This is a genomic window from Streptomyces sp. CB02400 (assembly GCF_001905725.1).
Lineage (GTDB): Bacteria > Actinomycetota > Actinomycetes > Streptomycetales > Streptomycetaceae > Streptomyces > Streptomyces atrovirens.
The window spans coordinates 1-56829 of record NZ_LIWB01000027.1 but is presented as its reverse complement, the minus strand read 5'-3'; the positions used below and the strand labels follow the sequence as shown (position 1 = coordinate 56829).

Genomic DNA, 56829 nt, shown 5'->3' with positions numbered 1-56829 from the left:
TCGTCCGCGAACAGGACGGGACCGTCCTCGGGCACGGGCGTCGTACTGTGCGACGACGTGCGGTCGGCGGCCGGCCACGCCGAGTCGTCGAAACCGGCCTCGGACTCCGGGTTCTCCGCCTGCCTCCGCCAGCCCTCCAGCGCGGGCAGCCGCACCTCGGGGACGCCCGGCATCAGCCCTTCCATCACCAGGCTCCCGGCCCGGCTGACACGGGTGCGCACCGGCCGCCCGTTCCAGGTCACGGCGGTGATCCCGCGCGGTGCCCACACCTCCAGGCCCATCTCGCCGACGTGGTCGCCGACGAGATGGGCGGTGGAGCCGCGCAGGGTGACCGAGCGGAGCAGCGCCGGGCCGTAGACCAGCAGTGAGCCGGACGGGGTCTCGTACGGCCACAGGTGCAGTGCCGTCGCGTCGTCGGCGAACAGCAGCACCATGGGCGTCTCGGAGTCCCCGCCCTCGACCAGCACCCTGCTCAGTCCGCCCACCCCGAGCGGCACCACGACGTTCAGCCTGCCCCGGTCGTAGGACCATCCGGGCTCGTCGTCCAGCCGGTTGGTGACCGGCTCGGTGTCGCAGTCCAGCGCGACCTGTGCCGTCTCACCGCTGCGGCCCGTGAACAGGGCGATGTCCTGCCGTCCGACGGTCGTGTTCAGCATGGGCTGCGCGGTGGTGTACGCCAGTTTCCGCCGGCCCAGTTCCAGGCCGGTGGTGAGCAGCTTGGCGTCGTGGGCGCCGACGGTGACCGGTACGTCGATGCCGGTGTCCGGCAGCATCGAGCCGACCGGCTCCGCGGAGTCGTTGTGCAGGACGTACACCTGGGCGCCGGTGTCGGGGTTGGCCAGGTGGCGCACCTTCAGCCGGTCGTCCTCGGCCCGTACCTCCTCCGCCGGGTCCAGCCGGGCGAGGTCGGGCACGGTCCGCAGCAGATGGCCGAGCTGCTGGAGCGCGGCCATCTTCGGCGTCGGCCGGCGGCCCTCGGTGATCGCCGCCCCGTAGTCGTACGAGGTGTAGACGCCCGGCGAGGGAAGCCAGCCCCACGAGGTCCCGCCGAACGCCACGCCGACGTTGTGCACCGTGGCGCCGTCGGCGAGGCTCGTGAGGTGGTCGCGCCGCTCGTGGGCCGCGCCGTGCGTCCGCCGCACCTCCGCGTACCCCTTGCCGCCGGAGGTGGCCCCGCCCCACGGATCGGCCGCCCCGCCGGCCGCCGCGGCCACGAACGAGGGCGTCGGCCGGCCGGTCCCGCCCTCACCGAAGTGCCCGTCCGCGTGGAAGAGCGGTACGTCGATGCGGTCGGCGCGCGCCTTGTCGTACAGGTGGGTCAGATAGGCCCGCCCGGCCGGATCGCCGATGGAGACCCCGGACCCGTCCTCGAACTGGTACAGCAGCACGGTGCCGCCGCCCGCGGTGAACAGGTGCCGGACGGCGATGCGGTTGACGGCGCTCAGCCACTCGTCGACGTGCCGCAGGTACTCGGGGTCGGCGGTGCGGGCGCGGCCCCCGGTGGCCGTCAGCCACCCGGGGAAGCCGCCGGCGTCGAGATCGGCGGAGCCGAGGTACGGGCCGGGACGCAGGATGACGTACAGCCGCTCCTCGGCGGCCATGGTCAGGAAGAGGTCCAGGTCCCGCACGCCGGTGAAGTCGTACGTTCCGGGCGCCGGGGAGTGGTAGTTCCACGGCACGGGGACGCTGACCGCGTTGCACCCGCCCGCGCGCAGCTTCTGCAGCACGTCCCGCCACAGGGACGGGCTGGGCAGCCGGAAGGGGTGCAGCTCGCCGGACCACAGCACCAGGCGCCGGCCGTCGACCAGCAGCGAGTACCGGTCGTAGCCGATCCGGTGCCGCTTGCCGTCCGCGCTCGGAGGAGGCGGCGGCGGGCCCGTCGGCACGCTGCGCGGTCCGTGCGCGCCGGTCGCCGCCCCGCCGCTGCCGGCCAGCGCGAGACCGAGCGCCGCCGTACCGGCCAGGGCGGTGAAGGTACGCCTGCTGAGCTCCAAGGGAGCGCCTCCTGCTTGTACTGCCACACGGGGTGCCGGTGGGCCATTGTCCATGAACCGGCGCCTCCGCGTTCACACGAGGGTTCCGGTACGCCTGTTTCCTCCCGGTTCGGTGTGACGGAAGTGAATGGCCGGAGTTCACCCTGTCCGCCGGTCGCGGGGCTTCGTACGATGCGAGCGCTCCCGGCCTTCACCGCACCTTCATGCCTCCTTCACGAGGCCGGGAGCGCATGCGCGTGTGTTGTTGGCATGTACATGACGCTTCAACCGTCTCAGTGATCCATGACAGCAAGGCGAGACATCACCCCCCACCGAAGGATGGAGAACCATGGCTGGTGGACTGCTCCTGAGTGCGGCGGCAGCCGCGCTCCTCACCGCCGCGTTACCCGCGCACAACCCGGCGACCGGTTTCGAGGACCCGCCGCCGGACAAGATCGTCATCAAGGTCGCCACAGTGAACGGTTCCGGTTGCCCCCAGGGCACCGCCGCGGTCGCCGTCTCCGCGGACAACACCGCCTTCACCGTGACGTACAGCGACTACCTCGCCCAGGCCGGCGGGAACTCCGCCCCCACGGACTCCCGCAAGAACTGCCAGCTCAGCCTGCTGGTGCACGTCCCCCAGGGCTTCACCTACGCCATCGCCAGCGCCGACTACCGGGGCTTCGCCTCGCTCCAGCCCGGCGCGAAGGGGACGCAGCGGGCGTCGTACTACTTCCAGGGCTCCCCGAACACGGAGTACCGCAGCCACCCCTTCGCGGGCCCCCTCGACGACAACTGGCAGGCCACGGACGAGACCGACTGGGCCCAACTGGTCTACGCACCCTGCGGGGTGCAGCGCAACTTCAACATCAACACGGAGCTGCGGGTGAGCGCGGGCACCACGGCGCCCGACGACGTCAGCTTCATGACGATGGACTCCACGGACGGGGACATCAGCACCGTGTACCACCTCGCGTGGAAGGAGTGCCCGGAGGAGTGAGGGCCCGCTGAGAAGCGGGAACGGGAGCGGGCGGGCCGGCGCGGTGCATGCGCGGCCCGCCCGCTTCTTTCGGCGGGGCCGTCCGTGCGGAGGCAAGTGGGGCCGCGCGGACCATTGACGCGCAAGTGGTTCGATTCTACGGTCCGTTCGAACTTGCGATCGCTGTTCGGAATCCCGAACGGTCTCCTCACCCCACCGCAAGGAGAACCCCGCATGAGCCGCACCCTCCGAAAGCGCACCGCCCTCCTCGCGATCCCCACCGCCGCCCTCCTGGCGCTGATGCCGACCACCGCCTCGGCGTACCCCAACCCCGGCCGCGTCACCGGGTCCGTCATCACGCACGACCCGTCGATGATCCGGACCTCCTCCGGGCAGTACCTCCTCTACGCCACCGGCGGCGGCATCTCCAACAAGGCCTCCACCGACCGCACCGCCTTCTCCGCCGGCGCCGACGCGTTCTCGTCCCGGCCGAGCTGGTGGCGGAACTACTCCTCCGTACCGGAGGCCTGGGCGCCGGACATCTCGTACCACGGCGGCAAGTACCTGATGTACTACTCCGTCTCGAAGTTCGGGTCGAACACCTCCGCCATCGGGCTGGCCGGCTCGACCACCGGACAGCCGGGCAGCTGGAGCGACTACGGCATCGTCCACACGTCGAACTCCTCCAGCGACTACAACGCCATCGACCCCAACCTCTTCGTCGACGACGACGGCAAGTGGTGGCTGTCCTTCGGCAGTTGGTGGACCGGGATCAAGATGATCCAGATCAACCCCTCCACCGGGAAGCAGCTCTCCTCCCACACCACCCGCTACTCGCTCGCCTCCCGCCCCTCCGGGACGAAGGCCGTCGAGGCGCCGTTCATCGTCAAACGGAACGGCTACTACTACCTCTTCGCCTCGTACGACACCTGCTGCGCCGGCACCAGCTCCACCTACAAGGTCAAGGTCGGCCGCGCCACCAGCGTCACCGGGCCGTACCGCGACAAGAACGGCGTCTCGATGATGAACAACGGCGGTACGCCCGTACTCGAGTCGCACGGCAGCGTCATCGGCCCCGGCGGCCAGTCGATCATGAACGACGTCGACGGGGACCTGATCGTCTACCACTACTACGACGGCAACGACAACGGCACCCCCAAGCTCGGCATCAACCTCCTGAACTGGAGCAGCGGATGGCCCGTCGCCTACTGACCCTGCTGGCCGCGCTGCTGCTCGCCCTGTCGCTCGGGCAGTCGTCCGCGCAGGCGGCCTCCTTCGGCAACCCCGTCAAGGCCCAGAAGGGCGCCGACCCCTGGATCGTCCGCCACGACGGCGACTACTACCTGATCAGCACGTCCTGGACCGACGTCATCACCATCCGCAAGTCGCCCACCCTCGGCGGTCTCGCCACCGCCCCCAGCGTGCAGGTGTGGCAGGGCGACGCGGCCTCCCGGTGCTGCAACATCTGGGCGCCGGAACTGCACTACCTCAACGGCCGCTGGTACCTGTACTACGTCGCCGGGCAGAACATCGCCGACTACAACCCCACCCAGCGCAGCCACGTCCTGGAGAGCGCCGGGTCCGACCCCATGGGGCCGTACAGCTACAAGGGGCAGCTCAACTCCAGTTGGATGCTGGACCCCACCGTCGCCACCATCGACGGACGGCTGTATCTCTTCGGCAGCACGCACAACGGGACGCAGAACATCGTCGCCGCGCGCATGTCGAACCCGTACACGGTGAGTTCGTCCTTCTCGACCGTCTCCACGCCCACGTACGACTGGGAACGGCAGGGCGGCACCGTCAACGAGGGCCCGGAGATCCTCCAGCGGGGCGGCCGCACCTTCCTCGTCTACTCCGCGAGCGGCTGCTGGACCCCCGACTACAAGCTCGGCCAGCTCACCCTCACCGGCTCCGACCCGGCCTCCGCGTCCTCCTGGACCAAGAAGTCCACGCCCGTCTTCCAGCGCAGTGACGGCAACGGCGTCTACGGTCCCGGCCACAACGGCTTCTTCACCTCGCCGGACGGCACGGAGAGCTGGATCGTCTACCACGCCAACGACTCCGCGTCCGAGGGGTGCGACAACGGGCGTACGGCGAGGGCGCAGAAGTTCACCTGGAACTCGGACGGTTCGCCGAACTTCGGTACGCCCGTACGGCTCGGGGCGAGCCAGGCCGGACCCTCGGGTGAGCCCTCGAACGTCTCCACCACCTACACCCTCACCAACCGCAACAGCGGCAAGTGTCTGGATCTGTCCGGGAGTTCGTCCGCCGACGGCGCCAATGTGCAGCAGTACGCCTGCAACGGCGGAGCCAACCAGCGGTGGCGCCTGGAGGACCTCGGCGACGACACCCACCGGCTCGTCAACGTCGCCGGCGGCAAGGTGCTCGACACCGAGAACTGCTCCTCCGCCGACGGTGCCGACCTGCGGCAGTGGTCGTGGCTGGACAACACCTGCCAGCGGTTCCGGTTCGTGGCGACGGACAGTGGTCACGTCCGTATCGTCAACCAGGCCACCGGCAAGGTCGCCGACGTCGCCGGCTGCTCCACCGCGGACGGCGCCGACGTACGCCAGTGGACCTGGCTGAACAACGGCTGTCAGCAGTGGCGGCTGGACCCGGCGTAAGGCCCGCGTGAGGTCCGCGTGAGGTCCGCGTGAGGTCGGTATACGGTCGGCGTGAGGCCCGTACGAGGTCTCACGCCGGCCTCGGCGTCACCGCCTCGGGGTCACTCCGCGCTGTCGTGGCCCCGCAGGTGGAGCGAGCGGAGGGCCACCTCGATGGCGAAGCGGTGGTCGGGGTCGGCGAGCCGGTCGCCCAGGTAGGTGTCCAGCATCCGCAGGCGGTAGCGGACGGTCTGGGCGTGCACGCCCAGTATCTCGCCGACCTGTTCGGCGGGCGCCCGGGTGGAGACGTGGACCCGCAGGGTCTCGACGAGCCGGTCGCGCCGCCTGGCGGGCAACTCGTCGAGCGCGGCCAGTTCACGCGCCGCGACCCGGTCGACGAGGGCGGAGTCGGACAGCAGCCACAGGGTCGTCAGGTGATCCTCACAGCGGATCAGCGGGGCGTCGGGTATGACATCGTCGTCAACGAGCTGGAGCACACGGCGGGCCCAGCGGACGGAGTCGGCGGCCTGCGCGATCGGCACGGTCAGGCCCACCGCGGCACGGGTGCCGGTCAGGGCCGTACGGATCATGTCGAGGCGCCGGGGGGTGAGGTCCCCGGGGACGAGCAGGTGCGGCTGCGGTATGTCCAGGTCGGCGAGGACGTCCCTGTCGAGTCCCGCCTGGATGTGCTCCGGCACCGGAGGACGCAGGGCGACGAGGAAGCACGAGCGGGGCAGCTCCCAGGCGGCGGCCTTGCACAGTTCGGAGACGGTCGTCCGGGGCATCGGCGAGGAGGCCAGGAGGAAGTGCAGTAACTGCCTCCGTAACGCCGACTCCTCGGAGGCGGCCCGCTCCCGCACCTCCGCGTACCCCTCGCGGGTGATCGCCTCCAGCTCCTCGACGTATGCGAAGAGGGCGTCGGCGAAGGCGAGGACCAGTGCGGGGGAGAGGCTGTACTGCCGTCCCAGTGTCTTGGCCCGGCGCAGTGCGATGCGGGCGCCGAGCCGGTAGGCGCCCTGCAGGACCTCCAGGTCACGGCCCTCGTAGGCCTCCACCCGGCCGAATCTGCGCAGCAGTTCGTCCCGCAGCTCCGAGCTGCTGCCGGGGTCGGCCACCCGGTCCACGAAGGCGGTCAGCGCCTGCTCGACGCCTTGGCGGATCGCGTCCCCGTCCGGGCCGTTGAGCAGCCTGCCGTACACCGGGTAGGTGCGGGTGACCTCGGTCCGTATCTCGTTCAGCAGCCCCGGAAGCAGCGGTCGCATGAAGGCCGCGAACTTCTTGGGGAGCGGGTCGAGCGGTTCACCGAGCACCGAGGGACGCGCGCTTGAGGGCATGAGTGATCCCCTTGCTCTCCGACATGTCCGGTGGGGCGGCCGGCCGGGCCCCGCCCTCGTCGGGCGGTACCCGGACCGGTCCACCGGTGTTCACCGGCTTGGCAAGCTGACGGTAAATCAACTTTGTTGTGTTGTACATCACTTGTGGAGGAATCGCGTCACGGTTGTGAGAGTCGACCGCCGGGGCGGCCGCGCGGTTCCGGTCCCGTGGTGGCTACTCGGCGGCGGAGTGCCAGTTCTCCGCCAGGACCTTGCCGGCGTCGGGGGCGGCGGTCCCGGGGGCGTTGAGGCCGGTGAGGTGGGTCTGCGTGTCGTTGAGGGTCAGGCTGTTGTTCCCGGAGGCGGAGGGCAGCCCGGTCTTCGCGTTCACCGCGGCGTTGATCAGACCGATGTTCAGGCCGCAGCCGGTGGCGCCGGGAACGGCGAAGGTGCTGTCGTTCTGGGTGGCGCCGGTGAGGTTGATCCGGCTCATCTCGCCGGCCGGGTCGAGGGTGCCGTCACCCTGGAAGAAGGTCATCCCGAACGCCGGGTACTCGCGGTTCTCGGGGCGCAGCACGATCGGGTCGGCGGCCGTTCCGATGTAGCACTTGCTGCCGAGGAGCGGGTTCTCCAGGTGGATGCGGACCGGCAGGGCGACGATGGGTGTGTCCGTGAGGACGCCCGCGGTCTGGTCGAAGGCGTAGGGCGCGCCGACGGACTCCATGGTCGCGGTGATCTTGTTGAGGCTGGAGTTCTCCAGCGACTCGCAGATGCCCGTGATCACGAATATGTCGCTCGGGCACATCAGGCCGAGCAGTCCGCCGGGCACGGTGGCGGGCTCGGCGACCAGCGCGCCGGAGGCCGGGGCGACCACGCTGCTGGTGCCGTCCGCGTTCTGGACGACGCCGATCTGGAGGTTGGTCCTGCCGGTCGTCACGGTGGTGTCGCCCAGCTTGATGGAGCCGCTCGCCGAGGTGGAGACCACGCACTGCGGGGTCTTGTCGAAGCCGTCGGCGGCCAGCATCGCCGGGGCGTCCACGGGGCAGCGGGTGAAGGGAGCCCACTCGCCGTTCAGCGCGGGGTCGGCGGCGGTCGCCGTGCCCAGGGAGGCGAAGGCGCCGAGCGCGGTCAGCGCGGACACGGTGGCGAGCCGGGTGCGGGTGGAGATCGGGGGCATGGTGGTGGCCTTCCGTGGAGTGGGGGACAGGGGATCAGTGCTCGGCGACGGGGATCTCGTAGGGCTGGAGGTCCTCGGTGCACTGGCCTTCGTTGGTCGGGCTCGGGAACACGGGGGCGGCGATCGCGCACGTCTGGCCCTGGACCTGCTTGATGAGGTTGCCGGGACCGGAGACGGAGGCGGTGAGCAGGCGGTCGAGGTTCTCGCCGTCGGTGCCGCAGCCGGTGAAGGCGGGGATGGTCGTCTCGCCGGACAGCGTGCCGCCGCTCAGGAGCAGGTAACCGGTGGCCGGCTGGCCGATGATCTGCTCGCCCCGGCCGTACAGCACCAGGTGGTCGCCCGGGAAGTTCGCGGGGTCCGGGTCCTCGGAGACGAGGGACGTCTCGGTCCGGCAGCCGGAACCGACGTCCAGGGGGGTCCCGTTGACCTCGAGGTCCAGTACGTGCAGGACCAGCGGGGCCCGGACGTAGGTGTCCGTGATCGTGGTGAAGTCGATCAGGCTCATCTTCATGCGTGAGTCGATCCGCATGGGGCCCGTCTGCTTCAGCACCATGGTGGCCTTCACCGGGGCGAAGTCGAAGGACAGGAAGGTCGCGTCGAAGGGCGGTGTCTGTTCGCGCTCCTGGTAGTGGAAGTTCGCGTACGACACGGTGTCGAAGATCAGGTACTCCGGGTCGGGGGGACCCATGACGGGGAGTCCCTGTTCGATCAGCACGCACGACGGCGGCAGGTACGCCGCGCTCTTCAGCTTCTTCACGTTGGCGTAGCCGGTGACGTAGGCGTTGAGCGACACGTCCGTGGGCGGGTGCTGTTCGTCGTAGCGGCACGGCGGTACGTCGCGGTCCGCGGCGGTGCCGGGCGAGTTCTCCAGCACCTTCGGCGACCGGTCCCCTCGCCGCTCCTCCGGTCGGTCCCCCTGCCCGTCCTCCGGTGAGCCCGATGGCTCCGCGGACCCGGACGGGGAAGGCGGGCCGCTCGCCCCGGGGCCGCCCGTGCCGACCGGTACGGTGGCCAGCAGCCCCTGGTCCGGAGCGTCCTCGGCGAGGGAGCAGTCGACGGTCAGTGAGCCGGGGTCGGCGGCGGCCGTGTCCGCCGGGTCCGTCGTGCCGAGCGCCAGGTCGATCGCGAGGTCGCCGGCGGTGAAGGTCAGGTCGCCGTCGCTCCGGCCGGCCACCGAGGGGACGTCGCCCTTCGTGGTCAGTGTCAGCGGTCCGGAGGCGGGAAGGGTGACGGGTTCGGCGCTTCCGCGCCAAGTCGCCGTGGCCGTCGCCGCGTTCTGGGCGACGCCCACAGCGAGCCGGGTCGCCGCCCGTACCTCGGCCGCCTCACGCGCGGTGAGATCCGCGACGGCCTCCGCCGGGAGCTCCACGGTGGTGGTGACGCCGGTGGGCGAGAACGCCTCGCCGCTCTCCGCCCGTTCCGGGAAGTCCGCCGAGATCCGCACCGTCGCGGGCAGTTGTCCCGAGGGGAGGGTGCAGATGTAGGGGAGTTCGGCCTCGACCTCCTGGGGGCCCGTGGCGGAGGCCGTGGTCGGGATCAGGGCGGCGAGCACGACGAACGCGGCGATCGACGTGGTCCGGGCGCGGGCACGGGACGGCCGCGGGGTGGCGGCTCGTTGGACTCTCATACAACTCCGCTCGATAGGAGACCGGTGTCAGCGGGACGCGGCACAGAGCCCGCGAACGCCCGGCCGGGGTCGCCGGCCGGGCGGACGTGAGCGGGGGCGGTCTACGGGTTGGAGCCGACGATGGTCGGGATGACGCCGGTGCCCGCCACCTTGACGGCGTAGTTGCCCTTGAAGGTGGGCTTGGTGTTGACGGTGACGATCGCCCCGCAGTTGACGGGGTTGCTGACCTTCAGCTCACCGGCGACGCTGTTGACCGCCAGGATGCCGGTGGAGTTGGTGTAGGTGGCCGAGGCCTCGCCCGTCACCGTGAACTTGCAGGCGCCGGCGGTCACGTTGGCCGTGACGTCGCCGACGTAGCCGGTGGTGACACCGGTCGAGGCGTTGTAGTCCTCCGCGACGACGTCCCAGGGGGTGACCGACGTGGTGGTGACGTTGCCCAGGACACTGGTGCACGGCGAGCCGGCGGCACCGAAGTTCATGGTGTTGATGTCGGCGACGTCCCCGGGGTTGCCGGTGGCGCTGTTCATCACACCGGCCGCGTTGGAGGTCGTACAGGTCATCGGGATGGTGGCGGTCAGCACGATGTTGCCGACGTTCACGGCCTGGAACGAGGCCGGTGAGGGGGTGACGGTCCACACCGTGGAGGGCACCGCGGAGGACGGGCCGGCGGCGAGACCCAGCGCTGACGCGGCCGCACACACCACGATGGCTGACCTTCTCGTGTTCTTCTTCATGACTCGGGACTCTCCTTGAGGGTTGACCTGCAGTGAGCGGTGACGTTACTCGCCGGAAACTTAGCCGAACAATGCGGTTGTCCATGATTCTTTTAAAAGTGGAACAAGCTGTTTCCCCAGTGAGTGATTCACGGTTCGCCTTAGTCACGCGCTGCCAAGGTGGAAGCGTTCGGTGAAGATGATCGCGCTCTTCGGGTGCTCCCCGTATCGGGGGTCGTGACACTCACCCGCCGACAACATCGGGAGGGTTTTTTGTGTCCTCCGTGACAGGTTCCGGATGGCCGGAGTCGGTATCCCGGAAAACTCGGATTCCGGTGTTGCCCGTCGAGGTTACCCGGCCGTAACGTGCCGGTGTGGTGCTCGGTTCCAGGTCGGTGGCCCCCGTCGGCCGGAGCCATGACGGGCGCTTTCCGGCCCCCTTCCACCGGGCTCGGGCGTCCGTCGGCAGGGTCTCACGGATCCACACCCCCCGGAGCCGCGGGACCCTGCCCTGTCTCCCCGGAGACAAGTGCGGGGCCGGTGTGTTGTGTGCGCGGTGACAAGTTCCGGAGGGTCGGTGGGGATCCGGTGCCGCACCCGTTGTCAGTGCGCTCCGCGCCGACTTAACGTGCGCCCGCGGCACATATCCGATTGACGTCCGCTGGAGGTGATATGGGAATCGAAGTAGTGGTCGAGGGCCTGACCAAGTCCTTCGGTAAGCAGAGCATCTGGCGGGACGTGACACTCACCCTTCCTGCCGGAGAGGTGAGCGTGATGCTGGGTCCGTCCGGCACCGGGAAGACCGTTTTCCTGAAGTCGCTCATAGGGCTGCTCAAACCCGAGAAGGGCCGTGTCCTCATCGACGGAGTGGACATGGTGAACAGTCCCGAAAGGGATGTCTACGAGACCCGTAAATTGTTCGGTCTCATGTTCCAGGACGGGGCCCTCTTCGGGTCCATGTCCCTTTTCGACAACATCGCCTTCCCGCTGCGCGAGCACACCCGCAAGAAGGAGTCCGAGATCCGCCGCATCGTCATGGAGCGGATCGAGGTCGTCGGGCTGCTGGGCGCGGAGGGCAAGCTTCCGGGAGAGATCAGCGGAGGCATGCGCAAGCGGGCCGGCCTGGCCCGCGCGCTCGTCCTCGACCCGCAGATCATCCTGTGCGACGAACCGGACTCCGGACTCGACCCGGTCCGCACCGCCTACCTCTCCCAACTGCTGATCGACCTGAACGCGCAGATCGACGCGACGATGCTGATCGTCACCCACAACCTCGACATCGCCGCCACCGTGCCCGACAACATGGGGATGCTCTTCCGGCGCGAACTCGTCACCTTCGGCCCGCGCGAGGTGCTGCTCACCAGCGACGAGCCGGTCGTGTCCCAGTTCCTCGGCGGCCGGCGCGAGGGCCCCATCGGGATGTCCGAGGAGAAGGACGCGGCCACCCTCGCCGCCGAGGCGGGCGCCGCCTCCTCCGCCCCCGCCGCACCCCGGGTGATCGTCCCGCAGCTGGAGCCGTCGCCCGGCCTCCCGCCGCGCCGGGCCGTCGCCCGACGACGCAACCGTGTCATGAGCATGATCGACACTTTGCCGCCCGCCGCGCGCTCCGCCATCCGGGACACCTACGCGAAGAACTCCGAGGCGGCCACCCTGCCGATGCCCACCGCCGGGAGCGGCGCGTGATCACCGGCGCGCTGCGGCAGACCGGCCGGCTCTTCGCGCTCGCCGCCGAAGTCGCCCGCGCCGTCTTCCGAAGACCCTTCCAGTTCCGCGAGTTCGTCGAACAGTTCTGGTTCGTCGCGAGCGTGACCATCCTGCCCGCCGCCCTCGTCTCGATCCCCTTCGGCGCCGTCATCGCCCTCCAGGTCGGCTCCCTGACCGAGCAGTTGGGCGCCCAGTCGTTCACCGGGGGCGCCAGCGTCCTCGCCGTCGTCCAGCAGGCCAGCCCGCTCATCGTCGCCCTGCTGATCGCCGGCGCCGGCGGCTCGGCCATCTGCGCCGACCTCGGCTCCCGCAAGATCCGCGAGGAACTCGACGCGATGGAGGTCATGGGCGTCTCACCCGTGCAGCGGCTGGTCGTGCCCCGCGTCCTGGCCGCCATGGGCGTGGCGGTCCTGCTCAACGGCCTGGTCTCCGTCGTCGGCATCCTCGGCGGCTACTTCTTCAACGTCATCATGCAGGGCGGCACCCCCGGCGCCTACCTCGCCAGCTTCTCCGCCCTCGCCCAGCTCCCCGACCTCTACATCAGCGAACTCAAGGCGCTGGTCTTCGGGTTCATCGCGGGCATCGTCGCCGCCTACCGGGGCCTCAACCCGCGCGGCGGCCCCAAGGGCGTCGGCGACGCCGTCAACCAGTCCGTCGTCATCACGTTCCTCCTGCTCTTCTTCGTCAACATGGTGATGACGGCCGTCTACCTCCAGATCGTCCCGCCGAAGGGAGGCTGAGGTCCGATGGCCTCCCCGCTCGTCTGGCTCGACCGCTCCGGCGACCAACTGCTCTTCTACGTACGGGCCCTGCTGTGGATCCCGCGGACCCTGCGCCGCTACCTCAAGGAGGTGCAGCGCCTGCTCGCCGAGGTGGCCTTCGGCTCCGGCGGCCTCGGGATCATCGGCGGCACCATCGGCGTGATGATCGCGATGACGCTCTTCACCGGGACCGTCGTCGGACTCCAGGGCTACGCGGCCCTCGACCAGATCGGCACGGCCGCGTTCACCGGATTCGTCTCCGCCTACTTCAACACCCGCGAGATCGCCCCCCTCGTCGCCGGACTCGCCCTCTCCGCGACCGTCGGCGCCGGCTTCACCGCCCAGCTCGGCGCCATGCGCATCAACGAGGAGGTCGACGCCCTCGAAGGCATGGGCGTCCGCTCCATGCCCTACCTGGTCACCACCCGCATCATCGCCGGCGTCGTCGCCATCGTCCCGCTCTACGCGATCGGACTGCTCTCCTCCTACGTCGCCTCCCGCTATGTGACCGTCCTGTTCAACGGACAGTCCCGGGGGACGTACGACCACTACTTCAACCTCTTCCTCTCCCCGACGGACGTGCTGCTCTCCGTGCTGAAGGTGCTGATCTTCAGCGTGATGGTGATCCTCGCCCACTGCTACTACGGCTTCCGCGCCTCGGGCGGCCCCGCCGGTGTCGGCGTCGCCGTCGGCCGGTCCGTGCGCAACGCCATCGTGCTGATCAGCGTCACCGACTTCTTCCTGTCGCTCGCCCTGTGGGGCGCGACCACGACCGTGAAGGTGGCGGGGTGAGATGAGCGGACCCCGAGGAACCCGAGGACAGACGCTGCGCCACCGGCTGGCCGGGGTGGTGTTCGTGCTGGTGCCCGCCCTGCTGATCTGGCTGGCCGTCGCCGTCTACGACAAGAGGTTCACCGCGTCCGACCCGGTGGTCGTCGAGACCGGCAGCGCCGGCAACCAGATGCACCCGGGCGCCGAGGTGAAACTGCGCGGCGTCGTCGTCGGCGAGGTCCGCGCCATCGACGCCACCGGCGACGGGGCCCGGCTCACCCTCGCCATGAAGCCCGGCACGCTGGACGACGTACCGTCCGACGCCCGCGCGCAGATGCTGCCGACCACCCTGTTCGGCGAGCGGTTCGTGGCCCTCGTACCGCCCGAGAACCCCTCGCCCGAACCCCTGGCCGCCGGAGCCGTCGTCCCCCAGGACCGCTCCGAGAACGCCATCGAACTCCAGCAGGTGCTCGACGACGTCCTGCCGATGCTCACCGCCGTCCAGCCGCAGAAGCTCTCCGCGACCCTGTCGGCCGTCTCACAGGCCCTGGAAGGCCGCGGGGGCCGGCTCGGCGAGACGCTGAGCCTGCTGGACGAGCACCTGGAGGAGTTCAACCCCCACCTGCCCGCCCTCAACCGTGACCTCAAGGAACTCGTGAAGGTCAGCCATGTCTACGCGGACGCCGCGCCCGACATCATCACGGCGCTCACCGACTTCACCACCACCAGCGGCACCCTCGCCGAGCAGGAGGCCGAACTCGCCGCCACCCTCGGCGCCACCACCCGGACGGCCGAGGACGTGACGGCCTTCCTGCGGAAGAACAAGGACAACGTCATCCGGCTCGGCGCCGCCGGCCGGCCCACCCTGGAACTGCTCGCCGAGTACTCCTCGGCCTTCCCCTGCACCCTGCGCACCCTCGCCGAGTTCGTCCCGGCCATGGACAAGGCGCTCGGCAAGGGCACCGACCGGCCCGGCATCCACGTCGACGTCACCACCGTCGCCTCGCGCGGCGCCTACCGCCCCGGCCGCGACACCCCGGTGTACGACTCCGGCGGCGGCCCCCGCTGCCCCTCCGTGCCCTACCTCGGCTCGCTTCCCCGGCCCACCGCGCCGGCCGCCGGCCCCGCGGCCGAGCAGGACCTCGGACCCGCCAACTCCCCGGCGGAGAACGACCTCGTCAACGAACTCCTCGCCCCCGCCGCCGGGAAAAGCCCCGGCGACCTGCCCGACTGGAGCAGCCTGCTCGTCGGCCCCGCCTACCGCGGTACGGAGGTGACCCTCGGATGACCACCGCCGACGACGCGCACACCCGGCGCCGCCCGCTGACCGGGCCGCTGCTCAAGTCCCTCGCCTTCGTGGTGGTCACCGCCCTCGCCACGACCGTGCTCGGCATCGGCGTCGCCAACACCGGCGTCGGCTCCGACACCGGCACCACCACCTACAAGGCCCTGTTCACCGACGTCACCGGACTCGTCGACGGCGACAGCGTACGGATCTCCGGGGTGGAGGTCGGCGAGGTCACCGACGTACGCGTGGTGGAACGGCGCACCGCGCAGGTCACCTTCACCGTCCGCGACGACCGCAGGCTGCCCCGGTCGACCACCGCCGCGGTGAAGTACCTCAACATGGTCGGCCAGCGCTACGTCTCCCTCGGCCGCGGCAGCGGCGACCTCACCGGCACCCTGGAGGAGGGCGGCACCGTCCCGCTGGAGCGCACCACGCCCGCGCTCGACCTGACCCTGCTCTTCAACGGCTTCAAACCGCTGTTCGAAGGGCTCTCCCCGAAGGACGTCAACGAACTCGCCGGATCGATCGTGCAGGTGCTCCAGGGCGAGGGCGCCACCGTCGACAGCCTGATCCGCCACATCGGCTCGCTCAGTACGACCGTCGCCGCCAAGGACGAGGTGATCGGCCAGGTCGTCGGGAACCTCACCACCGTCCTGGACACCCTCAACGACCGCGAGGACAGCTTCGACGACCTCGTCGTCACCCTCCAGGAACTCGTCACCGGCTTCAACGAGGACCGCGAACCCCTCGGCAAGGCCGTCGCGGCCATGGGCGACCTGACCACCGTCACCGCCGACCTCCTCGAGGACGGACGGGAGCCCCTCGAGCAGGACATCCGCGAACTGGGCCGGCTCTCGACGAACCTCGGCGAGCACACCCCGCAGATCGAGGACTTCCTCGAGAAGACCCCCGCCAAGATGACCGCCCTGGCCCGTCTGTCCTCCTACGGATCGTGGTTCAACCTCTACCTCTGCGAGGCGCGCGTGAGCGGAGTCACCACCTCCGACGGCTCCGAACCGCCGACCGGCATCGCGATCACCGAATCGAGGTGCCGCGGATGAAGCGCCCGCGCATCAAACCCGTGAAAGAGCGCGACCCCGTCGCCGTCGGCGTCGTGGGGCTGCTCGTCCTCACCCTGATCGCCCTCCTCGCCTACAACGTGGACCGGCTCCCGTTCGGCGGTGGCACCGCCTACAGCGCCGACTTCTCCGAGGCGGCGGGCCTGGACGAGGGCGACGAGGTGCGCATCGCCGGCGTCAAGGTCGGCCGGGTCACCGGCGTCGCACTCGACGGCGCCAAGGTGAAGGTCACCTTCGAGGTCGAGGACGCCTGGCTCGGCGACCGCACGACCGCCGCCATCGCCATCAGGACCGTCCTCGGCGACAAGTACCTGGCGCTCGACCCGCTCGGCTCCGGCCGGCAGGACCCCGGCAGCCGCATCCCGCTGACCCGCACCACCTCCCCCTACGACGTGACCCAGGCGTTCCAGGACCTCAGCGGCACCGTCGACGACATCGACACGCGGCGGCTCGCGGAGAGCTTCGAGACCATCTCCGACACCTTCGAGGACTCCCCGCCGCATGTGCGCAAGGCCGCCACCGGCCTGTCCGACCTGTCGAGGTCCGTCTCCGAGCGCGACGCGGAACTCTCCGAACTCCTCAAGGGCAGCGCCAGGTTCACCAAGACGCTGGAGAACAGGAAGTCCAGCTTCGAGACCCTCATCGAGGACGGCGGCTCCCTGCTCGGCGAACTGAGGGACCGCCGCGCCGCCATCAAAGCCCTGCTCAAGGGCAGCAAGGACCTCGGCACCGAACTCGGCGGCCTCGTCGAGGACAACGAGAAGCAGCTCGGCCCCACCCTCAAGGCCCTCAGCCGCGTCACCGGTGTCCTGGAGGAGAACAACACCCAGCTCGGCAAGACCCTCGCGCTGGTCGGCCCGTACTACCGCCTGGTCGGCAACACCCTCGGCAACGGCCGCTGGTTCGACAGCTACCTGTGCGGTGTGGTGCCCCGCGACTACCTGCCCGAGACCTCCCAGCCCGAGACCGGATGCCTGCCGCCGAAACAGCCGGCGGCGGCCCAGGGGAGCGGTGAGTGATGAACCGACGCGGAAAGATCCTCACCGGCGTGCTGGCCTTCCTGGTGCTCGCCGCCGGCGGCGTGGCCACCGTCCGGGCCCTCGAATCCGACGGCACCCGCATCACCGCCTACTTCGACCGCGCCACCGGCATTTACGCCGGATCCGACCTGCGCGTCCTCGGGGTACGGGTCGGCGAGGTGGAGTCGGTGCGGCCCGAGGGCACCACGGTCCGCGTCGGCCTCCGCCTGGACGAGGGGATCAAGGTCCCCGAGGGCGCGCGGGCCGTCGTCGTCGCGCCGAGTGTCGTCGCCGACCGCTACGTGCAGCTCACCCCCGCCCACAGCACGGGTCCCGCCCTCGCCGACGGCGCCGTGCTGCCCGCCTCGCGCAACCGCCTCCCCGTCGAGATCGACCAGATCTACGAGTCGATCACCGAACTCGGCGAGGCCCTCGGCCCGGACGGCGCCAACGCCGACGGCGCCCTGTCCGAACTGCTGAGGACCGGCGCCGCCAACCTCGACGGCAACGGCGAGGCCATCGGCGAGAGCGTCGAGGAGTTCGGCAAGGCGGCCAAGACCCTCGACGGCAGCAGCGGCGACCTGTTCAAGACGCTCAGCAGCCTCCAGACCTTCACCACCATGCTGAAGAACAAGGACACCGACGTGCGCACCGCGCAGGAACGCCTGGACGAGGTCGTCGGCTTCTTCGCCGACAACAAGGACGACCTCACCGGCGCGCTGGAGGAACTCGGCAAGGCCCTCGGCCAGGTCAAGACCTTCATCGAGGACAACCGGGGCGAACTGAAGAAGAACGTCGACCGGCTCGTCCCCATCACCCGGACCCTGGTCGAACAACGGGCCTCGCTGGCCGAGGCGCTGGACGTGGCGCCGCTGGCCGCCGGCAACGTCGTCAACGCCTACAACCCCGACACCCGCACCCTCGACGGCCGCGCCAACCTCAACGAGATCAGCATCGGCGGCCCGCTGCTGCCGCTGCCCGTGGCCGGTGCGACCGACGGGCGGAAGGGGGGCGGCCGATGAAGCGCGACACGCTCACCACGGGCCGGGCCGTGGGCCTCACCGCGGGCGGACTGGTCGCCCTCGGCCTCGGCTTCACCCTCGCCCTCGGCGCGGTCACCGTCGGAGCACCGCGCTTCGACGGCATCGAGGACCTGCCGCTGCCCGGCGGCGCCGACCTCGGCGACCACCCCTACACCGTCACCGCGGAACTCCACGACGTGCTCAACCTGGTCCCGCACGCCGCGGTGAAGGTCGACGACGTCGCCGTCGGCCGGATCACCGGCATCGAACTCGGCCGCGACGACTGGTCGGCCCGCGTCACCATGGAGATCAACGGCGATGTGCGGCTGCCCGCCGACGCCACCGCACGGCTCGAACAGTCCAGCCTGCTGGGCGAGAAGTACATCCAGCTCGTCGCACCCGCCAAGGAGACCGGAGCCGGCAGGCTGGCGGACGGGAACGTCATCCCGCTGGCCCGCACCAGCCGCAACACCGAGGTCGAGGAGGTGTTCGGCGCGCTGTCCCTGCTCCTCAACGGCGGCGGCGTCAACCAGCTCAAGACCATCACCCAGGAACTCAACGCGGCCCTCGGCGGACGCGAACCCGAGGTCCGCTCCATGCTGAAACGGGTCGACACCCTGGTGGGCGACCTCGACGACCACCGGGGAGACATCACCGACGCCCTCGACGCCGTCAACCGGCTCTCCTCGACCCTCGCCACCCGCAAGGACGACGTCGGCACCGTCCTCACCGACCTCTCGCCCGGACTGAAGACGCTGGAGAAGCAGCGCGGCTCACTGCTGACCATGCTGCGCTCCCTCGACACGCTCTCCGGCGTCGCCGTCTCCACCATCAACGCGAGCAAGGACGACATGATCGCCGACCTCAAGGCCATCGCGCCGACGCTGAAGGCGCTCGCCGACGCGGGCACGGACCTGCCCGACTCGCTCCAGGTGCTGGTGACGTACCCGTTCACCGACGAGGTGCTGCGCGGGGTGAAGGGCGACTACCTCAACGCGTACCTGAACATGGCCGCCGTACCGGGGACACAGGTGATCCCGCCGATCGTGGACGAGGACACGCCTTCTCCGTCCGCGTCCGCGACGGTGTACGGCGGGGCGGACCCGGCCGCGAAGAAGGGGCCCGCCTCGCCGCTGCCGCTGCCCTCCGTGTCCGGGTCCGGAGGTGAGCGCGGGTGATCACCCTCGCCGTACGGCTGAAGAACCTCGCCTTCCTCCTCATCGCCGTCCTCGCCCTCTCCTTCCTCGGCATCCGCTACGCCGACCTCGGCCGGTACGTGGGCGTCGCCGACTACTACACGGTGGACGTGCGACTCCCGCACACGGGAGGCCTGTTCACCCACTCCGACGTCACCTACCGGGGCGTCTCGGTGGGCCGCGTCGGCCCGATCGGCCTCACCGCCGACGGCGTCGTCGCCGAACTCCGCATCAAGAAGTCCGCCCCCCGCATCCCCGCCGACACCAAGGCCGTGGTCGCCGGACTCTCCGCCGTCGGCGAGCAGTACATCGACCTGCGGCCCGAGAGCGACGGCTCCCCCTACCTCGCCGACGGCACCCGCGTCGAACAGGCCGACACCCAGGTGCCCGCACCCGTCACCGACGTCCTCACCAGCGTCGACGAACTCGTGAGTTCCGTCCCGCTGGAGGATCTGCGCACGGTCGTCGACGAGTTCGGCAAGGCCTTCGAAGGGCACGGCGACGACCTCCAGGCGCTGCTCGACAGCGGCGGCGACTTCGTCGAGGCCGCCGACCGCGCCCTGCCGTCCACCACCCTGCTCATCAACGACGGCGAGACCGTCCTGCGCACCCAGGCCCAGGAGGCGAAGGCCATCCGCGACTTCGCCACCGGGGCGGAGGAACTGGCCCGTGCCCTCAAGGGCTCCGACGCCGACCTGCGCCGCCTCCTCGCGGTCACCCCCGAGGCAGCCACCCAGGTCAGCGGCCTGCTGCGGGACCTCGACCCGAGCCTCGGCGTCGTCCTCGCCAACCTCCTCACCACCTCCGAGGTCGCCGTCACCCGGCAGCGCGGCATCGAGGAACTCCTCGTGAAGTACCCGGCGGCCGTCGCCGCCGGCGCCACCGCCGTCGACGGAGGGAAGCTGAACCTCGGCATGGCCGTCACCTTCTTCACCCCCCTGCCCTGCACCGACGGATACGGCGCCACGCGCTACCGCAACGGCCTCGACCTCGGCACCGCACCCGCCCTCAACACCGGCGCGGCCTGCACCGCCCCGGCCTCGGGCGGGTCGAACGTACGTGGTTCGGCGAACGCCCCGAAGGGCGGCGCGGTGCCCGAACCGGCCAGGCCCGGCTCCCTGCCCTCGGGCGGCGGCGGGACACCGGCGAAGGACGGGTCCACGGCGCTCCCCGGCGCACTCGCCCTGCCCGGACGGAGCGGCGAGGCACCGGCGGACCTGTCGGGACTCCTCACCCCGGCCGCCGGCGGTTCGCGATGAGGAGGGCCCGGATCCTCACCGGAGCGGGGCTCGTACTGGCCCTCGGCTTCTGCGGTACCGGCGCGTGGACGTACGCGCAGGCCCGTACCGACGACTCGCTCGCGTACGGCCGGGAGCGGGACGAGGCGCTCGCCGACGGACGGGCGGGCATCGCGGTGCTCACCACGCTCGACGCCTCCACCCGGCAGCGGGCGGAGCAGGGCATCCGGGCCTGGCGCGCCGCCTCCACCGGGCCGCTGCGCGAGGAGTTGGGCCGTACCGACGCCGAGGCGGGCGCCTCGGCGCGCGGCACGGTCACCGAGGCCGCCGTCACCGCGCTCGACACACGGTCCGGCACGGCCAAGCTCATCGCCACCGTCCGCGTCGAGGTCACACCCGCCGGGACGAAGAGGCCGACCACCGACCGCAAGCGCCTGGAGGCGGTCCTGGCCCGCACGGGCGAGGGGGAGTGGAAGGTGAGGGCGCTGAGCGCGGTACCGGTCGAGGGCGAGAAGGAGGACGGCGACCGATGACGTTGACGCGACTGCTGCGCAGGGGCGGACCGCCGGAACCCGGCGCGGAGGCGGACTTTGCGGACGCGCCCGCCGAGGGGGAGGGCGGGGGCGAGCCCGAGTCCGTCGAGAAGGAGGGCGGGGGCGAGTCCGAGTCCGCCGAGAAGGAGGGCGGGCAGGAGCCCGGGTCCGCCGCGGACGCGCCGGACGGTGCCCGCCCCCACCGCCCGCCGGACGGGCGGCTGCGGCGGGCCGCCCTCGTCGCAGCCGTCGTGGTGCTCGTCCTCGGTGGCTGCGGCTTCTTCCACGGTGCCCACCAGTTGAGGTCGGCCGCGTCCGCCCGGAACCACGCGCTCACCGACACCGGGGCCACCACCCGCGTCGCCGGCGACGTCGGCAACGCCCTCGCCCGTGTCTTCTCCTACACACCGGACGGCACCGCGGCCGCCGAGCGCTCCGCACGCACCGTTCTCGACGGTCGCGCCGCCCGCCAGTACGAAACCCTCTTCGAGCAGGTCCGCGACGACCTCACCGAGCAGCGCGTCACCCTGAGCACCCGGGCCGTCCGCACCGGAGTGGTCGAACTCGACGGCGACGAGGCCCGTCTGCTGGTCTTCCTCGACCAGACCTCCCACAAGGGCGGGGGCGAGGGCGAGGTCACCACCGCGGCGGCCCAGCTCACCGTCACGGCCCGGTTCGAGGACGACCGGTGGCGGATCGTCGACATCAAGGCCCGCTGAACGTGCGCGGGAGACTGGAGCACCCCATGGAACGCGTGGTCCGCGCCCTCACCGGAACCCGCTCCCGGCCGCTGCCGGCCCTGGCCCTCGCCCTCACCCTCGTCGCGGGCGGCTTCGCCGCGTGGGCCGGTCAGGACTGGTACCACGCGGCCCACGACGACCGGGCCGCGTACGCCGGGCAACGGGACGAGGCACTCGCCGCCGGGGAGCAGGCCGTGCAGAACCTCAACACGCTCGACCACCGCGACGTGGACCGGGGCCTCGACCTCTGGGAGTCGTCGACCACCGGTGAACTGCACGAACAACTGTCCTCCGGACGCGCGGAGTTCGCCGAGCAGGTGAAGGCGGCGAAAACGGTCACCACGGCCCGGGTGCTGTCGGGCGCCGTCACCGAACTCGACGACCGGGCCGGCCGCGCCCGGGTGCTGATCGCCCTGCGCATCACCGTCAAGGCGTCCGACGGCGCGAAGACCGACAAGGACAGCCGCATGCTCGGCGAACTCACCCGGACCGACGGCCGGTGGAAGCTGAGCGCCCTGGGCCAGGCACCCGTGGGCGGCACATCGGCCGGCTGACCCGGTCCCGTACCGCGGCAGCCGGCCGCACCGAGGAGGACACCGCACCATGTCGACGACCCGCCACCACATCAACCGCCAGCGCCGCCGCCAGGCCCGCGAGACCCGGCCCGCCGTCTCCGCCGGGACCCCGGAGAGCACGGGGAGCCGGACCCGTACGCGCGGCACGGCAGTCCTGACCCCCTCCGGCGCCCCGTCCTCGTCCTCGTCCTCCGCGCGGGCGGCGGAACCGGTCGCGGCCGACGACGAGAAGGCCACCCGGACCCGGCCGCGCCGACCGGTGGGCCTCGTGGCGCTCTGCGCGCTGACCGTGCTCCTCGGCGGCTTCGCCGGCTGGGCGCACGCGGAGGCCGAAGCGCTCCGGGACGACCCCGCGCGACACAACACCGCCCTGACCGACCTGGCCCGCACCAGCGAGATCAAGGGACAGACGGCCAAGGCCGTCGACGCGCTCTTCTCCTACGACCACACCGACCCCGGCGCCCTCGAGGAAGCCGCGGAGGACCTCCTCACGGGAAAGGCCGTCGACCAGCACGGAGCCCTGCTCGCCGACGTCCGCGAGCGGGCCGACGAACAGAAGGCGGTGATCACCACGACGGTCACCGAGAGCGCGGTCGAACGGATCGACGGCGACCGGGCCCGGGTCCTCGTCTACGCCGACCAGAGCAGCGTCAGCACCGCCGGGACCGCGAAGGACGCGGAGAACGCGAAGAACGCGGAGGACGCGGAGGACGAGGGCGTGTACGCGGGGGCCATGCTCGCCGTCGACGTCGTACACCGCGACGGACGCTGGCTCGTCTCCGGCATCGACACCTTCGGCCGCTGAGGACCGTACGACCGCCCCTCCCACCGGCACACCACCCACAGGAGCGACAGCCATGCCCGTACGCCGCGCCGCCCGACGCCCGTATGCCGGCCGGACCCGCAGGGGACTGCGGACGACCGCCGTCGCAGTGGCGGCCATGGCGGCCCTCACCGCCTCCCAGGCGCCCGGCCTCACCCGGGACGCGAAGGACGACCACGCCGCCCCGCTCGCCGACGACGTACGCACACCGGCGGCAGGCGGTCCGTACACCGAGCTCGCTCCTCCGGGTGACGGCTCCTACCACACCGAACTCCCGCCCTTGAAGACCCCGGACGTCGCGTCGGCGCCCCCGGCGCTCGTGCGGGACCTCCGTTCCCAGTCGGGCATCCCGGCCACCGTGCTGCGCGCCTACCGTGCCGCCGAGGCCTCCGTAGGCGACACGGACCCCGGCTGCCGGCTGCCCTGGGAGCTGCTCGCGGCGATCGGCAAGGTCGAGTCGGGCCAGGCGCGCGGAGGCGCGGTCGACCGGAACGGCACGACGCTGGGCCGCATCACCGGACCGCCGCTCAACGGCCAGGGTTTCGCCCTGATCCGGGACACGGACGGGGGCGCCCACGACGGTGACACGGTCTACGACCGCGCGGTGGGGCCGATGCAGTTCCTGCCGTCCACCTGGGCCCGTTGGGGAACGGACGGCAACGGCGACGGCCGCGCCGACCCGAACAACATCTTCGACGCGGCCCTGGCGGCCGGCCACTACCTGTGCGTCGGCCACCGGGATCTGGGCCGGGCGGCGGACCTGGACCGGGCGGTCCTCAGCTACAACCACTCGTACTCCTACCTGAGGCTGGTCAGGTACTGGCTGGAGTTCTACGGCCGGGGGGTCCACACCGTCCCCGACGGCAAGGGCGTCATCCCGAGGAGCCCCGGCGCGGGCGGTGAGACCCCGGCGACCGAACCCGTCGACGGCGGGAGCGGCGGCAAGGGGGACGGGAACGAGGGCGGCGGCATCGTCATCGGCCCGGACCCGAGCACGTCGGGCAGCCCCGGGCCGTCCCCCTCCGCCCCCTCACCGTCGTCCACCCCGCGTCCGACGACCTCCCCGTCTCCGGAGCCCTCCTCCCCGACGGCGTCTCCGACGAGCCCGGACCCCTCGCAGCCGCCCGGCGAGTCCCCCACCGGGACCCCGTCACCCTCGCCGGACCCGACCGGTCCGAGCCCCTCGCCCACCGCCCCGGACGAGTGCGCCCCGGAGTCCGCGACCCCGTCTCCCGAACCCAGTGCCTCCCCGACCGCCTCACCCTGCCCGACCGTCCCGGCCACTCCCTCCGAGTGAGGCCCGGCATCCGCTGGGCGGATGCCGGCGGGCTCAGCCCACCTGGTCCATCCCCGCCGGGTTCGGCCAGCTCTGCGGCCCCTGCCAGCCCGTCGCCGGGGCCGTGGAGAGGCCGTCGGTGCCCCTGACCTGGGCGGCCGTCAGGCCGCCGCGGGCGGGGACGCCGGGCGGGGTGGGACCGGCGGGCGGCGCCTGCGGTGGCACCTGGGCCGCCGCCGGTGCCGGGAACGCCGCGGCGGGCATCGGCGCCTGCGCCACGGGCGCGAGCGGCTGGGCGGGCGCCGGCATCGGCACGGGCTGCGGCACCGGCGCCGGAACCTGCTGCGGTACGGGCTGCGGGACCGGCGCAGGGACCTGCGCAGGGACCTGCTGCGGTACGGGCTGAGCAACCGGCTGAGGCATTCCGGGTACCCCCGTCACCACCGAAGCCGCAGCCGGCACCGGCATCCCGCCGCCCGCGCCCACCGCGGGGGCGGACGCGGCGGCGGGGAGCGGCATGCCGGTGCCGGCGGACGGAGCGGCGGCGAGCCCCGGAACACCGGCACCGGCGGTCTGAGCGGCGAGCCCCCGCATGCCGGCCCCGTTGGTCCGGCTCACCAGCCTGTCCACGGCCGCCGTGCCCGAGCTGTAGCCGGTCCCGGTGGCCTGCTCGGGCACGGCGGCTCCCCTCCTGGACGCCCCGTAGAGCACCTGTTCCAGGCCGGACACCAGGCGGCGCACGTCCACCTGGGGGCGTACCACGAGACGCAGGAAGCGGCTGGACGAGCCGATCTTGTTGCCGCACTCGCGGACCAGGATCCGGTGCTCGGTGAGCATCCGGTCCCGGACCACGGTGCCCTCGGCGCCCACGGGGAGGCGCACGAAGAGGAAGTTGCCCTGGGACGGGTAGACCGTCAGTCCGGGCAGTGAGGAGAGCTGGCCGGACATGTCCATCCGGTCGCGGCGGACCTGGTGCAGGCTCTGGGCGTACTCGGCGCCGTGCTCCTTCAGCATGAACACCACGTGCTCGGCGAAGGAGTTGAGGTTCCACTTGGGGAGCATCGAGCGGACCCGCCCCGCCAGGGCCGGGTTGGCGACCAGGTAGCCGAAGCGGATGCCGTGCAGGCCGAAGTTCTTGCCGAGGCTGCGCAGCACGATGACGTTGGGGCGCAGCATCGCCTCCTGCACCACGCTCGGTTCGTTCTCCGCGTCGGCGAACTCCAGGAACGACTCGTCGATCACCACCAGGTCCAGGTCGGCCATGGCGTCCATGAACTGCACGATCGCGTGCTTGTGCAGGAAGCCGCCGTCGGGGTTGTTGGGGTTGCAGATGACGGCGACCCGGGTGCCGCGCGCCCGGATGAACTCGGCGTACTGCGCGAGGTCGAGGGCGAAGCCGCCGGCCTCCTGGAGCGGGAACATGTCGACCCGCTTGCCGGTCTCCATGGGCTGGTCGGTCCAGCGGCCGAAGGTGGGGACGGGGACGGCGAGGGACTCACGGACCAGCAGGTGGTCGATCCAGGTGATCAGCTCGGTCGAGCCGTTGCCCATCGCCACGCACTGCGGCGGCAGTCGGAGCAGGCCGCACAGTTCGGCCGTGATGGTGTCGGCGCTGCTCGGGTAGTACGTGATGATGTCGCGCAGCCGGCCCGCCATGTCCTCGAACATGGCGGGGGTGGGGAAGTACGGGTTGCAGGGGATGCAGAAGTCCACCGGGCCGGCCCCGTCGCTCTCCCGTGTCAGCGCCGCCATCGACGGACTGTGCGCCGTGGTGCTGCGGAACAACGAGGTGACGTTGTCGGCCAAGGGAACCTCCGTGTGCGGCGGGCCCGCTGGGGAGGTGGCGGGCCCGTCATGCCTGGGTGGCCCGCGCGGGGGAGCACGGGCCACCCAGGAGTACGGAGCGGGACGCGCCGCCGTTCAGTTCGTGTGAGGAGAATGTGACGGCGGCGATTCGCCGGGGCTCATGCCCCGAACGAGTGGACCGTCGTCGTCCGGTACGTCTGTCCCGGCCGCAGCACGGTCGACGGGAACGACGGCTGGTTCGGGGAGTCCGGGAAGTGCTGGGTCTCCAGGCACAGCCCGTCGCCCTGCCGGTAGACCCGGCCGCCGGTGCCGACGAGGGTGCCGTCGAGGAAGTTGCCCGAGTAGAACTGCAGGCCCGGCTCGTTCGTCGCGATCCTCAGCGTGCGGCCGGAGGACGGGTCGCGGAGAACGGCGACCTGCTCGGGACGGCGGGTGATTCCCTTGTCGAGCACCCAGTTGTGGTCGAAGCCCTGCCCGTAGAGCACCTGCTGGTGTGCGGTGCGGATGTCCCGGCCGACCGGCTTGGCGCGGCGGAAGTCGAAGGGGGTGGCCGCGACCCGCGCCAGTTCGCCCGTGGGGATCAGCCCCGGGTCGACCGGCGTGTAGCGGGAGGCGGCGATGGACAGCTCGTGGTCGTGGATCGAGCCGCTGCCCTCGCCGGCGAGGTTCCAGTAGACGTGGCTGGTGAGGTTGACGACGGTGGCCTTGTCGGTGGTGGCCTCGTAGTCGACGCGCCAGTCGCCGTCACGGGTGAGGGTGTACGTGACCTTCGTACGCAGCGTGCCCGGATAGCCCATCTCGCCGTCGACGCTCGTGTAGTACAGGTACAGGCCGACGTCGGAGCCCCGGGTGAACGGCTCGACGTCCCAGACCCGCTTGTCGAAGCCCTGGGCGCCGCCGTGCAGGCTGTTCTCTCCGTCGTTGACGGAGAGCTGGTACGGGGTGCCGTCGAGGGTGAAGCGGCCCTGGTCGACGCGGTTGCCGTAGCGGCCGATCAGCGCGCCGAAGTAGGGGCTGGAGGCGACGTACTCCTCGATGGTGTCGAAGCCGAGGGAGACGTTGGTGTACCGGCCGCGGCGGTCGGGGATCTCCAGGGACTGGACGATGCCGCCGTAGGAGAGGACCTTCATCCGGGTGCCGCCGTTCTCCAGCGACCAGCGGTGGACCTTGGTGCCGTCCGCGAGCCTGCCGAAGAGCGACCTCACCGGCTTCCCCCTGCCCGAGGAGGCGTGTGCCGTGCCGCCGAACGCGGTGGTGGTGGCGGCTGCTCCGGCCGCCGCCGCTGCTCCTGCGATGACCGTGCGTCTGTTCAGTTCCATCCGTGCGGCTCCCGAAAAGGAAGGGGCCCCGCCGTCCGGCGGGGCCCGAGCTGACTTACGAACCGGACTTGCGCTTGTTCCACACGTCGAAGCCGACCGCCGCCAGCAGCACCAGGCCCTTGATGACCTGCTGCCAGTCGGTGCCGATGCCGACGAGGTTCATACCGTTGTTCAGCACGCCCAGGACCAGGCCGCCGATGATGGCGCCGAGGACCGTGCCGACGCCGCCGCTCATCGACGCGCCGCCGATGAACGCGGCGGCGATCGCCTCGAGCTCGAAGTTGAGGCCGGCCTTGGGAGAGGCCGCGTTGAAGCGGGCGGCGAAGACCAGACCCGCCAGGGCCGCGAGCATGCCCATGTTCAGGAAGACCAGGAAGGTGACCTTCTTGTCCCGCACACCCGACAGCTTGGCCGCGGGCAGGTTGCCGCCGATGGCGTAGATGTGGCGGCCGATGACGGCGTTGCGCATCACGTAGCCGAAGCCGACGAGCAGCGCGCCGAGGATCAGCAGCACGATCGGGGCGCCCTTGTAGCTGGCCAGCAGCATCGTCACGACCAGGATGGCGGAGCCGAGCGCGACGAGCTTCAGCAGGAACAGCTTGGTGGGCAGGACGTCGAGGTCGAACTCCTTCTGGCGGCGGCGGTCGCGGACCTCCTGGAGGACCACGAGCGCGATCAGCGCGAAGCCGAGGAGCAGGGTGAGGTTGTGGTAGTTGGTCTCGGGACCGACCTCGGGCATGAAGCCGTTGGCGACCTTCTGCAGGCCCTTGGGGAAGGGGCCGAGGGTCTGGCCCTCCAGGAAGATCTCGGTGAGGCCGCGGAAGGTCAGCATGCCCGCGAGGGTCACGATGAACGACGGTATGCCGCCGTAGGCGATGAACCATCCCTGTATCGCGCCCGCGAGGGCGCCCACGGCCAGGCACAGCACCACCGCGACCGGCCAGGGCAGGTCGTTCCTGACCATGAACACCGCGGCCATCGAGCCGACGAACGCCGTCAGTGAGCCGACCGACAGGTCGATGTGGCCCGCGATGATGACCAGCATCATGCCGATCGCGAGGATCAGGATGTAGCTGTTCTGCAGCACCAGGTTGGAGACGTTGCGCGGCAGCAGCAGGTCGCCGCCGCTCCACACCGCGAACAGCACCACGATCAGGCCGAGCGCCATCAGCATGCCGTACTGCCGCATGTTGCGGCGCATGCCGTCCAGCATGAGCTGGAGCAGGCCGTCACCGTCGCCCGCCCCGTTCCTGCCCGGCGGTGCGGCGGCCGGGGTCTTGTCGGTGACTGTGCTCATCGGGATACCTCTTTGTCCTTCGTCATCTGACGCATCAGCGATTCCTGGGAGGCCTCGGCCCGCGAGAACTCACCGGTCAGCCGCCCCGCGGCCATCGTGTAGATGCGGTCGCACATGCCGAGCAGTTCGGGCAGCTCGGAGGAGATGAAGACGACCGCCTTGCCCTGGGCGGCCAGCTGGTCGATGACCGTGTAGATCTCGTACTTGGCGCCGACGTCGATGCCGCGCGTCGGCTCGTCGAGGATCAGCACATCGGGACCGGCGAAGATCCACTTGCTGAGCACGACCTTCTGCTGGTTGCCGCCGGACAACTTGCCCACCGGCTCGAACACCGTCGGCGCCTTGATGTTCATGGACTTCCGGAAGCCCTCGGCGACCTGCCGCTCCTCGTGCTCGTCCACCACACCGCGCCTGGCGACCTTCTTCAGGGCGCTGAGCGAGATGTTGCGGTTGATGGTGTCGATGAGGTTCAGGCCGTAGTGCTTGCGGTCCTCGGTGACGTACGCGATGCCGTGGCCGACCGCCTCGGGGACGGTCTTCGTACGGATCTCCGTGCCGTCCTTGAGGACGGTGCCCGCGGCGTGCCGGCCGTAGGTGCGGCCGAAGATGCTCATCGCGAGCTCGGTGCGGCCGGCGCCCATCAGCCCGGCGATGCCGACGATCTCGCCGCGCCGGACCGTCAGCGACACGTCGTCGACGACCTTGCGGTGCTGGTCGATCGGGTGGTGCACGGTCCAGTTGCGGACCTCCAGGGCCGGGGCGGCGCCCTCCTCCGGCTGGTGCGGGGTGCGCTCCGGGAAGCGGTGCTCCAGGTCGCGGCCGACCATGCCGCTGATGATCCGGTCCTCGCTGGTCTCCGCGGCCTTCACGTCGAGCGTCTCGATGGTGCGCCCGTCCCGCAGGATCGTCACCGAGTCGGCGACCGCGCGGATCTCGTTCAGCTTGTGGGAGATGATGATCGAGGTGATGCCCTGCTCCTTCAACTGAAGGATCAGGTCCAGGAGTTTGCCGCTGTCCTCGTCGTTGAGCGCCGCGGTGGGCTCGTCGAGGATGAGCAGCTTCACCTTCTTCGACAGCGCCTTGGCGATCTCCACCAGCTGCTGTTTGCCGACGCCGATGTCGGCGACCCGGGTCTCCGGGTGCTCGTCGAGCCCGACCCGGCGCAGCAGTTCGGTGGCGTGCCTGAGGGTGTCGTTCCAGTTGATGAACCCGCGCGTGGCGTGTTCGTTGCCGAGGAAGATGTTCTCCGCGATCGACAGGTAGGGCACCAGGGCCAGTTCCTGGTGGATGATCACGATGCCGTGCTCTTCGCTGGCCCGGATGTCCTTGAACCGGCAGAGCTGCTCCTCGAAGAGGATGTCGCCCTCGTAGGTGCCGTGCGGGTGGACACCGGAGAGGACCTTCATGAGGGTCGACTTGCCGGCGCCGTTCTCGCCGCAGATGGCGTGGACCTCGCCCTGCTGGACGGTCAGGGTGACGTCCGACAGCGCCTTGACGCCGGGAAAGGTCTTGACGATCGAGCGCATTTCCAGGACGGGTCCCGCCATGGTCGTGCCTTCCAATCCGTGGGGGTCGGCGGTTACTTGAGGTCGCTTTCCTTGATGTAGCCGGAGTCGACGACGACCTTCTGGTAGTTCGCCTTGTCCACCGCGACCGGCTCCAGCAGGTAGGCCGGGACGACCTTGGCACCGTTGTCGTAGGTCTTGGTGTCGTTGGTCTCGGGCTTCTTGTCGTTGAGCAGCGCGTCGACCATGTTGGTGGCCACCTTGGCGAGTTCGCGGGTGTCCTTGTAGACGGTCATCGACTGCTGGTCGGCGATGATCGACTTCACCGAGGCGACCTCGGCGTCCTGGCCGGTGACGATCGGCAGCGGCTTGTCCTTGCTGCCGTAGCCGTCCGACTTGAGGGAGGACAGGATGCCGATGGAGATGCCGTCGTACGGCGAGAGCACCGCGTCCACCCGGTCGCTGCGGTAGGACGAGGTCAGGATGTCGTCCATGCGCTTCTGCGCGGTGCCGCCGTCCCAGCGCAGGGTGGTGACCTGGTTCAGTTCGGTCTGCCCGGACTTGACGACGAGCTGCTTCTTGTCGATGTAGGGCTGCAGGACGTTCATCGCGCCCTGGAAGAAGTAGCGGGTGTTGTTGTCGTCGTTGGAGCCGGCGAACAGCTCGATGTTGAAGGGGCCCTTCTTGCTGCCGTCCTTCAGGCCGAGCTTCTCGACGATGTAGGTGCCCTGGAGCTCGCCGACCTTCTCGTTGTCGAACGAGGCGTAGTAGTCGACGTTCTCCGTGCCGAGGATCAGGCGGTCGTAGGAGATGACCGGGATGTCGGCGTCCTTGGCCTGCTGCAGGACGTTGTTCATCGACTTGTTGTCGATGGCCGCGACGATCAGGGCGTCCACACCCTGCGTGATCATGTTCTCGATCTGCGAGACCTGCTGGTCGGGGTCGTCCTCGCCGTAGGCCAGCTTGGTCTCGAAGCCCTTGTCCTTCAGGAGCTTCTCGACGTTGTTGCCGTCGGCGATCCAGCGCTCGGAGGACTTGGTCGGCATCGCGATGCCGATGGTGGCTCCGTCCGAGCCGCCCTTGTCCTCCTCGCTGCCGCCCTCGCTGTTCTGGCCGCAGGCGGTCAGGGTGAGGGCGAGGGTGGCGGCCGAGGCGACGGCGGCGAGTGCGGCTCTGCGATTACGCATGATCATCATCCTTGATGTGTGTGCGGGGTCGGTCTGGACGAGCAAGGCGCTTTTGGGGGCGGGACCGGAGGAGACCCGAAAAGAGGTGTGTGCGATTGTGCGCGGCTGTGTCTACTTCTGTGAAGCCGAGTTTCCGGAACGTTATGACGAAATTTCGAACCGGCTCAGATCGCCCGGAAGCCGCGAACCGAGCGGCGCCATGTCGCCGTCCGCGCCGTGGCGGGCCAGCAGGTCCAGGGCCAGCCGGCCGCGCCGCACACGCTCCTTCGCGGTCGCCAGGGTCAGCTCCCGCAGGTGGTGCCCGTACGGGTAGATCCCGGGCGCCTTGGCCAGACCGAACTTCAGGTACAGCGGGGCGCCGCGCCGGATGAGTTCGGCGACCTCGTACATCCGCACATAGCCGCCGAGGTCGTCGGGGGCCTCGATGTACATGTCCATCGGCGTGGCCGAAACCCGCCGTATCTCGGTGAGGTGATCGAGCGTCAGATCGCTGGGGACGTTGATCGAGTCGGCGCCGAGCCGCTCGTAGACCGCGAACGAGGCCGGGTTGACCGGCCCGACGAGCGCCGACAGCTTCAGCGTGGTGTCGGCGGGGAGCAGCCCGGCCGCCCGCGCCCGGTGCAGCGTCCACAGCACGCCCTCGTCGGCGACGAGCAGGCACTTGACACCCAGCTCCGTGGCGCGCACGGCGTCCTCGACACAGCCGGCGACCGCGTCGTGGCCCCGGGCGCGCAGTCCGGCACCGCCCGAGTCGGTACGGGTGGAGCCGCCGATGTCCCAGGTGCCGCGCGGGCCGGTGAACAGGCAGAGCTCGATGTCGCGCTCCGCGGTGGCCTCGACCATCTCGGTGATCTCGGTGTCGGTCAGCATCCAGACGCCGCTGCCCTGGCTGATCCGGTGGATCGGCACATCGAGGCGCGAGGCCTCCTTCAGTACCACGGCCAGCGCCTCGGGCCCCTCGCACGAGGGGACCTCGGTGCGCCAGCGGCCGCCGCCGGGGAAGGTGTGCGGCGAGGCGTCGGCGGGGTCGAGGGCGGGTGCGCTCATGCCGAGCGCGGTGAGGGTCTGCTCACCGGGCCTGCGGGGAGCCGTGGCGGAAGCGTCGGTCACAGGGTGTCCTTTGGTTCGATATATCGGACGAAGTTCGCGGCTCGGGGTGCGAGTCGGGCGGGTTCGGGGCGGGGCTGGGTGTACGCCGGTACGAGGGCCGTCAGGTCGCCCTCGTACCGGCGTACGGACTAGGGACGCAACAGCACCTTGCCCACCTTCGGGTCGCCGGACCCCACCAGTTCGATGGCCTGCGGGAACTCGGCGAGCGGCAGCTCGTGGCTCACCAGCGGCAGCGGATCGAGCAGCCCGGCGGCGAACACCCGCACGGTGTGCGCCCAGGCGTCCGGCGGAGCGCCGAAGACGGTGTGCACCTCGAGCTGCCGTACGACCAGATCCGTGGGGTCGAGCCCGTCGGCGCCCGGCGCCGGGATACCGGTGAGGACCAGCCGCCCGCCGCGCCGCAGCAACGAGGCCGCCGTACGGGCCGCGTCCGCGGACCCGGCGGTCTCGATCACCACGTCGAAGTCGTCCGGGAGTTCACGGTCCTTGGTGCGGAAGTCGGTGGCCCCGTACCGCCGGGACAGCGCCTCACGGTCGCCCCGGGAGCCCACCACCAGCAGCTCGGAAGGGGAGTTGGCCCGCAGGAACTGCACGGCGAACATCCCCAGCGTGCCGGTGCCGACCACCGCCACCCGCTCACCGGGCACCGCGTTCGCCTTCAGCGCGGCGGCGGCGATGCAGGCGGCCGGCTCCAGCAGCGCGGCGGCGCTCAGGTCGGCGTCGTCGGGGAGGACGTGCAGCAGCCGGGCCGGGAGGGTCAGCGTGGCGGCCATGGCGCCCGGCTGGGTGAACCCGGTCTCCTCGTACCCCGCCGAGCACAACGTCGTCTCACCGGCGTGGCAGCGGTCGCAGACCTGGCAGTTGCGGAAGCCCTCGCCGACGACCTTGCGGCCGACCAGCGAGGCGGGCACACCCGCACCCACCCGCTCCACGGTCCCGGACCACTCGTGGCCCGGGACGAGCGGGTAACGCACGTACCCCTCGGGCCGGTTGCCCTGGTACACCTCGCGGTCACTGCCGCAGATGCCGGAGGCGTGCACCCGGACCAGGGCCTCGCCGGCACCGGGCTCGCGCGGCTCGTGCGGGACCAGACGGTGCTCGCCTGGTCCCTCGATGACGACCTGGGTGCTCATCGCGTCCCCCCGGAACGGTGGTGGCCGGAGGGGGTCACTTCGTGTCCTTGGGCTTGCGCGTCTCCCAGCCCTCGGCCCACAGGTCGAACCGGGCCTGCTGCTGCGGGAACTCGGCCGCCGCGTCGACGTCCAGCTCCACACCGAGACCGGGGGCGTCGGAGAGGTGGAAGCAGCCGTCCTCCGGGTCCACCTGGGGCGCGCCCTTGACGACCTTCTTGATCTCCGCGTCCGCGAAGTCGTTGAAGTGCTCCAGGATCTTGAAGTTCGGGGAGGTGAAGCCGACCTGGAGGGACGCGGCGGTGAGCACGGGGCCGCCCACGTTGTGCGGGGCGACCAGCATGTAGTGGGTCTCGGCGGTCGCGGCGAGCTTGCGGGTCTCCCAGATGCCACCGATGTGGCCGACGTCCGGCTGGATGATGTCGACGGCCTGGCTCTCGAACAGCTCGCGGAACTCGATCCGGTCGTGGATGCGCTCACCGGTGGCGACCGGCATGTCGACCTTCGCGGCGACCTTCTCCAGCGCCTTGAGGTTCTCCGGCGGGACCGGCTCCTCCAGCCAGGCCGGCTTGAACGGCGCGAGCTCCTTGGCGAGGCGGACGGCGGTGGCGGGGGAGAAGCGGCCGTGCATCTCCAGCATCAGCTCGGCGTCCGGGCCGATGGCGTCACGGACCGCCTCGATCAGCGAGACCGCGTACAGCGTCTGCTCGTGGTCCAGCTCGAAGTGGCCGGTGCCGAACGGGTCGATCTTCAGCGCCCGGTACCCGCGCTCCATGACGCCCTGCGCGGCCTTGTGGTACGCCTCGGGGGTGCGCTCGGTGGTGTACCAGCCGTTGGCGTACGCCTTGACCTTGTCGGTGACCTTGCCGCCCAGGAGCTGCCAGACGGGCACGCCGAGGGCCTTGCCCTTGATGTCCCAGCAGGCCATCTCGACGACGGCGATACCGGACATCACGATCTCGCCGGCGCGGCCGTAGTCGCCGTACTTCATCCGGCGGACCAGGTCCTCGACAGCGAACGGGTCGGAGCCGAGAATGTGGTTGACCTCGGCTTCCTTCAGGTAACCCAGGAGGGCGTCGGTGTGGCCCAGCATCCGGGTCTCGCCGACTCCGGTGATTCCCTCGTCGGTGTGCACCTGGACGTACGTCAGGTTGCGCCACGGCGTCCCGACCACGTGTGTGCTGATTCCGGTGATGCGCACGGCAGTTAGCCCCTCGCTGTGGTGGTGGACCTTGTCTTCGTCGTCAGCGGTTCGACGCGTTCGATATTTCGGCACACGTTCGAAATGCTGGCGTGACAGTAAGGACGCGGTGGCGGGGGTGTCAATGGGTCACGCGCATAACGGTTTCGGCAGTTTCGAAACACTTGGGCATTGGTCCGCACCAAACCTTCACAGCAAGGCCTATGAAGCGGGCCCGACCGGAACCTAACCTTCCCGCGTCATGGACTTTTGCCACCCGTGCCGACGGCACCTCAATGGAGCCCTTGCCTGCCCCGGCTGCGGCACACCCGTCGAGACGCTCCGCGCCCAGCAGTGGCAGGAGCCTGCCGGGCCTTCGGGGTACGAGGGTGAGACGTACGGGGCCGAGGAGGCCGTCCAAGTCGCGGAGAACTCCGGGGAGTACGACGACGAGGGGCCGCGGGACGACGAACCGCGGGACGACGAACCGCGGGACGACGTGCCGCGCGGACGCCGGGCGGCCCGGCGCCGGGGACGGCAGCCGGAACCGGAACCCGAACCGGACGAGGCCGCCACGGCGGGCGAGAGCCGCCGGGACCGCAAGGCCGCGGCGCACCGCCGCCGGCGCAACCGCACCCTGCTGATCGCGGCCGGTTTCGTCCTCGCGGCGGGCGGACTGAGCCTCGCGGAACTCGGCCTGGACGCGCCCGGCTCGGACCCGAAGCCGGCCGCCGCCGGTGAGAAGACCCCGGACGGCGGCGCGACGGAGGTGGAGCCGAAGGAGTCGGCGAGCGACGGCGTCACGGACGCGGTGGCACCCGGAAAGCCGGCCGGCGCGAAGCCTTCTGGCTCCCCGTCGGCTTCCGGGTCCCCGACGGGCGAGGAGTCCGAGGCGGCGGAGGACGAGACCGATCAGGACCCCTCGTCCGCACCCGCGGCCCCGCCCACGACCGACCCGACGACGCCCCCGCCGCCGGAACCCCCGGCGGATCCGGAGACCCCGGAACCGGACCCGGACCCGACGACGAAGAAGCCCGAACCGGAACCCGAGCCCACGGAGACGTGCGACCGTTTCCTGTGGTGGTGCACCTGAACCACCCCCGCGATCCGCGGGCAGCCACCCCCCTCCGCAATCCGCGGGCAGTCGTGCCGCTGGGGCGGCACGGGTGGGCGCGACGGCACCCCGCAAGCGCCGGGCCGTGCAACCCACCCCCGGCGCACACCCACGCCGGGGCACCCGCAAAGCGCCGGGCCGCGCGAACACCCCGCCCCGCACCCACGCCGGGGCACCCCATCAACGCACTCGGCGTAGCCGCTACCCCAGCATCCTCCGCAGAGCGTCCCGCAGCGCCACCCGCTCCCCCTCCGAAAGCCCCGCCAACGGCTCACGCGCGAACCGCAGAGACTCCCGCAGGCTCCGAGCCACCCGCCGCCCCTCCTCCGTCGCCGCCGCCAGCTTCACACGCCGGTCCGCCGGATCCGGCCGGCGCTCCGCCAGCCCCCGTGACTCCAGCCGGTCGACGATCCCCGTGACGTTCGACGGCTCGCACTTCAGCCGCTGCGCCAGCTTCCGCATCGGCAGCGGCTCCAGCGACAGCAGACTCAACAGCTTCGCCTGGGCGCCCGTGAGCGCATGACCGGCGGCGGCTTCCTCGTACTCCTCGTGGTAGCGGGCCACCACCGAGCCGATGAGCTCGACGACCTCCAGGGTGAGGGCGTCGGGACGGCGCGAAGAGGCATCGGGTGTGGCCATGCACTCCAGGGTACCCGTTTGCTTGACATCCTGAAATATTCAGCCGCATGGTTGTTTCAGGTACTGAACTATCCGAGGAAAGGTGCCAGGCCATGACCGCCCCCACACTCCCCACCACCGGCCACGAGTGGCATCTGCTGAGCCGCCCCGTCGGCTGGCCGAAGCCCGAGGACTTCGCCCTCGTCGAGAAGGAGGTCCCCGCACCGGCCGAGGGCCAGGTGCTCGTACGGAACAAGTACCTCTCCGTCGACCCGTACATGCGCGGCAGGATGTCGGCCGCGAAGTCGTACGTCGCCCCGTTCGAGCTGGGCAAGGTCATGCAGGGCGGCGCCGTCGGCGAGGTCGTCGCGTCGGAGGCCGAGGGGATCGCCGTCGGCGACCACGTCCTGCACTTCTTCGGCTGGCGCGAGTACGCCGTCGTGGACGCGAAGAACGCCGTCAAGGTGGACCCGGAGGCGGCGCCCCTCTCGGCGTACCTGGGCGTGCTGGGCATGACCGGCCTCACCGCCTACGCCGGCCTGCTGCGCACCGCCTCCTTCAAGGAGGGCGACTCCGTCTTCGTCTCCGGTGCCGCGGGCGCCGTGGGCAGCCAGGTCGGGCAGCTCGCCAAGCTCAAGGGCGCCTCGCGGGTGATCGGCTCGGCCGGCTCCGACGAGAAGGTGAAGCTGCTCGTCGAGGAGTACGGCTTCGACGCCGCCTTCAACTACAAGACCGGCCCCGTGAGCGAGCAGCTCCGCGCCGCCGCCCCGGACGGCGTCGACGTCTACTTCGACAACGTCGGCGGCGACCACCTGGAGGCGGCCATCGGGTCCCTCAACCGGGACGGCCGTATCGCGGTCTGCGGGATGATCTCGGTCTACAACAACACCGAGCCCGCCCCCGGCCCCCGCAACCTCGCCCGGCTGATCCAGACCCGCGGCCGCATCGAGGGCTTCCTCGTCGGCGACCACTACGACCTCCAGCCGCAGTTCGTCCAGGAGGTCGGCCCCTGGGTCCGCTCGGGTGAGCTGAAGTACCGCGAGACGGTCGTCGAGGGCATCGAGAACAACCTCGAGGCGTTCCTCGGCGTCCTGCGCGGCGACAACACCGGGAAGATGATCGTCAAGCTCTGACACGGCCGTGACGCGGCACCGGCGACGGTCGTTGCGTACGACGGGGGCCGCACCCTTGGACGTGGGGTGCGGCCCTTGCCCGTGCCGGGGGCGGCGCCCCGATAGGGTCTTCCCCATGCGCGATCTTGGGGCGGGTTTCCGGTATCTCCTGAAGGGCCAGCGGTGGGTGGCCCGGCACGGCAAGCAGTTCGGGTTCGGGCTGCTGCCGGGGCTGATCACCCTCGTGCTGTACGCGGCGGCGCTGGTCGCGCTGGCGCTGTGGGGGGAGGACTTCGTCGCGTGGGCGACGCCGTTCGCCGACGACTGGTCCAGCCCCTGGGCCGGGCTGTTCCGCGGCTTCCTCACCGCCGTGCTGTTCGCGCTCGGCCTGCTGCTGTCCGTGCTCACCTTCACCGCGGTGACCCTGCTCATCGGGCAGCCGTTCTACGAGAAGCTCTCCGAGGAGGTCGACCGGGACGTCTCGCCCGACGGCACCGCCCCCGAGTCGGGGCTGCCGCTGTGGCGGGAGCTGTGGATCTCGGCCCGCGACAGTCTCCGTATCGTCGTACGGGCCCTGGTGTGGGGCGTGCTGCTGTTCGCGCTCGGGTTCATCCCGGTGGTCGGGCAGACCGTCGTACCGGTGATCGGGTTCTTCGTCACCGGGTTCTTCCTCACCGAGGAGCTCACCGCCGTCGCGCTCCAGCGGCGCGGGGTCGAACTGCGCGAGCGGCTCCGCCTGCTGCGCTCCCGCAAGACCCTCGTCTGGGGCTTCGGCACACCCCTGGGGCTGGCGTTCCTCGTCCCGTTCGTCGCCGTGTTCCTGATGCCCGGCGCGGTCGCCGGCGCCACGCTGATGGCCCGCGACCTGCTCGGTGAGGAGACGACCGCCGGGGACGACGCCGAGGAGTCGGAGGAGGAGGGCGTCTCGTCGTGACCGAGGTGCTCGCCGTCGCCGTCATCACCGTCCTGGCCGTGATCGCGCCGGGCGCCGACTTCGCCATGGTGGTCCGCAACAGCTACCTCTACGGCCGCCGCACCGGCCTGCTCGGCGCGCTCGGCGTCGCCGCCGGTGTCCTCGTCCACGTCACCTACACGATGCTCGGCGTCGGCCTGCTGATCGCCTCCTCCACCTTCCTCTTCACGGTGATCAAGCTGGTCGGCGCGGCCTACCTCGTGTACATCGGTGTCCGCACCTTCCGCACCCGCGGCGAGGTCACCGTCGACCTGGGGAACAAGACGGAGCTGACCCCGTTCGCGGCGCTGCGCACCGGCTTCCTGACCAACGTCCTCAACCCGAAGACGACCCTGTTCGTCGTCTCGACCTTCGCGCAGGTCGTCAGCCCCGGCACCCCGGTCCTCCAGCAGGTGGGCTACGGGCTGTTCATGTCACTCGCCCACCTGCTGTGGTTCGGCGTCGTCGCCGTGTTCTTCTCCCACGACCGGATGCGCGGTCTGATGCTGCGCGGCCAGAAGGTCCTCAACAAGGTGATCGGTTCCGTCCTGGCCGGCCTCGGCGTCAGCCTCGCGTTCGCTCCGTCGCACTGACCGCCACGGTCACGATCGACCGCACCTGGTCGATGATGTCCAGCCGGTTCCGTACGAACTCGGGGTCGGTGACCTCGGTGGTGTTCCCGGCGCCGAACTGCAGCACGGGCGTGTGCACATGCCCGCCCGGCAGCCTGTCGTGCAGTCCGAGCCGGTCCCGGAGCAGGGTCGCCCGGTAGGCGATCTCGTTGGACAGGTAGTCCCCGCCGCCCCCGGCCCGCGCCGTCGAGCCGGGCGTCGGCCCCTGAGGCCGTACGACCGGCTCGGTGCCGCCCGCCGGGATCTCCGTCACGCCGGTGTTGTCGTACACCGGGAACCGCCCGGTGTCCGCGGCGACGATCTGCGCGTACGGCAGTGTCGTGGACGTCCACTGCGGCTGTGAGGCCGGGTCGGTGACCGGGATCGTCTCCGTGCGGCCGATGTTCTCGTTGTCCCCGAAGCCGCCCCGCCAGGCCCCGTTGGTCCGCTCGACGTCGAAGCGGCCCACCCGGCCCTGACTCACGGTGGTGAACAGGTCGACCCTCGGCAGATGCGGCCGCAGCGCCCGCTCCACCGCCCCCTCCGCGAAGTCCCGCCAGCGCACCGGGAACACGGCCGTCTCGATGCGCGCGGGACCGTCCGCGGTCTCGATCACCGTGCCGTCGAGGGCGAGCGCGACGGCGCCGGACGGGTTGGAGATACGGATGTCCCGGTCCAGGGTGAACGGGTCGAAACCGGTCAGCAGAACCCGCTTCATCTCCTTGCCGTGCTGCGGATAGCGGATCGTGGTCTGCCCGCGCGAGGCCCGCTCCAACTCGTCGAGCAGCCGCGCCCGCCGGTCCTCGCCCAGCCGGAACCCGGGCTCCCAGGCGCGCAGTTCACGGGTCATCCCGAGCCGCGCCCAGTACAGCGGCCGGTCGTCGTCCCGGCTGAGGTCACCACCCGCCGGACCACGCCCCTGCGCCCGGTCGACGGCCCTGCGCCACAACTCCGTCCCCTCGCGTACGACGGCACGGCGGGCCTGGGCGTAGGAGTGCGCGCGGTCGAGCGCACGGGCCAACTCCGGCGCCGCGTCGGCGAATCCGGAACGGCGGAGTATCTCCTGCGGAGCGGCCCCGTCCAGGCGACGTTCCTCGACGGTGGGGGAGGGAGCTGTCTCGGCGGCGGTCGCGGTCATGGGAGCGGCGAGACCGGTCAACAGGACCAGCCCGAGAACACCGATGCGAACACGTACGGATCTCAAGGGGATTGGGCCTTCCGTCGTCGTGGGGTACGGGGATGCCGAAGGCCGCAGTATCGCGTGCCCGACACGGACCGCGTCAACCGCGGGCAGCCGCATGCCGCGTCAGCCGCGGGCAGCCGTATGCCGCATCAGCCGCGGGCAGTCGTGCCGCTGGGGCGGCACGGGTGGGCGCGACGGCACCCCGTAAGCGCCGGGCTGCGCAGACACCCCCGGCCCACACCCACGCGGGGCACCCCGTACGGCGCCGGTCCGCACCAGCGACACCCCGACCCACCGCATCGCGGTCATATATATGTGAAGGCTTCGTACGAGATTCAAGCGGGCATGCTGATCGAGGACCCTGATCCCACCGCAGCGATTAACGTCTGATCCGGGAAGCACCCACATGAGCAGCCCCGGTCCGGGACCCTGACCCCGGACCGGGGCTTATGTGTGAGCGGAGGCCGGGCTACCGCACCCCGAACCCGTACACCGTCTCCGACCGGAACACCTCACCCGGCTTCAGGACCGTGCTCGGGAACTCCGGACGGTTCGGGGAGTCCGGGAAGTGCTGGGTCTCCAGCGCGATGCCGTCACCGGGGGTGAAGGGCTCCCCGATGTGGTCCGAGGTGTAGAGCTGCATGCCGGGCTCGGTGGTCGCCACCGTCAGCACCCGGCCCGACGCCGGGTCGTACAGCTCGGCGACCTCCTCGGCGGCCGCCGTCACCCCCTTGTCGAGCACGAAGTTGTCGTCGTACCCGGTGCCCGCCTTCCGTGCCTCACGGAAGTCGAAACGGGTCCCGGTGACGTCGGCGAGCTCACCGCTCGGGATCAGGTCCGCGTCGGACGGGGTGTAGCGGGAGGCCGCGAGCCGCAGCTCGTGCCCGGCCGCGCTGCCGGAGCCGGCGCCTGCCAGGTTCCAGTACGAGTGGTTCGTCAGGTTCACATGCGTCGGCGCGTCCGTCACCGCCTCGTACGCGATCCCCAGCGCGCCCCGCTCGTCCAGCGAGTACGTCACGGAGACCTCCAGACGGCCCGGGAAGCCCTCCTCGCCGTCCTCACCGACCAGGGAGAGCCGCAGACCGTGTTCGACCGGGCTCGCGTCCCACACCCGCTTGTCGAAGCCCCGCTCACCGCCGTGCAGCGAGTTCGGCCCGTTGTTCGCGGCGAGCGTGTGGTCGCGCCCCGCCAGGGAGAAGCGGGCGCCCGCGATCCGGTTGGCGTACCGCCCGATCAGGGCGCCCAGGAAGGGTTCCGGGTGCCGGAGGTAGCCGTCCAGGTCGGAGAACCCCAGCACCACGCTCCCGGTCCGCCCGTCCCGGTCCGGCACCTCGACGTCCTGCACGATCCCGCCGTAGGACAGGATCCGTACCCGTACGCCCGCCCGCTCCAGGGTCCAACGGTGCACCGGCGTGCCGTCGGAAAGTGTGCCGAAGAGTTCGTTCATGTGCGAAACAATAAGTCACGGCTGCTTCGCCGTGACCGTCCGGTACGCGATCTCGGCCAGCTCGGCCTGCCCCTCGACACTGGGGTGGAACCAGTCCCAGCGGCTCAACTCGTCGGTGCCGAAACGGTACTCGTACACCGCGCCGCCGTCGAAGCGGCAGCGGCGGTCCTTCGCGCAGACCTCCTCCAGCACCTCGTTGTAGTCCTCCACCCGGTTCTGCACCGTCTCGCGCCGCAGCGTCGCCGCCGCGTCCAGCGCGTCCGCGTCGCCCAGCATCGAAGGGCAGATGCCCAGCTTCCACACCTGCTTGCCCAGCGGATTGGTCCGCCCCTGCGACCAGAGCCGCTTCAGGTTCGGCACGCTCGCCACATACACCTGCGCCTTGGGCAGCGCCTCGCGCAGCGTGCGCATCGCCTCCTGGAAGCCGGCCCGGAAGTCGTCCACCGACGTCATCGCCGACGTCGTCTCCCGGCAGGCGTCGTTCGCCCCGGCCATCACCGCCACCAGCTCCGGACCCCGCCGCACCGCCCGCGCCATCTGTTCCGGCAGATCCGCCATCCGGGCTCCGGTCACCGAGTAGTTCCAGCTCCGCTCGGCCGCCCCCGCCCGCCCCAGCAGCCGTACGGCGAGACTGTCGACCTCCTCGCTGCCGCCCGTCGCCCACGACACCTCGGGGCAGTCCGTCAGCACCGCGCACGCGTCGAAGCCGCGCGTGATCGAGTCCCCCACGGCGGCGACCGACTCCGGACCGGTGTCCCACACCGGTGTGGGCTTCGGGGACGGCCGCCCCTTCTCCGCCGCCGTGCCCGACGGGGCGGGGGAGCCGCCGTCGACGGCATCACAGCCGGCCACGCCCAGCGTGACGGCCGTCATCACGGCGAGCACAGCCCCTGAACGGCGCCCGCGCCTCCGCATCGCCTGCTCCATCCATCGCCTCCCCGTGTGTCGTGGTGTGTTCGTTGCACACCCGTACAGGCGTCCTGCCGGGTGAACCCTGGAGGTTTCCCGGCACCGGGACCGACGGTACGTCACACTCCTTGCACCGTCGCACGGTAGCCTCGCCATCAACGTGGTCCACCCGGACCGCGCCTGTTCCGTCCGGAGGTTCCGGTGACGACTCGTGGAGTTCTGTACGTGCACTCCGCGCCGCGCGCGTTGTGCCCGCACGTCGAGTGGGCCATTGCCGGGGTGCTCGGCACGCGCGTCAGCCTGGACTGGATCCGCCAGCCCGCCTCCCCCGGCACCTGGCGCTCGGAGTTCTCCTGGCAGGGCCAGGCCGGCACCGCCTCCAAACTCGCCTCCGCGCTGCGCGGCTGGCAGATGCTGCGCTTCGAGGTCACCTCGGAACCCTGCCCCACCGCCGAGGGCGAGCGCTACAGCTGCACCCCCGACCTGGGTATCTTCCACGCGGTCACCGGCATCCACGGCGACATCCTCATCCCCGAGGACCGCCTCCGCGCCGCCCTGACCCGCGCCCAGACCGAACAGACCGACCTGGAATCAGAAATCGCCAGACTCCTCGGCAAACCCTGGGACGACGAACTGGAACCCTTCCGCTACGCAGGCGAAGGCGCCCCGGTCCGCTGGCTCCACCAGGTGGTCTGAGAACACCCCGAGGCACAGCGCCCCGAAAGGGGCGCGGGGAACTGCGCGCTCAGCCCCGACGGATCCGCACCCGACCGAGCCCCCATGGGGTCAAAGGGGCGAAGCCCCTTAGGGACGGGAAGGGTGAGGGCGGCGGGGGCGAAGAACCCCCCGGCACACCCCCACAGCACCGCACGGCAAAGGGCCCCCACCCCGCCAAGGGTGAAGGCCCTCCAGACAGCCCCGGTCACACGGACCGGAACGCCAGCACCACGTTGTGCCCACCGAACCCGAACGAGTCGTTCAACGCGGCGATCCGCCCGTCCACGGGCAACTTCCGCGCCTCACCACGGACGACATCCGCCGCCGCCTCGGCCTCAGGATCAAGGTTCTCGACATTGATCGTCGGCGGAGCCACCCGGTGGTACAGCGCGAGCACGGTGGCCACGGACTCCACCCCACCCGCCCCACCCAGCAGATGCCCCGTCATCGACTTCGTCGCGGAGACCGCGAAGTGGTCCGCGTGGTCCCCGAACACCTTCCGCAGCGCCTTCAGCTCCGCGATGTCACCGGCCGGCGTAGAGGTCGCGTGCGCGTTGACGTGCACGATCTCCGCCGGATCCAGATCCGTCCGCTCCAGCAGGTTCTGCAGGGCGTGCGAGATGCCCCGCCCCTCCGGCTCCGGCTGCACGATGTCGTGCGCGTCGGCCGAGATGCCCTGCCCGACCGCCTCCGCGTACACGCGGGCACCACGCGCGGCGGCGTGCTCGGCGGACTCCAGCACGACGACACCCGCGCCCTCACCCATGACGAAGCCGTCACGGGCGACGTCGTAGGGGCGCGACGCGCCCTCGGGGTCGTCGTTGTTCTTGGACATCGCCATCATGTTGCCGAACGCGGCGATCGGCAGCGGGTGGATCGCCGCCTCCGTGCCGCCCGCGACGACGACGTCGGCACGACCGGTGCGGATCATCTCGATGGCGTAGCCGATGGCCTCGGCACCCGACGCGCACGCGGAGACCGGGGTGTGCACACCGGCGCGGGCGCCCACCGCGAGACCCACGTTCGCGGACGGGCCGTTCGGCATCAGCATGGGGACGGTGTGCGGGGAGACACGGCGTACGCCCTTCTCCTTCAGCACGTCGTGCTGGTCCAGCAGGGTCGTCACACCGCCGATGCCGGAGGCGATGACCGCGCCCAGCCGGTCCGGGTCGACGCTCGGGTCCTCACCGGCCTTGGCTTCGAAGCCGGCGTCGGCCCACGCCTCCTTGGCCGCGATCAGCGCGAACTGCGCCGAACGGTCCAGGCGGCGGGCCTGCGGCCGGGGGATGACCTCGGTGGGCTCCACGGCCACCCGGGCCGCGATACGGACCGCCTGCTCGGCGGCCCACTCCTCCGTGAGGGCCTTGACGCCGGAACGTCCGGCGACCAGTCCCTCCCAGGTCGAGGCTGCGTCGCCACCCAGCGGTGTGGTTGCGCCGATACCGGTGACGACCACGGTGCGATTGGTCGGGCTCATCGGAATTCTTTCTCCAACGGATTACGAGGATTCGTACGGCGCCACCGCCGGGTGGCGGGGCCGGGGTGCCCCGGCCTCCGGGCCTCCCGTGGGGAAGGCCCGGCAGGGCTAGGACCTACTTGCCCAGGTCCTGGTGCTTGAGGATGTACTCGGTCGCGTCGCCGACCGTCTTGAGGTTCTTGACGTCGTCGTCCGGGATCTTGACGTCGAAGCGCTCTTCGGCGGCGACGACGACCTCGACCATGGACAGCGAGTCGACGTCCAGGTCGTCGGTGAAGGACTTGTCCAGCTGGACGTCCTCAACCGGGATGCCGGCGATCTCGTTCACGATCTCCGCGAGACCGGCGACGATCTCTTCCTGAGTGGCGGCCATGGTGGCGCTCCTTCGTTGTGATTCCAGAGGATGGGGTGGTGGTTCCTCGCGTACCGGACGCACGGTCCGGCACGGAGTGCCTAGGGGAGAGTAACGACCGTAGCGGCGTAGACGAGACCCGCCCCGAAGCCGATGACGAGCGCGGTGTCGCCGCTCTTCGCCTCGCCGGTCGCCAGGAGCCGCTCCATCGCGAGCGGGATCGAGGCGGCCGAGGTGTTGCCGGTGGTGCGGATGTCACGGGCGACCGTGACGTGCTCCGGCAGTTTCAGGGTCTTCACCATCGAGTCGATGATCCGCACATTGGCCTGGTGCGGGATGAAGACGTCCAGTTCGTCCGCGGTGATCCCGGCCGCGTCCAGCGCCTGCTGAGCGACCTTCGCCATCTCGAACACGGCCCAGCGGAACACCGCCTGGCCTTCCTGCGTGATCGCCGGGAACTTCTCGACGGTCCCGTCGCGGTAGTCCGTCCACGGCACGGTCTGCTTGATGGTCTCGGACTTGTCGCCCTCCGAGCCCCACACGGTCGGGCCGATCGCGGGCTCCCGGGAGGGGCCGACGACCACCGCGCCCGCGCCGTCACCGAACAGGAAGGCCGTGGCCCGGTCCTCCAGGTCGGTCAGGTCGCTCAGCCGCTCCACACCGATGACGAGCACGTACTCGGCGGAACCTTCCACCACCATGCCCTTGGCCAGCGTCAGCCCGTAGCCGAAGCCCGCGCAGCCGGCCGAGATGTCGAAGGCGGCGGCCTTGTCCGTGCCCAGCTTGTGGGCGATCTCGGTCGCGACGGCCGGGGTCTGGCTGAAGTGCGAGACGGTCGAGACGACGACGGCGCCGATCCGCGAGGCGTCGATCCCGGCGTCCGCGATCGCCTTGCCGGACGCCTCGACGGACATCGCGGCGACGGTCTCCTCGTCGGACGCCCAGTGCCGGGTCTCGATGCCGGAGCGCGAGCGGATCCACTCGTCGGACGAGTCGATCGTCTCCAGGATCACCTCGTTCGGCACGACCCGGGTGGGCCGGTAGCCGCCCACGCCGAGGATGCGCGCGTACGGGGCGCCCTTGCTGGGCTTGATCTTCGCCATGCGGGTCGGCTCCTTAAAGGGCGTCAGGCGTGCTCGGCGACGAGCTCGCGGGCCGCGTCGAGGTCGGCGGGGGTCTTCAGGGCCAGCGTCTTCACACCGGGCAGGGCGCGCTTGGCGAGGCCGGTCAGCGTGCCGCCGGGACAGACCTCCAGGAGGGCGGTGACGCCGAGCTCCTTGAAGGTCTCCATGCACAGGTCCCAGCGGACCGGGTTGGCGACCTGGCCGACCAGGCGCTGAAGCACCTCGGCGCCGGTCGCGACCGTCCTGCCGTCCTTGTTCGACACGTAGGTGACCTTCGGGTCGCCCGGCGTCAGGGCCTCGGCGGCCTTCGCCAGCGTGTCCACGGCGGGACCCATGTGGTGGGTGTGGAAGGCGCCGGCCACCTTGAGCGTGACGACCTTGCGCACGCCCTCGGGCTTGTCCGCCTCCAGCGCGGCGAGCTGCTCCTTGGTGCCGGCCGCGACGATCTGGCCCGCGCCGTTGACGTTCGCCGGGGTCAGACCCAGCTTCTCCAGGTGCGCCACGGTCACCTCGGGGTCGCCGCCGAGCAGCGCCGCCATGCCGGTCTCGGCGATCGCGGCGGCGTCGGCCATGGCCAGACCCCGCTCGCGGACCAGGGAGAGCGCGGCGGCGTCGTCGAGCACGCCCGCGAAGGCGGCGGCGGTGATCTCACCGACGCTGTGACCGGCGACGGCACCGGGTGCCACGTCTCCGAGCGCGGAGGCGGACAGCAGCCCGGCCGCGACCAGCAGCGGCTGGGCGACGGCCGTGTCGCGGATCGCGTCCGCGTGGGCCTTCGTGCCGTAGTGGGCGAGGTCGAGTCCGATGGCGTCGGACCACGCGGCGACGCGCTCCCCGGCACCGGGGAGGTCGAGCCATTCAGTCAGAAAGCCGGGAGTCTGGGCACCCTGGCCGGGAGCGACGAGTACGAGCACTCTCACACTCTCTCTTGGGGGCGGCCACGGCCGCCCGTGGGGACAAGGACGAAGAACAGGAGGCGGTTTTGTGGGGCCCCGACAAAAGGCTAGGGATGGAGATCGCCATCGGCCAGGCGCCCCAGGATCAGCGCGATCCGCAGCGTGAACGCAGAGCGTACATCGGAGGGTGACCATCCGGTGACGTCAGTCACACGTCGGAGCCGGTAACGAACGGTGTTGGGGTGAACGAACAGCATCCGCGCCGCGCCTTCGAGACTGCTCGCCTGCTCCAGATAGACACTGAGCGTCTCCAGCAGCGCGGCCCCGGCCTCCTCCAGCGGTCTGTAGATCTCCTCCACCAACTGCTCGCGGGCGGAGGGGTCCGAGGCGATCGCCCGCTCCGGCAGCAGATCGTCCGCCAGTACCGGGCGCGGGGCGTCCTGCCAGGCGGAACACGCCTTGAGCCCCGCCGCGGCGGCCTGCGCGGACCGGGTCGCGGCCAGCAGGTCGGGAACCACCGGACCGGCGACGACCGGCCCCGCCGCGTACGGCCCGATCAGCGACTTGGCGACGGCCAGCGGATTGTCGCTGCCGCCCGCGATCACCACGAGCCGGTCGCCGAGCACCCCGGTCAGCACCTGGAGCTTGGCGTGCCGGGCGGCCCGCCGGATGGCCTCCACGGTCAGCTCGGAGTCCCCGTCCGGCGCGGTGCCCAGCACCACGCACACATGATCGGGCGAGTTCCACCCCAGTGCGGCGGCCCGCGACACGGCCCCCTCGTCCGCCTCACCGCTGAGCACCGCGTTCACCACCAGCGACTCCAGCCGCGCGTCCCAGGCACCCCGTGCCTCGGCGGCCTGCGCGTACACCTGGGCGGTGGCGAAGGCGATCTCCCGGGCGTACACGAGCAGCGCCTCGCGCAGCACGCTCTCGTCGCCGGGCGCCGCCACCTCGTCGATGGCGGACTCCATGACCTCGATGGTGGTGCGCACCATCTCCACGGTCTGCCGCAGCGTGATCGCCCGGGTCAGCTCGCGCGGCGCGGTGCCGAACACATCGGTGGAGATGGCCTGCGGGGCGTCGGGGCGCCGGAACCACTCGGTGAACGCGGCGATGCCCGCCTGCGCGACCAGGCCGATCCAGGATCGGTTCTCCGGGGGCATGGCCCGGTACCAGGACAGCGTCTCGTCCATCCGCGCGATCGCCTGCGCGGCGAGACTGCCGGACGACCTCTCCAGCCGCTTCAGCGTCGCGGCATGCGGATGGGCGGGGCGTGCGGCGGCTTCGTTGGTGCTGGTTTCGGGTTCGGGCACGGGGACAAGACTGCCTTATCGGTACGGCCGCGCGTGTCGCCGGGTCTACGGTGGACCGTGTGATGGACGTACGGCGCGCACACGAGCGCTACCAGGGCGGCGATCCGGCGGCCGGGATCGAGACGTGGCACGCCTTCTCCTTCGGCCCCCGTTACGACCCGGACAACCTGCGCTTCGGCGCGGTGATCGCCTGCAACGAGGAGCACCTCGCCCCCGGCGCCGGCTTCGACGAGCATCCGCACAGCCACACCGAGATCGTGACGTGGGTGGTGGAGGGCGAGCTGACCCACCGGGACTCCACGGGCCGGGAGACGGTGATCCGCCCCGGCGACGTACAGCGTCTGAGCGCCGCGTCGGGCGTCCGCCACGTGGAACGCAACGCGGGCGACCGCCCCCTCACCTTCCTCCAGATGTGGCTGGCGCCGCTGGAGCCCGGGGGCGACCCGCGCTACGAGGTCGTCCCCGGCATAGCGGACTCCACCCCGTACGCCCTCCCGGAGGCGGGCGCGATGCTCCACGTACGCCGGCTGACGGCGGGGGAGCGGACCGCCGTCCCCGACGCCGCGTACGTGTACGTCCATGTGGTGCGGGGTGAGGTGGAACTGGAGGGTGAACTGCTGGGCGTGGGCGACGCGGCCCGCATCACGAACGCGCGGGGGGTGGACGCGGTGGCGGGGGCGTCGGACGCGGAGCTACTGGTGTGGGAGATGGCGGCGAGGTGACGCGGCAGGCCCCGCCGAAGCCGGTACAGCTCGGCTTCGGCGGGGCCTGCGAACGGTCGGATCAGGGCCGTAGCCCCTTTACATGGACCGCAGTTCCGTGTGTGAAACCATCCGCTTCTTCGACCTGAAACCCCGCGGACGCCAGGATTCTCACAAGAGCATCACGCATACAGTCGTGGACGTTCTTGTGGTGGAGGACGACCGGGGGCGGGTCCGCGTAGTCAATGCCTTTCGCGAACAGTTCGAGAGCGGCTTCCCTGAGTTCATCAGCGGTGCCCCAGTCCACGTACACCCCGCCGTCTTCAAAAGACTCGATGTGCACGTCCGCACCAGGCTTGCTGTGCGGTTTGTCACTGAGGTCCCCTCGGTGAACGGGAAGCCCGGCCCGAGCCAGTTCCCGGCAGACCTCATCGGCCAGTTCTTCGCGCTCGGCGATGACTTCAGGTGGGGCTTTCGGAGGAAGGTCGAACTCGTACTCGGCCATGTACCTCTCACTCCTCCGAGGGCTGGTCACTCATCAGGGAGCGCGCCGTTCGCCCTCCACCGGCCTGTCTGATGTACTTTGCCAGCAGCTGCTTTGCCGCACTTGCGAAGGCAGGCTGGTAGGGAACCGACCACGTCACTGGTGTGCCAGCCTTGAGGGCGCCGACCAACTCACTGGCGCAGTCTGGGCAGGGCTGCCGCTCAGTGTACAGAGCGGTGATCTGCTTGGGATCAAATCCCTTGGCCTTCAATTTATCCAGGATCTCCGTTTCGGAGTGGCCGGCGAATTTGCTGTTACCGACGACGAGGTCACCGGTCTTGGGATCGTTCCACCCCGGTACTTTCGCGACGGCGACGTTGTGATCGGCCCCGTAGTATCCGGAAGCCTGTCTGAACGTGTACGCCATGCGGCTCAGCTCGTCGCTGTTGTAGGCGACCAAACCTGTGGGACATCCGCCAACACTTGTGGCCGCTTGCGCAGTCAGGGATGCGCGGTCCACCCTGGTGCAGGTCTTGACGAGTCCGTCGAGCCCCTTGACCCCGATCCGCAGGACGACGTCTTCGGCCAACCCGAGCGCACGCAAGGTGTTGTACGCGTCAGTGAAGCCGATGCCGGTTCTCGCGGCGGCGTCGACCGCCTTGACGGCGTCCGCGATGGGCCTGAGGATCTTGCCCGCGAACAGGGCCGCGACATCCACGGCTGCCCAGGCGCATCCGCCCCAGCTTCCGTCTGCACCACCCGGGGCGATCTTCTGGGCGCACTTGATCCAGCTGCCGAAGAGGATGTCGACCGGGTCGATGTCCTCCTGGTACTCGGCGATCGTGATGGTGTGCGTGACCTCGGTGGACAGTTCCGTGGTCGGGTACTCGCCGAGGTAGACAGTCGCGCCGGAAGGGCAGGTGGACTGTGACGGATTCAGATCCTGTGCGGTGCACAGGTACAAGTCGAGGACCGCTTTGAACCGGATCTTCGAAGTGATCGTGCAGTCGCCGTCGTAGAAGAGCTTGTCGATCCACCCGTCGCAGCCGTCGGTCTTCCTGACGACCTGGGGATCGCCGACCTTCTCGACGTGGTCGACGACATAGAACATGTTGCCGATGGGCGCACCGGACGCGTCGACGACGGTTCCCGTCTCGATCTGTTCTGCGTTCGCCTCCTTCTCGGCCTGGTCGGCCGCTTGCTGGGCCGATTCGGCGTATTCCTGGGCGTCCTTGGCGGCCTCTTCCGCTGCTGCGGCTTCGATGGCGGCCTGATCGGCGGCGTCTCGGGCGTCCTTGGCGGCCTCTTCCGCCTCGGTTGCCGCGGTGCGGGCGGCATCGGCGTCCAGGGCGGCTTCGTCCGCCGAGTCGCGGGCGTCCTCGGCGTGGCCCTCGGCGCGGCCTGCGGCGCTGTCGGCCGCTGCCGCGTCCTTCGTGGCCTGGGTGTTGTGGGCGATGGTGCGGGTGAGTGACTGTGCCGCCTGGGACGCGTACGAGGCGGCTTCGGCGGCGTAACCGAGGCCCTCCTTGGCGGAGGCGCGGGCGTCGGCCGCGTACCCGAGGGCGTCGGCGGCCAGTGTGTAGGCAGCCTTCGCGTCGCCGCTCGCCGCGTTCGCGACGCTCTCCGCCTGGGCTGCCGCCTTCTGCGCGTTGGCCGCGTGTGCCTCGGCGACGGCCTGCTGCTGTTCGGCGATCGTCTTCGACGACTGGCCGGTCAGCACGGCGAGTCCGGCGGCCGAGTCGCTGGTGACGTAGGGCGAGCCTAGCTGGATGGCGTCGTTCGCCGGAGCCGCGACCCGTGCGGCCGCGTTCCCGGCGTCCACCGCTGCCTGCGAGGTGGTGTAGGCATGGCCGGCGGCTTTGTTGGAGCCGGTGAGTGCGGTGGCAGCCTCGGCCTTGGCCGCGTCCGCCTGTTTCTTGGCGTCGGCGGCCTCCTTTTCGGCTTCGTCGGCGAGCGCGACTGCCGAACGGGCGGCCGTTGCGGCGGCCTTGGACGCGTCAATGGCATCCGCGGCCGTGCTCGTCGCCGTCTTCACCGCGGCGTCCGCCTTCAGCTTGGCCGCTTCGGCGTCGTCGGCGTTGGCTCGGGCCCGTTTGGCGGCGGCCTCGGCTCGGGTGGCCGCCGCGTCGGCGTCGGCCGCGGCCTTGGTCGCCTTGTCCGCCTCGGAGCGTGCGGCGGTCGCCGCCGTCTCCGCCTTGTCGGCGGCGGCATCGGCTTCGTCGGCCGCTTTCCGGGCTTCCTGCGCGTTGGCGTCGGCCTCGGAAGCCTGGGCGTACGCCTCCTTGGCGTCGGCCTTGGCACGGGCGGCGTCAGCCTTCTGCTGAGCGTCCCAGGCGTCGTCACGCAGGGCCTTGGCCTTGTCCCGGGCCGCCTTCGCACCCTTGCGTTTCTCGGTGGCGGTGGTTTCGGCGGTCTCCGCGAGGTCCTTGGCGTCCTTGGCCTGGGCCGCGTACTCCTGGGCGTCGGCCTTGTGCTGGGCGGCCTCGGCCTGTTTTTGCGCGGAGGTCTCCTTCTCCGCCTTGGCTGTCTTCTCCTCCTTCTCGGCGGCGAGCCGCTTGGCGTGCGCGGTTGCCGCTGCGGCCTTGGCGTCGGCCTCGGCATTCTTCGTCTCGGTGAGCTTGGTCTTGGCGGTGTCTCGGGCGGCCTTGGCCCTGCCCGCCTGGACGGCGGCTGCTTCGGCCGACGCCTTCGCCTGCTCCTTGGCCGCCTGGGCGGCTGCGGTGCGGAACGCGGCCCGCGTCCCGGCGGCCTGCGTCACCGCGCGGGCGGCGATGGTCGCGCTGTCGCCGGCGGAGGCGCGGGTGGCAGCGTACGCGGTCTCGCCGGCCGCGATCATCGCCTTCAGCGCGGCGGCGGATGCCTTGGTGACCTGTGCCTTCTGTTGCCCCATGAGCAGGGCTCGGCCTCGGGGTGCGCCGAGGCTGTCGGCGATGGCGTAGGCGTCCTCCATGTACTCGTCGGAGTCGGCTGCCGCCATACCCGCGATCTGAGCCTGCCGCCTGATGAGACTCAGTTGCTTTGCCGCTTCGGTGCGGGCAGCAGTGATGCCCTTGGTCGCCTGGGCGAACTGGGTCTGTGTCGGGTAGTCGAGATCGTCCGTGCCGTTGTGCCCGGACGGCACAATGTCGAACTTCTGCTGGTCCGTGCCGTTACAGGTCGACAGCCAGCCGGTCCCGAAGTTGGCGATGCTGTCCAGGTCCAGGCACTCGCCGGTGCCCTTGTTCCGGAGCTGGGTGGTACCGTGGGAGGTGTACTCCCACTCCTGGGCGCGGTCCTGCCTACACGTCCACTGCTTGACGCGGCTGCTGTTGGATGTTCCGTCGCGCTTCACGCCCAGGCACTTGCCGGAGTTGACATTCACCAGGGCATTGCCCTCGATCCGCCACTTCTGGTTTGCGTCGCCGTCGCAGGTGTATATCTGCATCCAAGCGCTGTCGGCATGCGAGTTGCTCGCGATCTCAAAGCACTTGTCGGACGCGGCGTGGACGTGGATGACCACCGGGCTGTTGCCGATCCAGCCGACACCGCCGGGCGACCAGTAGTCCTGCCAGCGAGCCAGGTGGTCGGCGGTCCAGGACTGGCCCAGCATCTCCCCGAGCGCCTTGGCGCCGGTGGCGAGGGCCTTCGTGGCGTCACGGTTGGCGTTGACGATCTGGTTGCGCTGGGTGGCTTGGGAATCGATCTCCTGTTGCCACTCCGCCGATGCGGTGGCCACCTCCTGGCCCAGAACACGGCTGGGGTCGATCGGGTTGCGCCAGGCGCACGCCGCGAACCGTGTCTTCAGGTCCTCGACGGCGAGCCGGAACGCGAGGCTGCCGGGCTCGGGCGCGATACGCGGGAAGCCTCCGGTGGAGAGGAAGAGACGGGCGTCGTCCGCGCTCATCCCGTGGAAGCCGTCGGTCAGGTCGTCGTACGCCTGCTCTTCGGCGTATGCCTGCTGCCACTGATCGCTCGGCAGGGACGGATCGGCCTCCGAGTACAGGGGGTCACCGAGCTCCTTGACCGCCTGAACGGTCTCCTCGTCGGCCCCGGGAGTCGGGTCCTCGTACAAGAGGCCCTCGTTCTTCCAGTACTGCTCCCCGAGCCACTTCGAGTAGCCGACCTGGCCGAAGAAATCCTCACCGGTGCTGCTGGGCACGCCGGGCGGCCAGTAGAAGTCGGCGCTCGACTTGAACCCGCTCGGCACCGGCAGTCCGTCCAACGGGACCTGCCAGGCGTCCAGACGTGCGTCAAGTACTCCGAGGTTCTGGTCGATGGCGTCCCTGTCCTGCTGGAAGGCAGTGGCCAGAGGGGTGTCGGTCCAGTACTCGCGGTTGGCGGTGGCACGTAACTGTTCAGGGGCCAGGTTCAGCCCTGCCTGTGCGACCGTGCCCATCGTCGGCCCGCCCACCCGTAGAGCGTCGGCCATCAGGCACTGATCCTGACGGAGCTGTTCGGCGGCCTCGGCGTCGAATCCGTCGTAACTGTCGACGACACTGCCGATGTCGGTTCGACGGTCGACGGACGGGGGTTCAGGCCCGATCAGCCCTGCGAGCACTGCGCCGACGACCGCCAGCGGTACGAGGGGAACGGAGGCGGAGGACAACCGTCGGACACGGGACGTTTGCCGGGAGCCGCCGCGAGTACGTCGTGGAGATCTGCCGGGCGGGTCGTCAGATGATCTGTGAGGGCGACTTAAAGACACTGAGGCATCCTTCGTCGATGACGGAGGCAGACGGAGAAGCCCCGGACGAAGGAAGGAGACCACCCCTCAGCAGCCAACGCCGCACGCCTTGGCGACCGCGTTTGTAGCACGGCGAGGCCCTTTCCCCTGCGACTATGGCGCTCCTCATCTGCCCTGTGACCGCGCGCTGACGGAACGACTTACTCCGTCAGGCACAGCGGGTAACTGTAGGCACGCACCAAGATCACGCCACAAGATCCCGATCAGTACCTGGCCGAGAAGCAACTTGGGAAGATTGGCGAAAGAGGGGTGCAGATCCAGTGGGTTACTTGTGGTGAAGCTGTGCCTCGCTCCTGGATTCGATCACTGGTGATTGACCGGAACCTGCCACCCGTGCTGCCGGTCGACCTGGGAGCTTCAGTTCAAGAAGGCCTGCTTCTGCGTGCGCTCGGCTACCGCAGACCGTCGACGAAGGCCTGCCAGACGCCGGCGCCGACGGTGACGACCGGCCCGGACGGGTTCTTGCTGTCGCGGACGGAGACGGAGCCGGTGGGGCAGGCGTCGGCAACCTCGACGCAATCGGCCCCCGTTACGACCCGGACAACCTGCGCTTCGGCGCGGTGATCGCCTGCAACGAGGAGCACCTCGCCCCCGGCGCCGGCTTCGACGAGCATCCGCACAGCCACACCGAGATCGTGACGTGGGTGGTGGAGGGCGAGCTGACCCACCGCGACTCCACGGGCCGGGAGACGGTGATCCGCCCCGGCGACGTACAGCGTCTGAGCGCCGCGTCGGGCGTCCGCCACGTGGAACGCAACGCGGGCGACCGCCCCCTCACCTTCCTCCAGATGTGGCTGGCGCCGCTGGAGCCCGGGGGCGACCCGCGCTACGAGGTCGTCCCCGGCATAGCGGACTCCACCCCGTACGCCCTCCCGGAGGCGGGCGCGATGCTCCACGTACGCCGGCTGACGGCGGGGGAGCGGACGGCCGTACCTGATGGGGCGTACGCCTACGTCCACGTGGTGCGCGGTGAGGTGACCCTGGACGGCGAGACCCTGGCCCCGGGCGACGCGGCCCGCCTCACGGACGCGAAGGACGTCGAGGCGGTCGCCGTGAGCCCGGCGGCGGAGCTGCTGCTGTGGGAGATGCGGGCCGTTTAGCGGGCCGTTTAGACGGGGCCCGCCCGGCGGGTCGCCTGGAGGTCAACGGGTGGAACCGTGCAGGGCGGTCCGCTTGAGGACCTTGGGGTGCGGTTGGTAGACGCCGGGCGGGGCGAAAGCGCCCAGTGCCTGGTGGACTTCGGAGCAGGAGGCGTTGCGTTCGGCCCGGTTCAGGGCCAGGAGGGTGAAGGTCGCCAGCGGCGGACGCACGGAGACCGTCTTGGCCGGAAGACCGGTGACGTCGATCTCGCCGGGGTCGCGGAAGCGGCAGAAGAGAGTGACGGAGTACGGCGCCGAGCCGACCGACACCAGGACGCGTTCGAACTCGCGCCAGGGCAGCTCGGCGATGTCGTGACCGCGTCGAAGGGTGACTCCCTCGTGGCCGACGCCCAGTTCGGAGACCTCCCGGAAGGGGCGGCAGGCCGCCCAGTAATAAGCGGCGGTGGGTACCGCGAAGGTCAGGTACAAGGCCAGGACGGCAGCCCAGTTGGCGATCACGTCCACGCCCTGCACGACGGCCACGCCCAGGGGTATCGCCCCCAGCGCCGCCACTTGCAGGAGCCCCTGGAACAGGCGCCGGAAACGTATGCCCCGGAAGCGGTCCTCGCCGCCGTCGATGAGCTCCAGCGGAGCGTCGGTGTGAGCCGGCCGGGCTTCCGCCCTCACGGGAGCCGCCGGTTCCGCGGCATCGGCGGCATCCATGCCGCGGGTGTACGCGACCGTGGGCACGGCCGCCGGGACCGGCTCGGTCGGGAGCTCACCGCCCGTGAACAGAGCGACCAGCGCGGCTGCCGAAGGCCGGCGCGCCGGGTCCTTCGCGAGACACAGGGCGATGGTGCCGCGCAGTTCGTCGGGAACGGCCGACAGGTCCGGTTCCTCGCCGACGACCCGGTAGAGCAGAGCGACCGGGGTGCCTCTGCCGAAGGGCTCCACACCGGTGGCGGCGTGGGCGAGGACCGTGCCGAGGGAGAAGACGTCACTCGGCGTACCGACCTGCGCGCCGGTGGCCTGTTCCGGCGACATGAAGCCGGGGGGGGTGCCTCTATGTT

At 70.6% G+C, this 56829-nt stretch carries 50 protein-coding genes (1 of these 50 only partly in view); 24 read left to right on the top strand and 26 right to left on the bottom strand.

Annotated elements, in window-relative coordinates; translation table 11 throughout:
* A protein-coding gene (locus AMK33_RS37900) for a glycoside hydrolase family 35 protein (RefSeq protein ID WP_073937813.1) crosses the window boundary here: on the bottom strand, positions 1-1994 show its 5' portion. Its footprint begins 847 nt before the window's first position; only the first 1994 of its 2841 coding nucleotides appear in the window; it begins with the start codon at positions 1992-1994; the stop codon falls past the left edge of the window.
* Between the two features lie 328 nt (positions 1995-2322).
* Here AMK33_RS37900 and AMK33_RS37895 point away from each other — a divergent pair, with 328 nt between their 5' ends.
* The 3 genes from AMK33_RS37895 to AMK33_RS37885 all read left to right on the top strand — a co-directional run bounded on the left by AMK33_RS37895 (position 2323) and on the right by AMK33_RS37885 (position 5579).
* Positions 2323-2973, top strand: coding sequence for a DUF4360 domain-containing protein (locus AMK33_RS37895; RefSeq protein ID WP_073937812.1), 651 nt, complete (start codon positions 2323-2325; stop codon positions 2971-2973).
* 213 nt (positions 2974-3186) lie between these two features.
* On the top strand, positions 3187-4164 hold the full coding sequence (locus AMK33_RS37890; RefSeq protein WP_073937811.1) for an arabinan endo-1,5-alpha-L-arabinosidase: 978 nt from the start codon (positions 3187-3189) through the stop codon (positions 4162-4164).
* Positions 4146-5579 carry a family 43 glycosylhydrolase gene (locus AMK33_RS37885; RefSeq protein ID WP_073937810.1) on the top strand — a complete coding sequence of 478 codons (1434 nt, stop codon included), beginning with the start codon at positions 4146-4148 and terminating at the stop codon, positions 5577-5579. Before AMK33_RS37890 ends, AMK33_RS37885 begins: the two co-directional genes overlap by 19 nt.
* Positions 5580-5680: 101 nt before the next feature.
* Here AMK33_RS37885 and AMK33_RS37880 read toward each other — a convergent pair whose 3' ends face one another.
* From AMK33_RS37880 to AMK33_RS37865, 4 genes are all read right to left on the bottom strand, one after another.
* Complete coding sequence (locus AMK33_RS37880; protein WP_073937809.1) at positions 5681-6892, bottom strand: helix-turn-helix domain-containing protein; 1212 nt, start codon at positions 6890-6892, stop codon at positions 5681-5683.
* Positions 6893-7106: 214 nt separating this feature from the next.
* Entirely contained in the window at positions 7107-8048 is a 942-nt protein-coding gene (locus tag AMK33_RS37875) for a hypothetical protein (protein WP_073937808.1), read from the bottom strand.
* A 34-nt stretch (positions 8049-8082) separates the two neighbouring features.
* The gene (locus tag AMK33_RS37870; RefSeq protein ID WP_073937807.1) at positions 8083-9675 is read right to left on the bottom strand and encodes a DUF6801 domain-containing protein; all 1593 of its coding nucleotides are present in this window, start codon (positions 9673-9675) and stop codon (positions 8083-8085) included.
* A 101-nt stretch (positions 9676-9776) separates the two neighbouring features.
* A complete protein-coding gene (locus AMK33_RS37865; protein WP_073937806.1) occupies positions 9777-10409 on the bottom strand; it encodes a hypothetical protein in 633 nt (210 codons plus the stop codon).
* Positions 10410-11060: 651 nt separating this feature from the next.
* Here AMK33_RS37865 and AMK33_RS37860 point away from each other — a divergent pair.
* The 14 genes from AMK33_RS37860 to AMK33_RS37795 are packed head-to-tail and all read left to right on the top strand — an operon-like array spanning position 11061 to position 24434.
* A complete protein-coding gene (locus AMK33_RS37860; protein ID WP_073937805.1) occupies positions 11061-12071 on the top strand; it encodes an ABC transporter ATP-binding protein in 1011 nt (336 codons plus the stop codon).
* Entirely contained in the window at positions 12068-12832 is a 765-nt protein-coding gene (locus AMK33_RS37855) for an MlaE family ABC transporter permease (protein WP_073937804.1), read from the top strand. Before AMK33_RS37860 ends, AMK33_RS37855 begins: the two co-directional genes overlap by 4 nt.
* 6 nt (positions 12833-12838) lie before the next feature.
* Positions 12839-13645, top strand: a complete 807-nt coding sequence (locus AMK33_RS37850) for an MlaE family ABC transporter permease (RefSeq protein ID WP_073937803.1) — start codon at positions 12839-12841, stop codon at positions 13643-13645.
* A gap of 1 nt (position 13646) precedes the next feature.
* Positions 13647-14912, top strand: a complete 1266-nt coding sequence (locus AMK33_RS37845) for an MCE family protein (RefSeq protein ID WP_073937802.1) — start codon at positions 13647-13649, stop codon at positions 14910-14912.
* On the top strand, positions 14909-15973 hold the full coding sequence (locus AMK33_RS37840) for an MCE family protein (protein ID WP_073937801.1): 1065 nt from the start codon (positions 14909-14911) through the stop codon (positions 15971-15973). Before AMK33_RS37845 ends, AMK33_RS37840 begins: the two co-directional genes overlap by 4 nt.
* Entirely contained in the window at positions 15970-17010 is a 1041-nt protein-coding gene (locus tag AMK33_RS37835) for an MCE family protein (protein ID WP_073937800.1), read from the top strand. The genes AMK33_RS37840 and AMK33_RS37835 overlap by 4 nt, the downstream gene beginning before the upstream one ends.
* The gene (locus AMK33_RS37830; protein WP_073937799.1) at positions 17010-18032 is read left to right on the top strand and encodes an MCE family protein; all 1023 of its coding nucleotides are present in this window, start codon (positions 17010-17012) and stop codon (positions 18030-18032) included. The genes AMK33_RS37835 and AMK33_RS37830 overlap by 1 nt, the downstream gene beginning before the upstream one ends.
* Positions 18029-19210, top strand: coding sequence for an MCE family protein (locus tag AMK33_RS37825; RefSeq protein WP_073937798.1), 1182 nt, complete (start codon positions 18029-18031; stop codon positions 19208-19210). Before AMK33_RS37830 ends, AMK33_RS37825 begins: the two co-directional genes overlap by 4 nt.
* Positions 19207-20487 (top strand): MCE family protein, encoded by a 1281-nt coding sequence (locus AMK33_RS37820; RefSeq protein ID WP_073937797.1) that lies wholly within the window; start codon positions 19207-19209, stop codon positions 20485-20487. Before AMK33_RS37825 ends, AMK33_RS37820 begins: the two co-directional genes overlap by 4 nt.
* Positions 20484-20999, top strand: coding sequence for a hypothetical protein (locus AMK33_RS37815; protein WP_073937796.1), 516 nt, complete (start codon positions 20484-20486; stop codon positions 20997-20999). The genes AMK33_RS37820 and AMK33_RS37815 overlap by 4 nt, the downstream gene beginning before the upstream one ends.
* Positions 20996-21718 carry a nuclear transport factor 2 family protein gene (locus tag AMK33_RS37810; RefSeq protein WP_073937795.1) on the top strand — a complete coding sequence of 241 codons (723 nt, stop codon included), beginning with the start codon at positions 20996-20998 and terminating at the stop codon, positions 21716-21718. The genes AMK33_RS37815 and AMK33_RS37810 overlap by 4 nt, the downstream gene beginning before the upstream one ends.
* A 26-nt stretch (positions 21719-21744) precedes the next feature.
* Positions 21745-22293, top strand: a complete 549-nt coding sequence (locus tag AMK33_RS37805; RefSeq protein WP_073937794.1) for a nuclear transport factor 2 family protein — start codon at positions 21745-21747, stop codon at positions 22291-22293.
* A gap of 49 nt (positions 22294-22342) precedes the next feature.
* Positions 22343-23119, top strand: coding sequence for a hypothetical protein (locus tag AMK33_RS37800; protein WP_073937793.1), 777 nt, complete (start codon positions 22343-22345; stop codon positions 23117-23119).
* A gap of 52 nt (positions 23120-23171) precedes the next feature.
* Positions 23172-24434 (top strand): lytic transglycosylase domain-containing protein, encoded by a 1263-nt coding sequence (locus AMK33_RS37795; RefSeq protein ID WP_073937792.1) that lies wholly within the window; start codon positions 23172-23174, stop codon positions 24432-24434.
* A 33-nt stretch (positions 24435-24467) separates the two neighbouring features.
* Here AMK33_RS37795 and AMK33_RS37790 read toward each other — a convergent pair whose 3' ends face one another.
* The 8 genes from AMK33_RS37790 to AMK33_RS37755 form a co-directional block, all read right to left on the bottom strand.
* Positions 24468-26219, bottom strand: a complete 1752-nt coding sequence (locus AMK33_RS37790) for a pyridoxal phosphate-dependent aminotransferase (RefSeq protein WP_073937791.1) — start codon at positions 26217-26219, stop codon at positions 24468-24470.
* A gap of 158 nt (positions 26220-26377) precedes the next feature.
* Positions 26378-27538, bottom strand: a complete 1161-nt coding sequence (locus AMK33_RS37785) for an aldose epimerase family protein (protein WP_073937790.1) — start codon at positions 27536-27538, stop codon at positions 26378-26380.
* 55 nt (positions 27539-27593) lie between these two features.
* Positions 27594-28835, bottom strand: a complete 1242-nt coding sequence (mmsB, locus tag AMK33_RS37780; protein ID WP_073937789.1) for a multiple monosaccharide ABC transporter permease — start codon at positions 28833-28835, stop codon at positions 27594-27596.
* On the bottom strand, positions 28832-30382 hold the full coding sequence (mmsA, locus tag AMK33_RS37775; RefSeq protein WP_073937846.1) for a multiple monosaccharide ABC transporter ATP-binding protein: 1551 nt from the start codon (positions 30380-30382) through the stop codon (positions 28832-28834). The genes mmsB and mmsA overlap by 4 nt, the downstream gene beginning before the upstream one ends.
* Positions 30383-30414: 32 nt before the next feature.
* Positions 30415-31527, bottom strand: coding sequence for a multiple monosaccharide ABC transporter substrate-binding protein (chvE, locus tag AMK33_RS37770; protein WP_079195136.1), 1113 nt, complete (start codon positions 31525-31527; stop codon positions 30415-30417).
* 141 nt (positions 31528-31668) lie between these two features.
* Complete coding sequence (locus AMK33_RS37765; protein ID WP_073937787.1) at positions 31669-32637, bottom strand: hypothetical protein; 969 nt, start codon at positions 32635-32637, stop codon at positions 31669-31671.
* Positions 32638-32765: 128 nt separating this feature from the next.
* Entirely contained in the window at positions 32766-33770 is a 1005-nt protein-coding gene (locus AMK33_RS37760; RefSeq protein WP_073937786.1) for a zinc-dependent alcohol dehydrogenase, read from the bottom strand.
* 34 nt (positions 33771-33804) lie between these two features.
* On the bottom strand, positions 33805-34968 hold the full coding sequence (locus tag AMK33_RS37755; protein ID WP_073937785.1) for a mandelate racemase/muconate lactonizing enzyme family protein: 1164 nt from the start codon (positions 34966-34968) through the stop codon (positions 33805-33807).
* Between the two features lie 241 nt (positions 34969-35209).
* Here AMK33_RS37755 and AMK33_RS42650 point away from each other — a divergent pair, with 241 nt between their 5' ends.
* Entirely contained in the window at positions 35210-36040 is an 831-nt protein-coding gene (locus AMK33_RS42650) for an SCO2400 family protein (RefSeq protein ID WP_073937784.1), read from the top strand.
* A gap of 222 nt (positions 36041-36262) precedes the next feature.
* Here the strand turns inward: AMK33_RS42650 and AMK33_RS37745 are convergent, their stop codons facing one another.
* Entirely contained in the window at positions 36263-36700 is a 438-nt protein-coding gene (locus tag AMK33_RS37745; RefSeq protein ID WP_073937783.1) for a MarR family winged helix-turn-helix transcriptional regulator, read from the bottom strand.
* Positions 36701-36792: 92 nt separating this feature from the next.
* On the opposite strand from AMK33_RS37745, the gene AMK33_RS37740 reads away from it, so the two are divergent.
* The 3 genes from AMK33_RS37740 to AMK33_RS37730 all read left to right on the top strand — a co-directional run bounded on the left by AMK33_RS37740 (position 36793) and on the right by AMK33_RS37730 (position 39336).
* Positions 36793-37812 (top strand): NADP-dependent oxidoreductase, encoded by a 1020-nt coding sequence (locus AMK33_RS37740; RefSeq protein ID WP_073937782.1) that lies wholly within the window; start codon positions 36793-36795, stop codon positions 37810-37812.
* A gap of 115 nt (positions 37813-37927) precedes the next feature.
* Positions 37928-38725: an EI24 domain-containing protein gene (locus tag AMK33_RS37735; protein WP_073937781.1), complete on the top strand. Its 798-nt coding sequence runs from the start codon at positions 37928-37930 to the stop codon at positions 38723-38725.
* Positions 38722-39336: a LysE family translocator gene (locus AMK33_RS37730; protein WP_073937780.1), complete on the top strand. Its 615-nt coding sequence runs from the start codon at positions 38722-38724 to the stop codon at positions 39334-39336. Before AMK33_RS37735 ends, AMK33_RS37730 begins: the two co-directional genes overlap by 4 nt.
* Here the strand turns inward: AMK33_RS37730 and AMK33_RS37725 are convergent.
* The 3 genes from AMK33_RS37725 to AMK33_RS37715 form a co-directional block, all read right to left on the bottom strand.
* The gene (locus AMK33_RS37725) at positions 39308-40558 is read right to left on the bottom strand and encodes a pyroglutamyl peptidase (RefSeq protein ID WP_201263152.1); all 1251 of its coding nucleotides are present in this window, start codon (positions 40556-40558) and stop codon (positions 39308-39310) included. The genes AMK33_RS37730 and AMK33_RS37725 overlap by 29 nt on opposite strands.
* 448 nt (positions 40559-41006) lie before the next feature.
* Complete coding sequence (locus AMK33_RS37720; protein WP_073937775.1) at positions 41007-41984, bottom strand: aldose epimerase family protein; 978 nt, start codon at positions 41982-41984, stop codon at positions 41007-41009.
* A 15-nt stretch (positions 41985-41999) separates the two neighbouring features.
* Complete coding sequence (locus AMK33_RS37715; protein ID WP_073937845.1) at positions 42000-42899, bottom strand: SGNH/GDSL hydrolase family protein; 900 nt, start codon at positions 42897-42899, stop codon at positions 42000-42002.
* Between the two features lie 195 nt (positions 42900-43094).
* Here AMK33_RS37715 and AMK33_RS37710 point away from each other — a divergent pair, with 195 nt between their 5' ends.
* Positions 43095-43589, top strand: coding sequence for a DUF3145 domain-containing protein (locus AMK33_RS37710; protein WP_073937773.1), 495 nt, complete (start codon positions 43095-43097; stop codon positions 43587-43589).
* 226 nt (positions 43590-43815) lie between these two features.
* Here AMK33_RS37710 and fabF read toward each other — a convergent pair whose 3' ends face one another.
* The 5 genes from fabF to fasR all read right to left on the bottom strand — a co-directional run bounded on the left by fabF (position 43816) and on the right by fasR (position 48772).
* Positions 43816-45087 (bottom strand): beta-ketoacyl-ACP synthase II, encoded by a 1272-nt coding sequence (fabF, locus tag AMK33_RS37705; RefSeq protein WP_073937770.1) that lies wholly within the window; start codon positions 45085-45087, stop codon positions 43816-43818.
* A gap of 115 nt (positions 45088-45202) precedes the next feature.
* A complete protein-coding gene (locus tag AMK33_RS37700; RefSeq protein WP_073937767.1) occupies positions 45203-45460 on the bottom strand; it encodes an acyl carrier protein in 258 nt (85 codons plus the stop codon).
* Positions 45461-45540: 80 nt separating this feature from the next.
* On the bottom strand, positions 45541-46542 hold the full coding sequence (locus AMK33_RS37695) for a ketoacyl-ACP synthase III (RefSeq protein WP_073937764.1): 1002 nt from the start codon (positions 46540-46542) through the stop codon (positions 45541-45543).
* Positions 46543-46565: 23 nt separating this feature from the next.
* Positions 46566-47477, bottom strand: coding sequence for an ACP S-malonyltransferase (locus AMK33_RS37690; RefSeq protein ID WP_073937761.1), 912 nt, complete (start codon positions 47475-47477; stop codon positions 46566-46568).
* A gap of 89 nt (positions 47478-47566) precedes the next feature.
* Complete coding sequence (gene fasR / locus AMK33_RS37685; protein WP_073937758.1) at positions 47567-48772, bottom strand: fatty acid biosynthesis transcriptional regulator FasR; 1206 nt, start codon at positions 48770-48772, stop codon at positions 47567-47569.
* Positions 48773-48834: 62 nt separating this feature from the next.
* On the opposite strand from fasR, the gene AMK33_RS37680 reads away from it, so the two are divergent.
* A complete protein-coding gene (locus tag AMK33_RS37680; RefSeq protein WP_107425346.1) occupies positions 48835-49494 on the top strand; it encodes a pirin family protein in 660 nt (219 codons plus the stop codon).
* Positions 49495-49555: 61 nt separating this feature from the next.
* Here AMK33_RS37680 and AMK33_RS37675 read toward each other — a convergent pair whose 3' ends face one another.
* The 3 genes from AMK33_RS37675 to AMK33_RS43395 form a co-directional block, all read right to left on the bottom strand.
* A complete protein-coding gene (locus AMK33_RS37675; RefSeq protein ID WP_073937753.1) occupies positions 49556-49978 on the bottom strand; it encodes a hypothetical protein in 423 nt (140 codons plus the stop codon).
* A 7-nt stretch (positions 49979-49985) separates the two neighbouring features.
* Complete coding sequence (locus AMK33_RS37670) at positions 49986-54494, bottom strand: nucleic acid/nucleotide deaminase domain-containing protein (RefSeq protein WP_235618318.1); 4509 nt, start codon at positions 54492-54494, stop codon at positions 49986-49988.
* A 578-nt stretch (positions 54495-55072) separates the two neighbouring features.
* Positions 55073-55294, bottom strand: a complete 222-nt coding sequence (locus tag AMK33_RS43395; protein ID WP_107425345.1) for a DUF397 domain-containing protein — start codon at positions 55292-55294, stop codon at positions 55073-55075.
* Between AMK33_RS43395 and AMK33_RS37660 the strand changes: the two genes are divergently transcribed.
* Positions 55199-55780 carry a pirin family protein gene (locus tag AMK33_RS37660; protein ID WP_107425344.1) on the top strand — a complete coding sequence of 194 codons (582 nt, stop codon included), beginning with the start codon at positions 55199-55201 and terminating at the stop codon, positions 55778-55780. The genes AMK33_RS43395 and AMK33_RS37660 overlap by 96 nt on opposite strands.
* A 42-nt stretch (positions 55781-55822) precedes the next feature.
* Here the strand turns inward: AMK33_RS37660 and AMK33_RS37655 are convergent, their stop codons facing one another.
* On the bottom strand, positions 55823-56803 hold the full coding sequence (locus AMK33_RS37655; protein ID WP_073937745.1) for a hypothetical protein: 981 nt from the start codon (positions 56801-56803) through the stop codon (positions 55823-55825).
* Between the last annotated feature and the right edge of the window lie 26 nt (positions 56804-56829).

Excerpts from the sequence above, each read along its gene's own strand:
- AMK33_RS37895 (WP_073937812.1), top strand. The coding sequence starts at position 2,323 with ATGGCTGGTGGACTGCTCCTGAGTGCGGCGGCAGCCGCGCTCCTCACC.
- AMK33_RS37890 (WP_073937811.1), top strand. The coding sequence starts at position 3,187 with ATGAGCCGCACCCTCCGAAAGCGCACCGCCCTCCTCGCGATCCCCACC.
- AMK33_RS37885 (WP_073937810.1), top strand. The coding sequence starts at position 4,146 with ATGGCCCGTCGCCTACTGACCCTGCTGGCCGCGCTGCTGCTCGCCCTG.
- AMK33_RS37880 (WP_073937809.1), bottom strand. The coding sequence starts at position 6,892 with ATGCCCTCAAGCGCGCGTCCCTCGGTGCTCGGTGAACCGCTCGACCCG.
- AMK33_RS37875 (WP_073937808.1), bottom strand. The coding sequence starts at position 8,048 with ATGCCCCCGATCTCCACCCGCACCCGGCTCGCCACCGTGTCCGCGCTG.
- AMK33_RS37870 (WP_073937807.1), bottom strand. The coding sequence starts at position 9,675 with ATGAGAGTCCAACGAGCCGCCACCCCGCGGCCGTCCCGTGCCCGCGCC.
- AMK33_RS37865 (WP_073937806.1), bottom strand. The coding sequence starts at position 10,409 with ATGAAGAAGAACACGAGAAGGTCAGCCATCGTGGTGTGTGCGGCCGCG.
- AMK33_RS37860 (WP_073937805.1), top strand. The coding sequence starts at position 11,061 with ATGGGAATCGAAGTAGTGGTCGAGGGCCTGACCAAGTCCTTCGGTAAG.
- AMK33_RS37850 (WP_073937803.1), top strand. The coding sequence starts at position 12,839 with ATGGCCTCCCCGCTCGTCTGGCTCGACCGCTCCGGCGACCAACTGCTC.
- AMK33_RS37845 (WP_073937802.1), top strand. The coding sequence starts at position 13,647 with ATGAGCGGACCCCGAGGAACCCGAGGACAGACGCTGCGCCACCGGCTG.
- AMK33_RS37840 (WP_073937801.1), top strand. The coding sequence starts at position 14,909 with ATGACCACCGCCGACGACGCGCACACCCGGCGCCGCCCGCTGACCGGG.
- AMK33_RS37835 (WP_073937800.1), top strand. The coding sequence starts at position 15,970 with ATGAAGCGCCCGCGCATCAAACCCGTGAAAGAGCGCGACCCCGTCGCC.
- AMK33_RS37830 (WP_073937799.1), top strand. The coding sequence starts at position 17,010 with ATGAACCGACGCGGAAAGATCCTCACCGGCGTGCTGGCCTTCCTGGTG.
- AMK33_RS37825 (WP_073937798.1), top strand. The coding sequence starts at position 18,029 with ATGAAGCGCGACACGCTCACCACGGGCCGGGCCGTGGGCCTCACCGCG.
- AMK33_RS37815 (WP_073937796.1), top strand. The coding sequence starts at position 20,484 with ATGAGGAGGGCCCGGATCCTCACCGGAGCGGGGCTCGTACTGGCCCTC.
- AMK33_RS37810 (WP_073937795.1), top strand. The coding sequence starts at position 20,996 with ATGACGTTGACGCGACTGCTGCGCAGGGGCGGACCGCCGGAACCCGGC.
- AMK33_RS37805 (WP_073937794.1), top strand. The coding sequence starts at position 21,745 with ATGGAACGCGTGGTCCGCGCCCTCACCGGAACCCGCTCCCGGCCGCTG.
- AMK33_RS37800 (WP_073937793.1), top strand. The coding sequence starts at position 22,343 with ATGTCGACGACCCGCCACCACATCAACCGCCAGCGCCGCCGCCAGGCC.
- AMK33_RS37795 (WP_073937792.1), top strand. The coding sequence starts at position 23,172 with ATGCCCGTACGCCGCGCCGCCCGACGCCCGTATGCCGGCCGGACCCGC.
- AMK33_RS37785 (WP_073937790.1), bottom strand. The coding sequence starts at position 27,538 with ATGGAACTGAACAGACGCACGGTCATCGCAGGAGCAGCGGCGGCGGCC.
- mmsB (WP_073937789.1), bottom strand. The coding sequence starts at position 28,835 with ATGAGCACAGTCACCGACAAGACCCCGGCCGCCGCACCGCCGGGCAGG.
- mmsA (WP_073937846.1), bottom strand. The coding sequence starts at position 30,382 with ATGGCGGGACCCGTCCTGGAAATGCGCTCGATCGTCAAGACCTTTCCC.
- chvE (WP_079195136.1), bottom strand. The coding sequence starts at position 31,527 with ATGCGTAATCGCAGAGCCGCACTCGCCGCCGTCGCCTCGGCCGCCACC.
- AMK33_RS37760 (WP_073937786.1), bottom strand. The coding sequence starts at position 33,770 with ATGAGCACCCAGGTCGTCATCGAGGGACCAGGCGAGCACCGTCTGGTC.
- AMK33_RS42650 (WP_073937784.1), top strand. The coding sequence starts at position 35,210 with ATGGACTTTTGCCACCCGTGCCGACGGCACCTCAATGGAGCCCTTGCC.
- AMK33_RS37745 (WP_073937783.1), bottom strand. The coding sequence starts at position 36,700 with ATGGCCACACCCGATGCCTCTTCGCGCCGTCCCGACGCCCTCACCCTG.
- AMK33_RS37740 (WP_073937782.1), top strand. The coding sequence starts at position 36,793 with ATGACCGCCCCCACACTCCCCACCACCGGCCACGAGTGGCATCTGCTG.
- AMK33_RS37735 (WP_073937781.1), top strand. The coding sequence starts at position 37,928 with ATGCGCGATCTTGGGGCGGGTTTCCGGTATCTCCTGAAGGGCCAGCGG.
- AMK33_RS37720 (WP_073937775.1), bottom strand. The coding sequence starts at position 41,984 with ATGAACGAACTCTTCGGCACACTTTCCGACGGCACGCCGGTGCACCGT.
- AMK33_RS37715 (WP_073937845.1), bottom strand. The coding sequence starts at position 42,899 with ATGCGGAGGCGCGGGCGCCGTTCAGGGGCTGTGCTCGCCGTGATGACG.
- fabF (WP_073937770.1), bottom strand. The coding sequence starts at position 45,087 with ATGAGCCCGACCAATCGCACCGTGGTCGTCACCGGTATCGGCGCAACC.
- AMK33_RS37700 (WP_073937767.1), bottom strand. The coding sequence starts at position 45,460 with ATGGCCGCCACTCAGGAAGAGATCGTCGCCGGTCTCGCGGAGATCGTG.
- AMK33_RS37695 (WP_073937764.1), bottom strand. The coding sequence starts at position 46,542 with ATGGCGAAGATCAAGCCCAGCAAGGGCGCCCCGTACGCGCGCATCCTC.
- AMK33_RS37680 (WP_107425346.1), top strand. The coding sequence starts at position 48,835 with ATGGACGTACGGCGCGCACACGAGCGCTACCAGGGCGGCGATCCGGCG.
- AMK33_RS37675 (WP_073937753.1), bottom strand. The coding sequence starts at position 49,978 with ATGGCCGAGTACGAGTTCGACCTTCCTCCGAAAGCCCCACCTGAAGTC.
- AMK33_RS43395 (WP_107425345.1), bottom strand. The coding sequence starts at position 55,294 with ATGCTCGTCGAAGCCGGCGCCGGGGGCGAGGTGCTCCTCGTTGCAGGC.
- AMK33_RS37655 (WP_073937745.1), bottom strand. The coding sequence starts at position 56,803 with ATGTCGCCGGAACAGGCCACCGGCGCGCAGGTCGGTACGCCGAGTGAC.